At 37.3% G+C, this 57671-nt stretch carries 58 protein-coding genes, 1 tRNA gene and 1 riboswitch (2 of these 60 only partly in view); of the genes, 30 read left to right on the top strand and 29 right to left on the bottom strand.

Features of this window, described 5'->3' with window-relative positions; translation table 11 throughout:
- The 4 genes from F4V57_RS02315 to F4V57_RS02300 form a co-directional block, all read right to left on the bottom strand.
- Positions 1-689, bottom strand: partial view of a ParA family protein gene (locus tag F4V57_RS02315; RefSeq protein ID WP_070068660.1) — the 5' portion only. Its footprint begins 88 nt before the window's first position; the window shows 689 of its 777 coding nt (coding positions 1-689); it begins with the start codon at positions 687-689; its stop codon lies beyond the left edge, outside the window.
- Positions 690-719: 30 nt separating this feature from the next.
- Positions 720-1355, bottom strand: coding sequence for a 16S rRNA (guanine(527)-N(7))-methyltransferase RsmG (gene rsmG / locus F4V57_RS02310; RefSeq protein ID WP_070068661.1), 636 nt, complete (start codon positions 1353-1355; stop codon positions 720-722).
- A gap of 86 nt (positions 1356-1441) precedes the next feature.
- Positions 1442-2128 (bottom strand): N-acetylmuramate alpha-1-phosphate uridylyltransferase MurU, encoded by a 687-nt coding sequence (gene murU / locus F4V57_RS02305; RefSeq protein WP_070068662.1) that lies wholly within the window; start codon positions 2126-2128, stop codon positions 1442-1444.
- Positions 2125-3138, bottom strand: a complete 1014-nt coding sequence (locus tag F4V57_RS02300) for an aminoglycoside phosphotransferase family protein (protein ID WP_070068663.1) — start codon at positions 3136-3138, stop codon at positions 2125-2127. The genes murU and F4V57_RS02300 overlap by 4 nt, the downstream gene beginning before the upstream one ends.
- A gap of 124 nt (positions 3139-3262) precedes the next feature.
- Here F4V57_RS02300 and F4V57_RS02295 point away from each other — a divergent pair, with 124 nt between their 5' ends.
- The 6 genes from F4V57_RS02295 (at position 3263) to F4V57_RS02270 (ending at position 13401) form a co-directional block, all read left to right on the top strand.
- A complete protein-coding gene (locus F4V57_RS02295; RefSeq protein WP_070068706.1) occupies positions 3263-5707 on the top strand; it encodes an LPS-assembly protein LptD in 2445 nt (814 codons plus the stop codon).
- Positions 5707-7023 carry a peptidylprolyl isomerase gene (locus F4V57_RS02290; RefSeq protein ID WP_070068705.1) on the top strand — a complete coding sequence of 439 codons (1317 nt, stop codon included), beginning with the start codon at positions 5707-5709 and terminating at the stop codon, positions 7021-7023. The genes F4V57_RS02295 and F4V57_RS02290 overlap by 1 nt, the downstream gene beginning before the upstream one ends.
- A 145-nt stretch (positions 7024-7168) precedes the next feature.
- Complete coding sequence (gene dnaE, locus F4V57_RS02285) at positions 7169-10756, top strand: DNA polymerase III subunit alpha (RefSeq protein ID WP_081409137.1); 3588 nt, start codon at positions 7169-7171, stop codon at positions 10754-10756.
- A 26-nt stretch (positions 10757-10782) separates the two neighbouring features.
- Positions 10783-11619, top strand: coding sequence for an RNA methyltransferase (locus F4V57_RS02280; protein ID WP_070068664.1), 837 nt, complete (start codon positions 10783-10785; stop codon positions 11617-11619).
- Positions 11612-12409 carry a serine O-acetyltransferase gene (gene cysE / locus F4V57_RS02275; RefSeq protein WP_070068665.1) on the top strand — a complete coding sequence of 266 codons (798 nt, stop codon included), beginning with the start codon at positions 11612-11614 and terminating at the stop codon, positions 12407-12409. Before F4V57_RS02280 ends, cysE begins: the two co-directional genes overlap by 8 nt.
- A gap of 77 nt (positions 12410-12486) precedes the next feature.
- On the top strand, positions 12487-13401 hold the full coding sequence (locus F4V57_RS02270) for an ABUW_2363 family tetratricopeptide repeat lipoprotein (RefSeq protein ID WP_070068666.1): 915 nt from the start codon (positions 12487-12489) through the stop codon (positions 13399-13401).
- A 41-nt stretch (positions 13402-13442) separates the two neighbouring features.
- On the opposite strand, the gene F4V57_RS02265 is transcribed toward F4V57_RS02270, so the two are convergent.
- Positions 13443-14876 carry an aminotransferase-like domain-containing protein gene (locus F4V57_RS02265; RefSeq protein WP_070068667.1) on the bottom strand — a complete coding sequence of 478 codons (1434 nt, stop codon included), beginning with the start codon at positions 14874-14876 and terminating at the stop codon, positions 13443-13445.
- 87 nt (positions 14877-14963) lie between these two features.
- Here F4V57_RS02265 and F4V57_RS02260 point away from each other — a divergent pair, with 87 nt between their 5' ends.
- Entirely contained in the window at positions 14964-15320 is a 357-nt protein-coding gene (locus F4V57_RS02260) for a hypothetical protein (RefSeq protein ID WP_070068668.1), read from the top strand.
- A gap of 62 nt (positions 15321-15382) precedes the next feature.
- Here F4V57_RS02260 and glyA read toward each other — a convergent pair whose 3' ends face one another.
- Positions 15383-16636, bottom strand: coding sequence for a serine hydroxymethyltransferase (gene glyA / locus F4V57_RS02255; RefSeq protein ID WP_070068669.1), 1254 nt, complete (start codon positions 16634-16636; stop codon positions 15383-15385).
- 135 nt (positions 16637-16771) lie between these two features.
- Positions 16772-17662 (bottom strand): DMT family transporter, encoded by an 891-nt coding sequence (locus F4V57_RS02250; protein ID WP_070068670.1) that lies wholly within the window; start codon positions 17660-17662, stop codon positions 16772-16774.
- Between the two features lie 291 nt (positions 17663-17953).
- Here F4V57_RS02250 and F4V57_RS02245 point away from each other — a divergent pair, with 291 nt between their 5' ends.
- The 4 genes from F4V57_RS02245 (at position 17954) to prmA (ending at position 21551) form a co-directional block, all read left to right on the top strand.
- Positions 17954-18529 (top strand): DNA-3-methyladenine glycosylase I, encoded by a 576-nt coding sequence (locus tag F4V57_RS02245; protein ID WP_070068671.1) that lies wholly within the window; start codon positions 17954-17956, stop codon positions 18527-18529.
- Positions 18530-18540: 11 nt separating this feature from the next.
- Complete coding sequence (gene ahr, locus F4V57_RS02240; RefSeq protein WP_070068672.1) at positions 18541-19566, top strand: NADPH-dependent aldehyde reductase Ahr; 1026 nt, start codon at positions 18541-18543, stop codon at positions 19564-19566.
- Between the two features lie 172 nt (positions 19567-19738).
- Positions 19739-20485, top strand: coding sequence for an IS5 family transposase (locus F4V57_RS02235; protein WP_070068673.1), 747 nt, complete (start codon positions 19739-19741; stop codon positions 20483-20485).
- Positions 20486-20654: 169 nt separating this feature from the next.
- Positions 20655-21551 carry a 50S ribosomal protein L11 methyltransferase gene (prmA, locus tag F4V57_RS02230; protein ID WP_070068707.1) on the top strand — a complete coding sequence of 299 codons (897 nt, stop codon included), beginning with the start codon at positions 20655-20657 and terminating at the stop codon, positions 21549-21551.
- A 128-nt stretch (positions 21552-21679) separates the two neighbouring features.
- Here the strand turns inward: prmA and F4V57_RS02225 are convergent, their stop codons facing one another.
- A complete protein-coding gene (locus F4V57_RS02225) occupies positions 21680-22585 on the bottom strand; it encodes a hypothetical protein (protein ID WP_070068674.1) in 906 nt (301 codons plus the stop codon).
- 484 nt (positions 22586-23069) lie between these two features.
- Between F4V57_RS02225 and F4V57_RS02220 the strand changes: the two genes are divergently transcribed.
- The 6 genes from F4V57_RS02220 (at position 23070) to F4V57_RS02195 (ending at position 28527) form a co-directional block, all read left to right on the top strand.
- Complete coding sequence (locus tag F4V57_RS02220) at positions 23070-24077, top strand: sulfate ABC transporter substrate-binding protein (protein WP_070068675.1); 1008 nt, start codon at positions 23070-23072, stop codon at positions 24075-24077.
- 30 nt (positions 24078-24107) lie between these two features.
- Positions 24108-24734 carry an RBBP9/YdeN family alpha/beta hydrolase gene (locus F4V57_RS02215; protein ID WP_070068676.1) on the top strand — a complete coding sequence of 209 codons (627 nt, stop codon included), beginning with the start codon at positions 24108-24110 and terminating at the stop codon, positions 24732-24734.
- Positions 24735-24797: 63 nt separating this feature from the next.
- Positions 24798-25631, top strand: coding sequence for a sulfate ABC transporter permease subunit CysT (gene cysT, locus F4V57_RS02210; protein ID WP_070068677.1), 834 nt, complete (start codon positions 24798-24800; stop codon positions 25629-25631).
- Positions 25628-26512: a sulfate ABC transporter permease subunit CysW gene (cysW, locus tag F4V57_RS02205; protein WP_070068678.1), complete on the top strand. Its 885-nt coding sequence runs from the start codon at positions 25628-25630 to the stop codon at positions 26510-26512. Before cysT ends, cysW begins: the two co-directional genes overlap by 4 nt.
- A 10-nt stretch (positions 26513-26522) precedes the next feature.
- Complete coding sequence (locus tag F4V57_RS02200) at positions 26523-27575, top strand: sulfate/molybdate ABC transporter ATP-binding protein (protein WP_070068679.1); 1053 nt, start codon at positions 26523-26525, stop codon at positions 27573-27575.
- A 34-nt stretch (positions 27576-27609) separates the two neighbouring features.
- Complete coding sequence (locus F4V57_RS02195) at positions 27610-28527, top strand: CysB family HTH-type transcriptional regulator (RefSeq protein ID WP_070068680.1); 918 nt, start codon at positions 27610-27612, stop codon at positions 28525-28527.
- A 67-nt stretch (positions 28528-28594) separates the two neighbouring features.
- Here F4V57_RS02195 and mnmG read toward each other — a convergent pair whose 3' ends face one another.
- On the bottom strand, positions 28595-30475 hold the full coding sequence (gene mnmG, locus F4V57_RS02190; RefSeq protein ID WP_070068681.1) for a tRNA uridine-5-carboxymethylaminomethyl(34) synthesis enzyme MnmG: 1881 nt from the start codon (positions 30473-30475) through the stop codon (positions 28595-28597).
- Between the two features lie 213 nt (positions 30476-30688).
- Between mnmG and F4V57_RS02185 the strand changes: the two genes are divergently transcribed.
- Positions 30689-31069 carry a hypothetical protein gene (locus F4V57_RS02185; protein WP_081409138.1) on the top strand — a complete coding sequence of 127 codons (381 nt, stop codon included), beginning with the start codon at positions 30689-30691 and terminating at the stop codon, positions 31067-31069.
- 132 nt (positions 31070-31201) lie between these two features.
- Here the strand turns inward: F4V57_RS02185 and F4V57_RS02180 are convergent, their stop codons facing one another.
- Complete coding sequence (locus F4V57_RS02180) at positions 31202-31561, bottom strand: hypothetical protein (protein WP_070068683.1); 360 nt, start codon at positions 31559-31561, stop codon at positions 31202-31204.
- A 342-nt stretch (positions 31562-31903) separates the two neighbouring features.
- On the opposite strand from F4V57_RS02180, the gene F4V57_RS02175 reads away from it, so the two are divergent.
- The gene (locus tag F4V57_RS02175; RefSeq protein ID WP_070068684.1) at positions 31904-33940 is read left to right on the top strand and encodes a lipase family alpha/beta hydrolase; all 2037 of its coding nucleotides are present in this window, start codon (positions 31904-31906) and stop codon (positions 33938-33940) included.
- Positions 33941-34036: 96 nt separating this feature from the next.
- Here the strand turns inward: F4V57_RS02175 and rraA are convergent, their stop codons facing one another.
- Positions 34037-34540: a ribonuclease E activity regulator RraA gene (rraA, locus tag F4V57_RS02170; protein ID WP_070068685.1), complete on the bottom strand. Its 504-nt coding sequence runs from the start codon at positions 34538-34540 to the stop codon at positions 34037-34039.
- 169 nt (positions 34541-34709) lie between these two features.
- On the opposite strand from rraA, the gene F4V57_RS02165 reads away from it, so the two are divergent.
- The 3 genes from F4V57_RS02165 to F4V57_RS02155 are packed head-to-tail and all read left to right on the top strand — an operon-like array spanning position 34710 to position 36883.
- Complete coding sequence (locus F4V57_RS02165) at positions 34710-34967, top strand: hypothetical protein (protein ID WP_081409139.1); 258 nt, start codon at positions 34710-34712, stop codon at positions 34965-34967.
- Positions 34968-35255, top strand: a complete 288-nt coding sequence (locus F4V57_RS02160) for a hypothetical protein (RefSeq protein WP_070068686.1) — start codon at positions 34968-34970, stop codon at positions 35253-35255.
- Between the two features lie 2 nt (positions 35256-35257).
- Positions 35258-36883: a PepSY domain-containing protein gene (locus F4V57_RS02155; protein ID WP_070068687.1), complete on the top strand. Its 1626-nt coding sequence runs from the start codon at positions 35258-35260 to the stop codon at positions 36881-36883.
- A 160-nt stretch (positions 36884-37043) separates the two neighbouring features.
- On the opposite strand, the gene F4V57_RS02150 is transcribed toward F4V57_RS02155, so the two are convergent.
- Together F4V57_RS02150 and F4V57_RS02145 are read right to left on the bottom strand one after the other, a co-directional pair.
- A complete protein-coding gene (locus F4V57_RS02150) occupies positions 37044-37658 on the bottom strand; it encodes a MarC family protein (RefSeq protein WP_070068688.1) in 615 nt (204 codons plus the stop codon).
- A gap of 105 nt (positions 37659-37763) precedes the next feature.
- Positions 37764-38546, bottom strand: a complete 783-nt coding sequence (locus F4V57_RS02145; protein ID WP_070068689.1) for an alpha/beta fold hydrolase — start codon at positions 38544-38546, stop codon at positions 37764-37766.
- Positions 38547-38758: 212 nt separating this feature from the next.
- On the opposite strand from F4V57_RS02145, the gene F4V57_RS02140 reads away from it, so the two are divergent.
- Positions 38759-39733, top strand: a complete 975-nt coding sequence (locus F4V57_RS02140; protein WP_070068690.1) for a cation diffusion facilitator family transporter — start codon at positions 38759-38761, stop codon at positions 39731-39733.
- Here the strand turns inward: F4V57_RS02140 and F4V57_RS02135 are convergent.
- From F4V57_RS02135 to F4V57_RS02120, 4 genes are all read right to left on the bottom strand, one after another.
- Complete coding sequence (locus F4V57_RS02135) at positions 39730-40305, bottom strand: TMEM165/GDT1 family protein (protein WP_070068691.1); 576 nt, start codon at positions 40303-40305, stop codon at positions 39730-39732. The genes F4V57_RS02140 and F4V57_RS02135 overlap by 4 nt on opposite strands.
- Positions 40306-40426: 121 nt before the next feature.
- A riboswitch (yybP-ykoY riboswitch) is annotated at positions 40427-40550 on the bottom strand.
- Positions 40551-40666: 116 nt separating this feature from the next.
- Complete coding sequence (locus F4V57_RS02130) at positions 40667-41128, bottom strand: SixA phosphatase family protein (RefSeq protein WP_070068692.1); 462 nt, start codon at positions 41126-41128, stop codon at positions 40667-40669.
- A 40-nt stretch (positions 41129-41168) separates the two neighbouring features.
- Positions 41169-42227: an NAD(P)H-dependent glycerol-3-phosphate dehydrogenase gene (locus F4V57_RS02125; protein WP_141729199.1), complete on the bottom strand. Its 1059-nt coding sequence runs from the start codon at positions 42225-42227 to the stop codon at positions 41169-41171.
- 75 nt (positions 42228-42302) lie between these two features.
- Positions 42303-42863: a nitroreductase family protein gene (locus F4V57_RS02120; protein ID WP_070068694.1), complete on the bottom strand. Its 561-nt coding sequence runs from the start codon at positions 42861-42863 to the stop codon at positions 42303-42305.
- Between the two features lie 200 nt (positions 42864-43063).
- On the opposite strand from F4V57_RS02120, the gene F4V57_RS02115 reads away from it, so the two are divergent.
- Positions 43064-43444 carry a hypothetical protein gene (locus tag F4V57_RS02115; protein WP_070068695.1) on the top strand — a complete coding sequence of 127 codons (381 nt, stop codon included), beginning with the start codon at positions 43064-43066 and terminating at the stop codon, positions 43442-43444.
- Positions 43445-43456: 12 nt separating this feature from the next.
- On the opposite strand, the gene rhlB is transcribed toward F4V57_RS02115, so the two are convergent.
- Positions 43457-44608, bottom strand: a complete 1152-nt coding sequence (gene rhlB, locus F4V57_RS02110; protein ID WP_070068696.1) for an ATP-dependent RNA helicase RhlB — start codon at positions 44606-44608, stop codon at positions 43457-43459.
- A 98-nt stretch (positions 44609-44706) separates the two neighbouring features.
- Positions 44707-44919: a cold-shock protein gene (locus F4V57_RS02105; RefSeq protein ID WP_070068697.1), complete on the bottom strand. Its 213-nt coding sequence runs from the start codon at positions 44917-44919 to the stop codon at positions 44707-44709.
- Between the two features lie 366 nt (positions 44920-45285).
- Between F4V57_RS02105 and F4V57_RS02100 the strand changes: the two genes are divergently transcribed.
- The 3 genes from F4V57_RS02100 (at position 45286) to F4V57_RS02090 (ending at position 47126) form a co-directional block, all read left to right on the top strand.
- A tRNA-Glu gene (locus F4V57_RS02100) sits at positions 45286-45361 on the top strand.
- Positions 45362-45457: 96 nt separating this feature from the next.
- Positions 45458-46369, top strand: coding sequence for a LysR substrate-binding domain-containing protein (locus tag F4V57_RS02095; protein WP_070068698.1), 912 nt, complete (start codon positions 45458-45460; stop codon positions 46367-46369).
- 163 nt (positions 46370-46532) lie between these two features.
- A complete protein-coding gene (locus tag F4V57_RS02090; RefSeq protein WP_070068699.1) occupies positions 46533-47126 on the top strand; it encodes a nitroreductase family protein in 594 nt (197 codons plus the stop codon).
- Positions 47127-47669: 543 nt separating this feature from the next.
- Here the strand turns inward: F4V57_RS02090 and pyrF are convergent.
- From pyrF to F4V57_RS02045, 9 genes are all read right to left on the bottom strand, one after another.
- On the bottom strand, positions 47670-48353 hold the full coding sequence (gene pyrF, locus F4V57_RS02085) for an orotidine-5'-phosphate decarboxylase (RefSeq protein ID WP_070070121.1): 684 nt from the start codon (positions 48351-48353) through the stop codon (positions 47670-47672).
- A gap of 31 nt (positions 48354-48384) precedes the next feature.
- Positions 48385-48744: a lipopolysaccharide assembly protein LapA domain-containing protein gene (locus tag F4V57_RS02080; RefSeq protein WP_070070122.1), complete on the bottom strand. Its 360-nt coding sequence runs from the start codon at positions 48742-48744 to the stop codon at positions 48385-48387.
- Between the two features lie 20 nt (positions 48745-48764).
- Positions 48765-49070 (bottom strand): integration host factor subunit beta, encoded by a 306-nt coding sequence (locus F4V57_RS02075; protein ID WP_070070123.1) that lies wholly within the window; start codon positions 49068-49070, stop codon positions 48765-48767.
- Between the two features lie 159 nt (positions 49071-49229).
- Positions 49230-50909: a 30S ribosomal protein S1 gene (gene rpsA / locus F4V57_RS02070; RefSeq protein WP_070070124.1), complete on the bottom strand. Its 1680-nt coding sequence runs from the start codon at positions 50907-50909 to the stop codon at positions 49230-49232.
- A 108-nt stretch (positions 50910-51017) separates the two neighbouring features.
- Positions 51018-51713 carry a (d)CMP kinase gene (cmk, locus tag F4V57_RS02065; RefSeq protein ID WP_070070136.1) on the bottom strand — a complete coding sequence of 232 codons (696 nt, stop codon included), beginning with the start codon at positions 51711-51713 and terminating at the stop codon, positions 51018-51020.
- A 149-nt stretch (positions 51714-51862) separates the two neighbouring features.
- Complete coding sequence (gene tadA / locus F4V57_RS02060; protein WP_227515698.1) at positions 51863-52339, bottom strand: tRNA adenosine(34) deaminase TadA; 477 nt, start codon at positions 52337-52339, stop codon at positions 51863-51865.
- Between the two features lie 20 nt (positions 52340-52359).
- Positions 52360-53478 carry an enoyl-CoA hydratase/isomerase family protein gene (locus F4V57_RS02055; protein WP_070070125.1) on the bottom strand — a complete coding sequence of 373 codons (1119 nt, stop codon included), beginning with the start codon at positions 53476-53478 and terminating at the stop codon, positions 52360-52362.
- Positions 53479-53483: 5 nt separating this feature from the next.
- Entirely contained in the window at positions 53484-54194 is a 711-nt protein-coding gene (gene ung, locus F4V57_RS02050) for a uracil-DNA glycosylase (protein ID WP_070070126.1), read from the bottom strand.
- Between the two features lie 24 nt (positions 54195-54218).
- Positions 54219-54815, bottom strand: a complete 597-nt coding sequence (locus F4V57_RS02045) for a 6-pyruvoyl trahydropterin synthase family protein (protein ID WP_070070127.1) — start codon at positions 54813-54815, stop codon at positions 54219-54221.
- 171 nt (positions 54816-54986) lie between these two features.
- Here F4V57_RS02045 and F4V57_RS02040 point away from each other — a divergent pair, with 171 nt between their 5' ends.
- From F4V57_RS02040 to F4V57_RS02030, 3 genes are all read left to right on the top strand, one after another.
- On the top strand, positions 54987-55493 hold the full coding sequence (locus tag F4V57_RS02040) for a GNAT family N-acetyltransferase (protein WP_070070128.1): 507 nt from the start codon (positions 54987-54989) through the stop codon (positions 55491-55493).
- Positions 55494-55586: 93 nt separating this feature from the next.
- A complete protein-coding gene (locus F4V57_RS02035) occupies positions 55587-56768 on the top strand; it encodes a DUF1615 domain-containing protein (protein ID WP_070070129.1) in 1182 nt (393 codons plus the stop codon).
- A gap of 3 nt (positions 56769-56771) precedes the next feature.
- Complete coding sequence (locus F4V57_RS02030) at positions 56772-57386, top strand: HAD-IB family hydrolase (RefSeq protein ID WP_070070130.1); 615 nt, start codon at positions 56772-56774, stop codon at positions 57384-57386.
- 139 nt (positions 57387-57525) lie between these two features.
- Here the strand turns inward: F4V57_RS02030 and rapA are convergent, their stop codons facing one another.
- Positions 57526-57671, bottom strand: the 3' end of a protein-coding gene (gene rapA, locus F4V57_RS02025; RefSeq protein ID WP_070070131.1) for an RNA polymerase-associated protein RapA. The gene runs 2692 nt beyond the window's last position; only the last 146 of its 2838 coding nucleotides appear in the window; its start codon lies beyond the right edge, outside the window — the gene reads right to left on this strand; its stop codon occupies positions 57526-57528.

Below are 57671 nucleotides of genomic sequence, written 5' to 3'. Positions count from 1 at the left end.
TAAATAATGGGTAGACCGTGTGCAGGAGCTTCCGCCAAACGAACATTACGAGGAATGACTGTCGTAAACAGTTTTTCACCAAAATAGTTTTCTAACTCAGCAGACACATCTTTGGTCAGTGCATTACGCCCATCATAAAGTGTTCTTAACACACCTAAAATCTCTAATTGAGGATTCAGTGTCTGGTTAATTCGTTCAATGGTCTGGCATAAATCTGCTAAACCTTCCAATGCATAATATTCACATTGCATTGGAATAATTACACTGTTGGCTGCGCACAAGGCATTCACGGTAATTAAGCTTAAACTTGGTGCACAATCCATGATGATAAAATCAAAAGAATGATCGATTTGTTTTAAAGCATCGCGAAGAATAAATTCCCGTTGTGCTTCATCTGCAATTGAAAGTTCAACTCCGGATAATTCACGATTGGCGCCTAAAACCTTATAACCCACTTCTGCTTTAATAATTGCAGATTCAATATTTACTTCTCTTAATAAAACATCTGCAACACTATATTCAAGCTGATTTTTCTGAACACCGGATCCCATTGTGGCATTTCCCTGTGAATCCAGATCAATCAACAATACCCGTTTTTTTAAAATTGCCAATGATGCGGCCAGATTCACAGCTGTTGTGGTTTTTGCCACGCCGCCTTTTTGATTTGCAATTGCAATAATTTTAGCCATGACCGCAGTTCTCTATATTCATATAAAATTTCAAGCTGATTTACCCTTCAACATGACCAAATGTCGTTGTTCATCCAGATGTGGCACATGCAATGCAATGATGTTTTGCTGGTACTGGGTAAGTTGCTGTAATTCTTCCTGTGGAATAATACCCTTCATGGCTGCAATACTGGATTGAGCATGCATATAGGGTTCAGACAATGCCACAAAATCTAGCAATGATGCAAATGCCCGACTGGTAATCACATCAAATTGACCTAAATCCTGGATACTGCCCTGATCTTCCACTCGAGTCTGTACCGCCTTGACATTCGACAACTTCATATCGGCAATAAATTGTTTTAAAAAACGGATTTTTTTACCATTAGAATCTAATAAAACACACTCTCGTTCCGGTTGGCACAATGCAATCATGATGCCCGGCATCCCCCCGCCTGTACCAATATCCAGTAAACGACCTGTCGGTAAATGTGGCAGAATACTTAAACTATCCAGTAAATGTTTCACCAGCATTTCTTTTGGATCACGAATTGCTGTTAAATTAAATGCTTTGTTCCACAGTACCAAAGCATCCTGATACTTGAGTAAGTTCTCCAGCATCAGTTCGGATAGATTAAGCTGTAGCTCAGCCACACCTTGTTTTAAGCCTTGATAATATGGATGCATAACAAATCTAATCCGTTGAATTGACGCTGCATTATAACGTGGAACATAACGTAAAACACAAATGGATTAGCCGTATATGTCCAGTTTTAAATCATTTGCAACGTTATTTTTTCATCTAATTGGCTTAATCGCTCTGGAGTCCCAACATCGACCCATACCGTATTCATTTTTTCACCTGTGACCAGCCCTTGTTGCATGGCATGTTTAAGTAATGGTGCCAATGGTCGTTTACCCGTAGTAAGTCCGGCAAATAGTTTTGGTGAAAGTAGGCTAATACCAGAGAAAGTCAGTGTTTCACCACCTTGCTGTTGATCAGGTGTAAATACTTTCTGACCAGATAAAGTAAAATCACCCTGAAGATGTTGTGGTGGATTATCCACTAAAACCAGATGTGCCAAATGATCTGCTAGCTCAACATTTAACAATTGAGAGAAATCATAACGTGTCCATACATCACCGTTAACGACAATAAATGGCGCCTCACCCAAATGAGGCAAAGCCTGAATAATTCCTCCGGCTGTTTCCAATCCTTCATCTTCTAGTGACCAGATAATATTGACACCAAACTGCTGACCATCTCCCAGTGTTTCAACCAGTTTTTCTTTTAACCATGCGGCATTAATGACAATCTCAGTTACACCAATTTTCTTCAGGGCTTCAATATGCCAAACAATTAAGGATTTTTGTCCAACCTGCAACAATGGTTTCGGCGTAGTTAATGTTAATGGGCGCATACGATTACCAAAGCCTGCGGCCAAAATCATTGCCTTCATGCGACTACCTCTTTATAACTGCCATATTTTGTCGTAAATGCATGAACAACATGCTGTTCAATAAATTGGTACAGCGGTTGTAATGACTCGCAGTGTTGCAGTTCATCACGTAAATACCACATCACACGAGGTAAGTCCTTGAGATACCCTGATTTACCATCCCGAACATACAAACGCACAAAAATACCAAGAATTTTTAGATGACGCTGTATCGACATCACATCTACATCCAGTTGAAATTGTGCCAGATCACGATGATGTTTTGCCGATGCAGGCAACATGGCATAAAATTGTTCAATCCATTGTTGCACTGCATGTTTTGGCCATTGTATATAAGCATCACGAACAATTGAGATGAAATCGTAACTATCTGGGCCAATGACCGCATCCTGAAAATCAATTACACCAAGATTCTGTTCATGTTCGAGTAACATCAAATTACGGCTATGATAATCACGATGTACAATCACCTGTGGCTGTTGTGCCAAATTCTGCAAAATCCAGTCATAACTTTGTGTCAACAGATCCTGTTGCTGCGTGGATAATGAAATATTTAAAGCTGGTAATAACCATTGATCAAATAAGCGCATTTCCTGTGTTAATTTTTCAGGGCTATAGTCGGGGAAAATCTCAGCGTCAGGAGCAATTACTTGCAATTGAATAATTTGTTTAAAAGCTTGCGTATAAAACTGATCAACACTCTGTGCATTAAGAACATTTGACAAAACAACATCGCCAAAGTCTTCAAGTAATAAAAAACCCTGTGTTAAATCCTGTGCGACAATATGTGGTACACGTGTACCATGTTGCTGTAAAAATGCGGCAATTTGCACAAATGGCTGACAATTTTCTTTTTCTGGAGGTGCATCCATCAACATATATTTTTTATTTTGTTGCTGAATTCTGGCGTAACGCCGAAAACTTGCATCTCCAGCTAAATAATTGATTTCAAAATTTTTATCACCAAAAATCTGTGACAACCAAGTATGAATTTGTTGTGCTCTTTGCATGAAATGATTACCTATATTTGCAAAAACTTCGTAATATTTGCATGCGCAAGTGTAGTCGTTTCTTAATTTTTTCTCTATGATGCAATTTAATTATTTGCGTAATTATTATTGTGCTGCGATAGATATGAATCAACAGTTTAAAAAAACCACACTTTTTCGATCCCTTTTATGTATTGCCAGTATTGGCTGTAGTCATTTCAGTCTGGTTCAGACGGTATATGCCGAAGACAGCACACAAAAAGCGATGAACAGCGAAACAGCACAGCAATTTTATCAAAAATACTACCTTACTCCGCAGCAACTTGCTGAGGCAACTCGTAGCGATTTAAATGCTTCTGCACGTTGTTCCGGCACATGGGTGACACCGATTGCCAGCGATACACCGGCTGCAAAAGATCCGACTCAGGTGACGTCAACTATTAGTGCAGATGAAGGTTATTACAATCCAGAAGGCTCATCTTTTCTGCAAGGAAATGTGGAAATTAATCAGGAAGGTCGACGCATTTATGCAGATAAAGTCGAACTGGACAAAACTCAAACTTATGCAAAAGCTCAAGGTCGGGTTCAAGTTGCACAAGGTGGGCTTTTTGCGCAAAGTGACGAAGTCAATTATAATTTAAAAACCCAAACTGGTGATCTCAACAACAGCTATTATATCAGTGAAGCACAGCAGGCACATGGCTATGCCCAACAAATTGAACGCACATCACCAACAACAGTTACCCTGAAAAATGCCAGTTATTCAACCTGTGAGCCTACAGCAAAACCAGCATGGCATATTGAAGCCAAAGAAATTACCTTAAATCAGGAAACAGGACGAGGCATTACCAAAAGTGCCCGTCTATATATTAAAGATACGCCAGTTGTACCCGTACCTTATTTTAACTTCCCGATTGACGACCGCCGTACCACAGGTTTCTTAATGCCAAATTTTGGCTATACCAATGACGGTGGTTTACAACTTACTGTTCCATATTATTTTAACCTTGCCCCCAATTATGATCTGACGGTGACACCGCGCTATCTGGGTGGGCGTGGTTTTATGCTGAATGGAGATTTCCGCTACCTGACCGAGAATTATGGTAGTGGTGAAATGTGGGGTGGATATTTACCAAATGACCAAAGCTATGATGATGAAGACCGTAAAGATCTTCACTGGAAACACTTCTGGCAAATCAATAAACAATTCTCAACTTCCATTAATTACAACTATGTTTCGGATCAAGATTTCTTCTCTGATTTAGACAATTCCTTAAACACTCAGGATGAAGTCAATCAAGAACGTACCTGGATTTTAAATTATGCCAATGGTATTCCCGGTATTACGGCACAATTGAAAGTCCAGAATTTCCAGACACTAGATCGTAGTATCAGTGATGCCGACAAACCTTATGCCCGCTTACCGCAATTTCTTTTTAAATACGAAGGCGGTAAATATAATGGTTTAGAATATAGTTTTCTGAATGATACTGCTTATTTTAAGAAATCTATTGAAGATGGTTCGGCAACCGAAGACAGTGGAACACGATTATACAATCAGGCGACAGTCAAATATAATTTTAGAAATCCAGGTTACTGGATTACGCCTGAATTTACAGTACGCTCTGTAAACACCTATTATGACGAAGATGCAGAAAATAGTGGTCGGAGTAATAGCAGTGCAACTGTTGTGCCACAGGTTTCACTGGACGCCGGAATGGTATTTGAAAAACAGGGGAAATTCCTACAAACCATTACTCCACGTTTTTTCTATGCTTATGCACCTTATCGTAATCAGGACAATAATCCAAACTTTGATACTGCACAGGCAAGTATTGGTTACGATCAACTGTTCAATCCTTATCGTTTTTATGGTCATGATCGGCTGGAAGACAATAATTTTGCTTCCATCGGTGTAAACTATAGTTTGTATGATCAGCAAGGGTTAGAGCGCTTACGTGCAGGTTTAGGGCAGGCTTTTTACTTTTCTGATCGCAGAGTATATCTAAACAACACCGATCAAAATGGAAATATTATTGCTAAAGACCGCCTAATCAGTACCGAAAAAACTTCCGGGCCAGTTTTAACGCTAGGAAGTCAGTTAAGTAACAATATTAATCTGGTCGGTAATTCGGCATGGACATCCGGTGGTGAAAATGCCTTGAGTAATATTTCAGTTAACTATGCTGATGATAAAGGTCTTTTATATAGCTTAGGCTATTACTATCGTAAAAGTCTGGATGATCAGCGCCAGCAGGCTTATGAACAGATTGCAGGCTCTTTCGTACAACCAATCAATGATCGCTGGCGAATTTTAGGTCATGTACAATATGATTTACATAGCAGTACTACACGTGAGTGGCTTCTTGGCGTAAATTACGAATCTTGCTGCTGGGGCGTATCCGTTTATGCACGGTCATACTATAATGATTTGGATGATCCGACAGAACCGGGCGTCAAGGCAAAACAAGCCATCATGGCAGAATTTTCTCTTAAAGGTCTAGGTGGTCTTTCTGGTAAACTCGCCTCATTACTCGAAAATCGAGTGACTGGATTTGATTATGTGAACCAAACATGGAATCAGCATTAATGAATAGCAACACCATATTAAAATTATTTCGCAACACCACGCTAGCGCTTGCACTTTCTGCCTCTGTACATCTTTATGCTGCAACACCAGTCGATCAGGTGGTTGCTGTCGTTGACAATGGTGCCATTTTACAAAGTGACCTCAATCAGGCAGTTGCTATCGTAAAACAACAATTACAAAGCCAGAATCAAACCCTGCCACCGGAACAAATTTTACGAAAAAATGTTCTTGAGCAACTGATTTTACGTGAAGCCCAGTCAGAAATGGTTAAACGCTATGGCATTCAACCACCGGAAGCGGAGTTGAATGCTGCTGTCCTGAATTACGCTAAACAGCAAGGTTTTAGTTCTTTGACAGATTTTCAGCAAAGACTTGATGCCCAACGTCAAGGAAATTATGCTGCATTGCGTGCGCAAATTGCAGAAGAAATCAGTATCAATCAATTACGACAGCAACAAGTTATGTCTCGAATTAAAGTTTCAGAACGTGACATTGATAACTTTCTTAAATCACCACAAGGACAAGCTGCTCTAGGTTATCAAGTACATTTATTGCATTTTAGAGTTGCACCAAAATCTGCCAGTGCAACAACGGAAAATGTAAATGATGTTGCCAAACAATTACGTGTAGGTTTATTGGGCAACAATGACATTAATACACTTAACCAGAAATATGCAAATGCCAATGTTACAGTAGAAGGTTCTGACATGGGCTATCGCTCGCTTGCAGAAATTCCGGCTGATCTGGCAGCACGCGTAAGTAGCTTGCAAGTTGGACAAACCAGTGAATTAATTCCAGCACAGGATGGGATTCATGTCCTTAAACTGATTGATCGCAAGGCTGATGATAAAAAAGCTATGATCACACAGTATCAAACCCGGCATATTCTGATTCAACCGTCTGAAGTGGTTAGCCCTGAAGATGCCAAACAAAAAATTGAGCAAATTTATCAACGATTAAAACAAGGTGCAGATTTTTCTGAACTTGCTGCAACTTACTCAAATGATCCTGGTTCTGCCCGTGATGGCGGCAGTTTAGGCTGGGTTGCTCCTGGTGTGATGGTACCAGAGTTTGAGAAAATTATGACCGAAACACCTGCGGGTCAAATCAGTGTGCCATTTCAAACCCAATATGGTTGGCATATTCTAAAAGTAGATAATGTTCGCCAAGTGGATATGACACAGGAATATCAACGCCGTATGGCCAAACAAATTCTAGCAGAACGTCAATATGATACCGAAGTGGATGGCTGGATGCGGGAATTACGTGCCAATACTTATGTGGATATTAAAGACCCAACTTTGAAAGATAACTAATTTAGTCGTCAAAACTTTTCGGTTGATTTCAATACAATTAAAGCCAGATCTACGGATTTGGTTTTAATGTTTTTAGCGCCTTGTCCATCGACATGCTAAAATTACACTCACTTTCGATTTATATTTAGCAAAAAGCCCAAAAATTATGCAGTTTGTTCATCTTGGTATTCATAGCGAATTTTCTATTACCGATTCGATTATTCGAATACCGGATCTGATCAAAGCTGCATCCGCAGAACAAATGCCTGCGCTGGCATTAACAGATTTGTCAAATTTACATGCTGCAGTTAAATTTTTTAGTGCCTGCTTAAAAAAAGGCATCAAACCAATTTTTGGTAGTGATGTCCGCTTAAATGATGCACAACATCGTGTCACGTTACTGGCAATAAATAATCAGGGATGGCGTAATCTAACCGAGATTGTATCGCGTGGTTATACTGAAGGTTTGGTACTGGATGTACCAATTTTGCAAAAAGACTGGATTTGCCAACAATCCGATGATCTGATTATATTACTCGGCTTACATAGTGACGTAGGTCAGGCACTTTGTTCATCAAATCCTCAAAAAGCTGAACCACTGTTAGAGCAATGGTTAAAACACTTCGGTGATCGAGTTTATTTATCAATTTGTCGTACTGGTCGTCCACAAGAAGAACAGCTGATCGAACAAGCCATTAAATTAGCCAATAAATATCAAATTGGTCTGGTTGCGCACAATGATCTGCGTTTTATTCGACAGGAAGACTTTGAGGCACATGAAGCTCGAGTATGTATTGCTGAAGGTTATGTTTTAGGCGATGAGCGCCGCCCACGTCTATATTCGGAAGAGCAATATTTTAAAACTTCGGCACAAATGAGCGAATTATTTGCCGATTTACCTCAGGCGATTGAAAATACTTATTATATTACTCAGCGTTGTACTGTTACATTAAGTCTGGGTAAACACTTTCTTCCTAATTATCCTATCCCACCAGAATTTACCACAGATAGTTATTTTGCCCATATTTCCAAAGAAGGATTGGAAGAAAGACTAGACCATTTATATCCACCCGAAAAACGTGCTGAAAATTGGCCTGAAATCCGTAAGCCTTATGATGAGCGCTTAAACTACGAAATTGACATTATCCTGAAAATGGGATTTCCCGGTTACTTTCTAATCGTAATGGACTTTATTCAATGGGCCAAAAACAACGGTGTGCCTGTCGGACCCGGACGTGGATCCGGTGCTGGCTCTCTGGTCGCTTACAGTTTGAAAATTACCGACCTTGATCCCCTGCGTTACGATTTGCTTTTTGAACGTTTTCTAAATCCTGAACGCGTATCAATGCCCGACTTTGACGTAGATTTTTGTATTGCCGGACGTGACCGTGTCATTGATTATGTATCACGTCATTATGGTCGTGAAGCTGTTTCTCAGATTGCTACTTTTGGCACCATGGCAGCAAAAGGGGCAATTCGTGATGTGGCACGGGTATTGGGTAAATCTTATGGCTTAGCAGACCGTATTTCCAAACTTATTCCCACCAAACCGCTTGGTGTTGATCTGGTCACCGCACTGGACATGGAACCACAACTTAAGGACATGGTCACAAATCCTTCCAATCCGGAATATGATGATTCATCTGAAATTTGGGAAATGGCTTTAAAACTCGAAGGTATTACCCGTAATACAGGTAAACATGCAGGTGGTGTTTTAATATCACCCGGTAAAATTACCGACTTTTCAGCCGTCAGTTGTGAGGCAGATGGTACAGGTCGAGTGAGCCAGTTTGATAAAGATGACGTGGAAGCCGTTGGTCTGGTTAAATTTGACTTCTTAGGGTTACGTAACCTGACTGTCATTGAAGATGCTGTACAGAATATTAATAAACGCTTGGCATCAAATCAACAGCTAGAAATCGCCCATGTTCCACTGGATGATGTGGATGCCTATAAAGTTTTTGCTGAGGCCAACACTACTGCGGTATTCCAGTTTGAATCCGTAGGTATGAAACGCATGCTCAAGGAAGCACGGCCAAGCAAATTTGAAGAAATTATTGCTTTTGTATCTTTATATCGACCAGGTCCAATGGATCTTATACCCGACTTTATTCACCGTATGCATGGTGGAGAGTTTGAATATCTGCACCCACTGCTTGAGAGTGTACTCGAACCAACCTATGGGATCATGGTGTATCAGGAACAGGTCATGCAGGCGGCACAATATTGTGCTGGTTACACACTGGGCGGTGCCGATTTGTTACGCCGTGCCATGGGGAAAAAGAAAGTTGAAGAAATGGTGAAACATCGCCAGATCTTCATTGAAGGCGCAGCAAAAAAAGATATTGACGAGGCCACAGCCAATCATATTTTCGACTATATGGAAAAATTTGCTGGTTATGGTTTTAACAAATCACATGCTGCTGCCTATGCATTAGTTGCTTATCATACTGCATGGCTAAAAGCACATTATCCAGCCGAATTTTTGGCTGCGGTCATGTCATCGGAAATGCAGAACACAGACAACGTGGTATTTCTGATTGATGATTGCCGTAATAATGGAATTGAAGTATTACCGCCTTCAATCAATATGTCAGATTACCGATTTAAAGCCAGTAAGCCAGATACTATTGTCTACGGTCTGGGCGCTATTAAGGGTGTAGGCGAACAGGCGATGCAATCTGTAATTGACTCACGTGAACAAGATGGAGAATATCAAGATTTATTTGAGTTTTGTCATCGTATTGATATGAAAAAAATCAATAAGCGAACACTTGAAGCCTTAATTCGTGCTGGTGCAATGGATTGTCTGGGAGTTGAACGTGCGTCACTGATCCAACAATTACCCGAAGCTGTGCAAGCCGCAGAGCAAGCCAGACAAAATCGTGAAACAGGTATTATGGATTTATTTGGCGAAGTTGAAGAAGTTCAGCGTAAACCTGCCAAACCTGTACGCCCATGGAGTGATGAGGTTCGTCTAAAAGGTGAAAAAGACACTTTAGGACTCTATTTAACTGGTCACCCACTTGACGTCTATCGATCTGAATTAAAAGCTTTCATTCCAAATCCTCTCAATGAAATTACGCCAACCCGCCGTGGCGTTACCACTGTATTTGCAGGACTCATTCTTGATGTAGCGCACTTCCCTAACCGCACACTGATTGTATTGGATGATGGAACTGCACGTCTTGAAGTCAATACTAACCGTGAACGTTTTGAGCGCCATAAAGATTTAATTCAGATTGATAAAGTCATTATTATTGAAGGCGAAGTGTATGAACGCGAAGGTTTTGATCGCCCAATGGCTCGTCTAGGTAAAGCATTTGATCTTGATCAGATTAGACAAAAACGTGCACAAGCCATTTATCTTAGCTTTCAGGCAGAAAAATTAAGCGCACAATTTGCACAAGACTTAAAAAGTGTCTTGCAGCCATTTTGTCAAATTGATCAACAAAAACATATACCAGTGAAAATTATGCTGGATTTTGATTTTGCAGAATGTGAATTACATTTGGGGCAGCAATGGCAGGTCTGTCCAACTGATGCCCTCATGCTTAAATTACGCGATAGTTTCGGCAAAGAACATATTCATGTCGAATACAAAGTCAAATCCAAAGCAGTTAAAGTCATTGAACATCAATATATGCCAACACCACCACAAATAGAACCAACAGCACAGGATTTTGATCCTGATGGCATGCTCAGAGATGATACAACACATTATCATAGTGAAGACTATGCACCCTACTCCTAATTCATAATTTTTACTGGATAAGCGACATGAAAATCTCTAGTGATCTGGCTTTAAATCATGTTCGGATCGTCATGGTAAATACCACTCTGCCAGCCAATATTGGTGCCGCATTACGTGCAATGAAAACCATGGGATTATCCCAATTGGTGCTGGTTAGTCCCAAAACATTTCCACACCCAGATATTGAGGCTCTCTCTGCCGGTGCATCTGATTTAATTGAAAAAATACGGATAGTTGAAACTCTCGAAGATGCCATCTCAGACTGTCATCTGGTATTTGGTACCAGTGCACGCAGTCGTACTATTCCGTGGCCGTTACTGGATGTACGTCCTGCCAGTCAGGAAGCTATTCAAGCGACCAATCAAGGACAGCATGTTGCAATTGTATTTGGACGAGAAGATCGCGGTTTAACAAATGAAGAGCTTGCACTGGCCAACTATCATTTAACTATTCCTGTGAACCCTGAATATGGCGTACTTAATGTGGCTCAAGCCATTCAGGTCGTTTGCTATGAACTACGCATGAGTGCTTTGGCCTATACAGAACAAATCACTAACCCAACAGTACCCATGCAATTGGTTCAAGATCAGCACATGCAATGGGATGAGCCTTTGGTTACCCAACAACAAATGCAGCAATTCTATCCACATATAGAACAAATGCTTGTTGATATTGACTTTTTGGATGTAAATAACCCAAGATTACTACCTTTAAGATTACGGCGCTTATTTGGACGTATTCAACTAGATCGTATGGAATATAATCTATTACGAGGGGTATTTACCCGAGTTCAGGCTTTGGCCAAAGGCTCATGGCAATCCCCGCAAAAAACACATACTTCTGGAGAACAATTGGATGTTTAAACAGCTAAAAGAAGATATTCAAGCCGTCTTTGATCGTGACCCTGCTGCAAGAAATACTTTGGAAGTCTTAATCACTTATCCAGGAATTCATGCCCTGATCATGCATCGTGTTGCACATAAATTGTGGCAAAAGGAATGTAAAGGCTCAGCACGTACACTTTCTGCTTTTAATCGAATGATCACAGGCATTGAAATTCATCCAGGTGCAAAAATTGGAAAACGCTTTTTTATTGATCATGGTATGGGTGTTGTCATTGGTGAAACTGCTGAAATTGGTGACGATGTAACCTTATACCATGGTGTGACACTGGGTGGTACCACATGGAATAAGGGCAAACGCCATCCAACACTGGAGGACGGCGTAATTGTAGGGGCCGGAGCTAAAATTCTGGGGCCATTTCGCGTAGGTAAAAATGCTAAAATTGGTTCAAATGCTGTAGTCACCAAAGCCGTTCCGGCAGGCGCCACAGCGATTGGTAGCTCAGCACGATTTATCGTTAAACAAGAAGCAAATTCTGCTGTAGTTACAGCAGAACAGACCACTAGCGAATTTCAAGCTTATGCAGCACCACTGGAACAAACCGATACAGTACTTGAAAGTATGCGTATCTTAATGCAGCGTTTACAACAAAATGAAGTACAGATCAAACAATTATGTCATCAATTAGGCAAGCTTGATCCGGACTTCAAACAATCTGAATTACCACCGTTATCCAAACAGGATAAACAGATTCTGGATGAAATGAAGCAGGAGCTGGATGTAACGATTGACAACAAATTACCCAAATAACGTAACTCTTGTTGAAACCGCGTTATTTTTTACCTAGACTGGTTTCATTTTTAAAATTTAAAATCTGGACGAAAATGATGCATTTAAAATCGCTAATTACTTTAACCGCCTGCTCTACTTTTCTTGTTGCATGTAGCACTACGCCAAACAAAACTACAGAAAAACCTCTTGAACCGATTCAATTTGATGAACCTCAGGTTTCTGCACCTTTTTATGCACTAAATCCTGAAAACTATAATCAACCACCGGAATTTGAAACTCATCTCTATCAAGCTTCACTTGCACCAGTTCAGGCATTGAAAGTTAAGTCCGATCCAAATAATCCAAACTCTCATGAAATTTTACTCGATAAAAATCGTTTACTTGTGCCATTAATCAATAGCCAAGACAAAACCATGCGCTATGGCGTATTGGCAAAACAAGATGAATTAGATGTTACCGATATTGATGATTTTCTTAATTTACTCGAAGGTAAAGCTCGTCATTATCCGGCACATTTTGCCTCTGCACGAGAACAAGATGGATTTGAACGTAAACTGCAACAAATTATTCAGCAGCTTGATCCTCTTGCAGCAAATCCAAATGCTTCCTACGATGTTTTAATGCGTGCAGCCAAAGCCAGTGGTATGGCACGGAACTTGGATATGGGAGATATCTATGGTCCTAAAGCTTTAGGGTATGCAAAACGTTTATTGGCAATGAAACCCAATGATCCAACCATTAGTTTCTGGTTAGGCTTTGGTTTAGCTGAAGGCGGTGGTTTCAAAGAAGGTCTTCCATATTTACAAACTGCAATGAAAGCAGGTATTCAGGAGGCCTACTTATCTGTTGCCAATACGTACCTTTATCTGGATCAAAAGAAAAATGCATTAACTACTTTAAAAAATTATAAAATCAAATATCCAACCGAAAGTGTAGTAGTTGACCAATTAATTAAAGAAATTGAAGCTGGCAAACGTTACAACGTTTGGCAAGTTCAAAAATCGTCATAATTTCATTTATCTGAACCTGCCAATTTCATATTGGCAGCTCTTCAGCCATTATTTTTTACTTTATGCGCTAAAATATGTTCACAACACGTTGCAATTTTCTGCAATGCGTTTTTAATATTACTGGTCAACTTATGCCCAGCATTAAGCCTCAAATATTGTATATGCTTAGCATCTTCGCTGAATACAATTCCTGGGACAATATTAATATGCAGTATTTTAGCGGCATAATACACATCTTTACTATCCAGTTGAGGATGTAATTTTAGCCACAATACATAACCACCTTCTGGCTGCCTGATTTCGATTAAAACCTTATCAAAAATTTCACGAATAAATCTAATGTAATCAATTATTTGAACTTTTAATTTTGGTCTTAACCGACATAGATATTCATGATAGGCACGACTATGAATAAAATCGGCCAAACCGAGCTGTAAAGGAGTACTGACTGGTGGATTCTGTGCAGTCAAACGAGTTTTTAGATCATGCGATTGTTCACCAATACAAAACCAACCTACTCGATAAGCACTAGAAATAGACTTGGAAATAGAACCACACCAAATGACATATCCATTCTTATCCCAATATTTAATTGGTAAAGGCCGTACATTATCAAAGCCACATTCTGCAAAGAAATCATCTTCAATGACCATGCATTGATAACGTGCTGCACATTGAGCAATATCTTGTTTTTGCTGATGAGTTAAACAATATCCCAAAGGATTTTGAAAATTTGCAGTTAATAAACACACTTTTGCCTGACCCGATTGCATCACTTGTTCCAACCGCTCTAAATCAATACCGTGACCGCTGGCTGGGATCTCAATAATCTGACGATTTAAATTAGCAATTAATTGTAAATGACCATTAAATGTTGGACAAGGGACAATAATACTGTCATTTTCTTGAGTAAGTACCTGAATCAGTAAAGCAATTGCTGGCAAACACCCTGATGAAATAAAAACATCCTGCTTATCAATATATAGACCATCTTCACGCCAATGCTCCACTAAAGCCTGAATAAGCTGAGCATGTCCACGTCGATCACAATACAAAAAATCTTCAGGTTTGGCATGTTTTAATGCACGATTTAGTGAACGTCTTAAATTGCTTACCGGAATAAACTCAGGGTCAAGTTGTATGGTTCCTAAATTAATATAATTAGGCTGAATTGCTGTTTGTTGAATTTCAACCAAAATTTCCAGATTACTTACTTCTCTTGGATAGGATGTAAAATCTTGCTCAGGAGGAATTAATTTCTCAAATTTTTCAGCAACATAATATCCAGATTTTTGTTTTACAACAATTTTTCCATTGGCTTCAAGTAATTGATAACAACCTTTTGCAGTATTAATGCTAACTTGATGCTGATGTGCAAATTGACGGATTGATAATAATTTATCACCTACTTCCAGTTCACCATGATCAATTTTTTCGGTGATCTGCTTAGCCAGGCGCTGATAATAAAACATTATCTGTATCCATTTTTTAGTGAAATGTGTGTCTATATTCTATCATATTTTCAGTTTAACCTTTCCACACAGCTTTAGGAGGTTAAGACATTGAAAATATTAGGTTTAGTTAGCATATTTAGTTTGCTTTGCGCATGTCATCCTGTTTCTCAATCTACCCTCAAACAAGATCAGCTTTGTCAGGGAATTATTCATAATTATTTCTTTTTACAGGGAATAGACAGATTAAATTTAAATACGACCAAAATAGATACGAGTCATGTTGCTCAACAATACATTGATTATCAGTATCAAATTAAAAATGCTGATCCTGATCATTTTATTCATAAAAAAACTGATCAGGTGAATATTCGTTGTACATTTACTTCAACTAATCTAATCCTGACTTTTTCTTATCCATATTTTCAAAAGGATAAATACACCATACAACTGGATTTATTGCCTTAATATTTGAAAAGCATAAAAAAACCGATGTCTACCATGACATCGGTTTTTTGAATTAGCCCTGATTATTTTGCATATACAGGGAATTTTTCACATACAGCTGTAACTTTCGCTTTGACATCAGTAATCACGTTAGCATCACCTTTACTGTCAAGTACATCAGCGATCCAGTTCGCCAAATCACGAACTTCTGTTTCACCGAAACCACGAGTTGTTACTGCCGGAGTACCAATACGAATACCAGAAGTTACAAATGGTGAACGAGGATCATTGGGTACTGAATTCTTGTTGACAGTAATATGTGCCTGCCCCAGCCATGCGTCAGCATCTTTACCAGTAATATCCTGTTTGATCAAAGACAATAAGAACAAGTGATTATCCGTACCACCAGAAACGATATCATAACCGCGCTGGCTTAATACTTCAGCCATTGCTTGCGCATTTTTAACCACTTGTTGCTGATACACTTTATATTCTGGTGTCATTGCTTCTTTAAAACATACCGCTTTAGCAGCAATTGCATGCATCAAAGGGCCACCCTGATTACCTGGAAATACTGCTGATTGCAGTTTTTTCTCAATTTCTTCATTGGCTTTTGCCAAAATCAAACCAGAACGTGGGCCACGTAGTGTTTTATGTGTTGTTGTTGTTGTCACATCGGCAATTTGTACTGGGCTAGGATATACACCTGCTGCAACCAAACCTGCAACATGTGCCATATCTACAAATAGGTAAGCACCAACTTTATCTGCAATATCACGGAAGCGCTGCCAATCTACAACACGGCTATAAGCAGAGAAACCGGCCACAATCATACGTGGTTTATGCTCCAATGCTAGGCGCTCGACCTCTTCGTAATCAATTTCACCAGTTTCTGGATTTAAACCATATTGAACTGCATTATATGTTTTACCAGAAAAACTTACTTTTGCACCATGTGTCAAGTGACCGCCATGTGCAAGACTCATACCCAAAACTGTATCACCAGCATTTAATAATGCAAGATAAACTGCTGAATTTGCTTGAGAACCTGCATGTGGTTGAACGTTGGCATAATCTGCACCAAATAATTCTTTTGCACGGTCAATTGCAAGCTGCTCAATAACGTCAACATGCTCACAGCCACCATAGTAACGTTTGCCTGGATAGCCTTCTGCATATTTGTTGGTTAGCTTAGTACCTTGAGCTTCCATCACGGCTGGAGAAGTATAATTTTCTGATGCAATTAACTCAATGTGATCTTCCTGACGCTGGTCTTCAGCTACGATCGCTTTGGCTAATTCCGGATCAAATTCCGCAAGAGAAATATTGGCAAACATGAATAATATTCCTATGTTTTAAGGGCTGATAAAGCCGCGCTTTAAGTGCGCACCATTGTAACATGAAGTTTTATTTAAAAAAGACTGATATTTATTTAATTTTTACTGAATTTTATTTATTCCTTGTTTAATAATTTAAGCCCAAATAACCATAATGGCAGCAATAACAATCAGCAATAAGCCCCAATGATCTGTTTTTGCCAAACGTTCTTTAAAGAAAAAAGCAGAAATCAATAAACTAAACACCACTTCAATCTGCCCTAGAGTTTTGACAATGGCAACAGATTGTATACTCATGGCAGTAAACCAACCTAATGATGCAATAAAACTACAGCAACTTACCTTTACGGTTAATATACATTGCTGCCATAATGCTATCAGGGTTTGTCGACTAAAAATGCTCAAAAACAACAATAAAATCATACATTCAAAGCCAATTACACTGCATAAGATCCAAGCTGCACGGTGAAAAACAGGTAATATGGTCAATTCCAGGCTGGCCTGTCTGACCAATAATGAAGTGATGGCAAAACATAGCCCGCTGGCAATACCAATCATTAAGGTAGATATCGAAAATCCAGTATGTTGCTGATTACCCTGACTAAGCAGAAAAACAGCAATCGCTCCCATCAAGACGCCCAACCAGCCTAATATGGATAAATGCTCCTGCAAACATACCACTCCAATTAGCGCAGCAAGGATGGCCTCACTTTTAGCCAGCCCGATTCCAATCGCATAATTTTTTTGTTTAAACAATTGAACCATTAAAGCAGTTGCGGCAATTTGTGCTAATCCTGCAATGACAATACAAACCCAATAACGTTGGCTAAACTCAATACGAATTTGAACAGGGTCAAATTGATATAAGATCAATACATAAGTAATCGCTAAAGGAAATGCAAAAATAAACCTTGCCAGTGTGACACCGTAGACATCTACTGTATGACTCAATTGCTTTTGAAAGGCATTACGCCACGCCTGAGTAAATGCAGCCATTAGAGTAAAAAGAATCCAGCTAAATGCCATGATGACTAGCCTAAAATGTGTAATTTGAGTGCGTTAATTTAACGGATTTAGGTGCCATTGAATATGGCTTACTTACTACTCAAAAAACCATATCGTATGCTATGATTTTCTAGTTTTTATAATGATTAGCTTTGATAATAGATCTCTGATAGAAAATGAACACATTAAACAATAGAACCGCTATCTATATTACCTCAGTAATTGATAATTTATCATCACAAAAAATATTACTTAGAAAATCAGCATCATAATCCATGCTAAAATATAAAAAATATCACAAAAAAGATAGTTATGAAACAACGTTGCGGCTGGTGTTCCGATGATCCCATTTATCAATCTTATCATGATCATGAATGGGGTAAACCTTTATATAATGAACACGCTTTATTCGAATTATTATGTCTGGAAGGTCAACAAGCCGGCCTTTCCTGGATTACTGTTTTAAAAAAACGAGAATGTTACCGTGAACATTTTTTTCAATATTCAATTAATGATATTGCAAATATCACAGATCAACAATTAATCAGTAAACTTACAGATTCAGGATTAATTCGTCATTTGGGAAAATTAAAAGCTATTCGTGATAATGCACTGGCGTGGCAAGCCTTAAAACAGGAGGTTGGAGATGTTACACAATGGTTGTGGCAATTTGTTAATCACATCCCTCAAAATAACCTTATTGAAGATTACCGTCAGGCACCTGCACAAACTGAAATCAGTCAGATGATGTCCAAAACTTTAAAAAAACAGGGTTTTAAATTTGTTGGACCAACTATTTGTTATGCCTTTATGCAAGCTTGCGGCATGGTCAATGATCATGAAAATCATTGTTCATTTAAAAAGGTTAATACCATTCACACAATTTGAAGGAGTTTATGATGTCAAACAATATCATTCAAGCCTACGCTGCTAAAGAAGCAGGTGCAGAATTAGCTGCTTACCAATTTGATGCCGGTGAATTACAGCCGCATCAAGTAGAAGTTAAAGTTGAATATTGTGGACTATGCCATTCTGATATCTCAATGATTAACAATGAATGGGGTGTATCACAATACCCTGTTGTTGGTGGTCATGAGGTCATTGGAACGATTCTTCGTTTAGGTAGCGAAGCAAAAGGTCTAAAAATTGGACAACGTGTCGGTATTGGTTGGACAGCTGAAAGTTGTCAATCCTGTAATGAATGTATTTCTGGACAACAAGTATTGTGTACAGGGGAGCATAAAGCAACAATTGTAGGGCACGCCGGAGGCTTTGCAGATAAAGTACGCGCAGGATGGCAATGGATTATTCCTCTACCCAATGATCTTGACCCAGAAAGTGCTGGCCCTTTACTTTGCGGTGGTATTACCGTATTTGATCCTATGCTCAAACATAAAATTCAGGCCGTTCATCATGTTGGCGTAATTGGTATTGGTGGTTTAGGACATATAGCAATTAAATTACTCAAAGCTTGGGGCTGTGAAATTACGGCTTTCACTTCAAGTTTAGATAAAACTGCCGAATTAAAAGCGATGGGTGCTGATCATGTTGTAAATAGTCGTGACTCGGAAGCACTTAAATCACAACAAGGTAAATTTGATTTATTACTAAGCACTGTTAATGTCACACTGGACTGGCAAAACTATCTTGCCACTCTTGCACCCAATGGCAGCATACATTTATTGGGGATTCCACTAGAACCCATTGCTACGCCAGCAGCCATGCTGATTAGTGGAGCAAAATCAATTACAGGTTCCCCAACAGGTTCTCCTGCTGCCTTACGACAATTGTTGCAATTTGCAGCACGTAAAAATATAGCGCCACAAATTGAACTTTTTCCAATGTCAAAAATTAATGATGCAATTCATCACCTTGAATCAGGAAAAGTACGTTACCGCGTTGTACTTAAAGCTGACTTTGATTAAAAACCTCAAATATCAGGAAGAGCATCCAATGATGCTCTTCCCTCCAGTTCCAAGCAATTATTTTCAAAGGTCATTTTATAAGCTATTTAAAATAGGGTCTGTTGACATTTGCTGTGCAAAAAAAATAGCGAGAAAGTAAAATTCAATCGCCAAACCAAATCTACTTCTCACTATGCCTCGTACAATGCTGACTGATCAACACTGGTCAAAGCTGAAATCTATTGTCCATAATTTTGGTATTTATCTCAAATATAATCTCAGAAATTTTATTGAAGCAATTCTCTATAGAATTAGAACAGGTTGCCCTTGGCAAGATTTACCAGAGCCCTTTGGTAAGTCTAATACGATCTTTAAATGGTTCACCCGATGGTCTAAAGATAATAAGCTTTTAAAAATATTTAAGTTATTGTCAAAATATGCTGATCTAGAATGGGTATTTATTGATACTAGCCATATTCGGGCACATCAACATGCCAAAGGACTCAAGAATCAAGCTATTTCAAGAAGCATTGGTGGAAATAGTTCTAAAATTCATTTAGCCGTAGATTCAAATGGGAATCCAATTCAATTTCTTATTCATGATGGCACAACCCATGATATGAAAGTTACTCCTGCATTGCTTAATAAAATAGACTTAACAGATACCGATGTTCTTAGTGCTGATAAGGGATATGACTCGAAGGCATTGAGAGAACAGATAGAAGAAACAGCAACTAAGGTTAATATTCCAAAAAAGTCCAACACACGATCGAACAATAATTACATGGATTGGTACTTATATAAAATCAGGCACTTGGTTGAGAACACATTTGCAAAACTCAAACAATTTAGAGGAATTGCTACACGCTATGACAAGCTAAAACAGAACTATGAGAATTCAGTTGCTTTAGCTTGTATATTTATTTGGCTATCATTATGAAATGTCAACAGGCCCTAATATATAAACCAAAAATCAGGACAAAGTTAAAAATATCGTTTCTTTTTAAAACAGGCATATCAAAGATTTATCTCTTAAAAATCTTATTTGATCCATTTAATCTGAATAAGTCAGTGTACAATATGCTAAATTTTTGATGAAGGCCTTATCTGTGAACTGGTTACAAATCCATATTACCGTAGAAAAATCACAAGTCGAATTAACGGAAACATTGTTACTGTCTTTGGGTGCGGTCAGTGTAACTTTAGACGATGCAGAAGATCAGGCATTACTAGAACCATTACCTGGAGAAACACCATTATGGGATAAAGTAATTGTCACCGGCATATTTCAGCAAGAACCTCAACAGCCAATTGATGCAAATGCTTTAAGCACGTTTATTCTGGCGCAACTTCCTGATGCCAGGATAAATAGTGAAGTAATAGAAAACCAAGCATGGGAACGGGCATGGATGGATTACTATGAACCCATTCAAGTTGCAGATAACTTATGGATTGTTCCTGAATGGCTAGCAGCACCTAACCCACAAGTAACCAATATTAAACTGGATCCAGGTTTGGCATTTGGTACAGGTAATCACGCCAGTACTTTTTTATGTTTACAATGGCTTGCTGAAATTGATTTAAAAGATAAAATTGTTGTGGACTATGGCTGTGGATCAGGGATTTTAGGCGTTGCTGCCCTATTATTAGGAGCAAAAAAAGTATATGCCACAGATATAGATCCACAAGCTGTTTTGGCAACCAAACAAAATGCCGAGTTAAATGGCGTCTCAGACCGCTTATATGTAGGCTTACCGGAAGAATTTGAACAAGAATTTACTGTTCAAGCGGACGTACTGGTTGCAAATATTCTGGCCAAACCATTAATGATGCTGGTTGAAACCTTCTACAATCTGACTAAACCACAGGCACAATTTGCCTTGGCCGGCTTAATCGAAGAACAAATTGAGGATGTCAAACAAGCCTATCATCCTTATTTTGAAGTAACTGGCCAACAAATGCGTGAAGAAAACTGGTGCCGATTATCCGGTTATCGTAAAGATTAATTGACTATTTATAACAAATATTATCAACAATCGCATCCAAGTCTATGAATGCGATTGTTTTTCTTTAATAAGAAGCATGTCACTTAAAAAGCAAATATCAAATTTTATTTTCACGACAATGATTTGACTCATTGTCCATACATAATTTTTGAAATCTCAATTTTTTCACTGCCAAAGTAAGACTCCTGTGGATTAAGCTTCATGATTGTTGTAAATTTTTTTATGGGAAATAATCGCTTATATTTAATAGGCTTACCATCTTTTTCAGACATCAGCTGGTCAGGAATTTGATGAAGCTTTTTAACTTCAGAGAGCTGAAACATAATATTTTTTGGAAGCAATTGTTTTTTGCCTAAAGGCTGTGATTCCATATCATCAACAGTAAAAAGTACATCATCTTTTAAAACTGCATCAAGAGTAAACAACGGTTTATCTATTAATCGATTATATATTAGCAATACATTATGATTATTATCTTTGGGTTCAAATTCATATACTTCGTGCTTATCTTGAGAAATTGAGCGACTAAGATAAATTTTTTTTGAACTAGCAACACTTTTATCAAGATCATAAGTGTAGTAAAAATTATTTTCATCTGGTTTTAAAATATATCTCAACGCTTTTCTATTAAATATTTCTCCAAACGCTAAAGCATTATAGGTATTTTCATCAAATGATCTAAATTCAATTTTTCGGCTTGTTCCACTACCCTCTGCTGCATAAACGAAAAATGAATCGTCCTGATCTCTAATCTCTGTCAAATGGATTTTATTTTTCTCTATTTGAATCCAGGATCCTAAAATTACACGATCTTCTGAGCCATAACTTAAATTAATTACAAACTCATGATTGGGCAGTAGATATAAATGAAACATTAATTCCATTTTAGAGCCATTATAAAACCCAATAAAAGAATCTTCTTTGGCTTTGCTATTTGAACTGAAACATAAAACTGTCATTAAAATAAAACTAGAGTAAACAATTTTTTTTAGAAACAAACTTTGTACTATTCGAAAATAAGCAATATTAGACATGCTAAAACTCCATTAGAAATAAAATAATAAACTCACTTCTTGCAATGATTTTTTATGTATTAATCAGGTTTAAACCCTCATCCCTCTTCATCAAATTTCTATTAAAAAATCGTTTATTTCCATTAAATTTTCATCATAAAATCCACCTGATCATTTTAATTCAATAAACTTGAGATCACTTTACATGATGTTATGCTAGTCCATTATTAAATAAGCGATCTAAGTAAATTTCTAGGACATATATATCACAATTAATTAAATACTTTTTTTCAATATATAAAGCTTTTTTTCCTATAAGACAATTTTTTAATCTAATCCTCTAGTTTTCAAGGCATTTTTTCTACAATTTTTATCATATTTTTACCTATAGTCTTTTTTTTCATAAAGATTTAACTTTTTATTATTTTTTAAGATTTAATTGTTTGCATACACTTGCCTCTATCAAAACAAATTCATTTTAATCTGAAACATTGGGAGAATAGAAATGGTTAAAAATGGTTTCAAAATTGGTGTATTAGCTGCTTTATTAGGATTATCAAGTGCCGCTTTTGCCAAAGATTTTCTGAATGTTTCGTATGATCCAACACGTGAGTTTTATGTTGAAATTAATAAAAATTTTGGCACTTGGTGGAAGCAAAAAACACAACAGGATATTAACTTTCGTCAATCACATGGTGGATCAGGTAAACAGGCCCGTGCTGTCATTGATGGCTTAAATGCTGATGTGGTTACACTGGCTTTGGCTGCGGATATTGATGAAATTGCGCAAAAAGGCAAATTACTACCAGCGAACTGGAAATCCTTATTGCCAAATAATTCTACGCCATATACTTCTACCATTGTATTTTTAGTACGTAAAGGCAATCCAAAACATATTAAAGACTGGAATGATCTGGTTAAACCGGGGGTTGCAATTATTACACCAAATCCAAAAACTTCTGGTGGCGCACGTTGGAATTACCTTGCTGCTTGGGCTTGGGCAAAACATCAGCCAGGCGGAAATGATGCTAAGGCCAAAACTTTTGTACAACAAATTTATAAAAATACCAAAGTATTGGATTCTGGTGCACGAGGTGCAACTACAACTTTTGCTGAGCGCGGTATCGGTGATGTTTTGCTGGCTTGGGAAAATGAAGCTTATCTGGCTGTGCGTGAACAACCTGGAAAATTTGAAATTATAACGCCTTCTTTGTCAATTTTGGCAGAACCTCCAGTTGCAATCGTACAGAAAAATGCACAGCGAAATGGCAATCTGTTGGTGGCGAAAGGTTATCTGAATTATTTATATTCGCCTCGTGGTCAGGAAATCGCTGCAAAAAATTTCTATCGTCCTCGTAATGCACAAGTGTTGAAAAAATACAGTAATGTATTCAAACCATTAAAACTGGTCACCATTGATCAGGAATTTGGTGGTTGGCCAAAAGTTCAACAGCAACATTTTGCAAACGGTGGTATTTACGATCAAATCGTTCAAGCCAATAGAGCAAAATAAACCATTCATTGGCTAAGGAGGAGTAGACAAATGCAAAAACTACATACCGTTATTGTTCCGGGTGTTGGTGGTAGTGAAAAACGCCACTGGCAGAGTTGGTTGCAGAGTCAGTTGTTATACTCCTCTCGTGTGGAACAGCAACATTGGAATGATCCGATTTTATCGCGATGGGTCAAGCAATTTGTACAGCATATCCAGAATATTGCAGCCCCGATACAAATTGTTGCACATAGTTTTGGTTGTTTAACCACAATTGCTGCACTGCATCAACATCCTGAATTAAACCAAAAAATCACTGGTATTTTATTGGTTGCACCAGCAAATCCAAGACGTTTTTCCACAACTGGCTTTGCACAGGATTCAGGACAGGATTTTGCAAATCAATTTATAGCGATGCATTTAGATATTCCAAGTTTGTTGATCTATAGCGAAAATGATCCATGGCATGATGTTAAATCTACCTTGCATTATGCAAAAGCATGGGGAAGTCATTGCATTAGCCAAGGCACAGCAGGTCATATTAATGTTGCTTCAGGTTTTGGTGTTTGGCCGCAGGTTTTTGACTATCTAAAACAACTGGAATATTTACAAAAAAAGTTTCAGGCTGCGTCAAAAGATGAAATACCTTCAATGCAACCTAAATATTTGGCCTATTAACCATTTATTTTATTTCGTCCATCTTTCTCATTCTATTTCAGCTTTATTTTTTAAGGAGCGGCTATGTCACGTCGATCCACAGTGATTCCGGGTTTTGGTTTATCACTCGGCTTTACGCTTAGCTATTTGTCATTACTGGTCATAATTCCTTTATCAGCAGTATTAATTAAATCTTTTGGTATCGGTTGGAGTGGTTTTCTGGATATTTTGGGTTCAGAACGAATTCTAAAATCATTACAACTTAGCTTTAGTACAGCATTTTTTGCTGCGCTGGTAAATCTGATTTTTGGTTTATTACTGGCATGGTGTCTGGTACGTTATCAATTTCCGGGTAAAAAATTGATTGATGCATTGGTCGATTTACCTTTTGCGTTGCCTACAGCTGTTGCTGGTATCGCATTAACGGCATTGTATTCTCCAAATGGCTGGATTGGTCAATATCTGGATCAATTAAATATTCAGGTAGCTTATACACCTTTAGGTATCACTATCGCTCTGATTTTCATTGGTATTCCTTTTGTTGTACGTACCGTTCAACCCGTTTTGGCCGATATTGAAACCGAACTAGAGGAAGCATCCACCGCTCTGGGGGCAAACCGCTGGCAGACCATCACTAAAATTATTTTACCAATTTTGTTGCCAGCATTATTAACGGGTTTTGCCTTGGCATTTGCTCGAGGTGTAGGTGAATATGGTTCGGTAATTTTTATTGCCGGTAATCAACCTTACGAAACTGAAATTGCACCATTGATGATCATTTCTTATCTCGAAGAATATGACTATGAATCTGCAACCACAGTTGCTGTCGTTATGTTAGTCATTTCCTTTGCCTTCTTATTGCTCATTAATTTATTACAGGCATGGGCAAGCCGTCGTACAGGGAGAACTGCACCATGAGTTTAGTTCATCAAAATTCATCTCTGGCTTTAAAATTACAATCAAATGACGCTACTCGTGAACCAAAATGGGTTCGTTATGTTTTACTTAGCATCGCCTTGATATTTTTTCTAAGTTGCTTATTGTTACCATTGATTCTGGTTTTTGTGGAAGCTTTTCGGCAAGGCATTAATGTTTATTTTCAAGCTTTAATTGAGCCAGATACACTGTCCGCAGTTAAATTAACACTGATTACTGCCGCAATTGCCGTACCTATTAATGTTGTATTTGGTGTTGCTGCTGCATGGGCGGTTGCTAAATTTAACTTTAGAGGCAAATCCATTCTGACCACATTCATTGATTTGCCATTTTCAGTTTCACCAGTCATTGCAGGTTTGATGCTGGTATTGATGTTTGGAACGCAAGGCTGGTGGGGAGAATGGTTACAAGATCATAATTTTAAAATTTTATACGCTGTTCCAGCCATTGTATTAGCCACTGTATTTATCACTATTCCTTTTGTTGCCCGAGAACTTATTCCTTTAATGGAAGCGCAAGGTACTGAGGAGGAGGAAGCAGCCATCGTTCTTGGCGCCTCTGGATGGCAAACCTTTTGGAAAGTTACCCTGCCAAACATTAAATGGGGACTACTCTACGGTGTAATTCTGTGTAATGCACGAGCAATGGGTGAATTTGGTGCTGTATCGGTAGTTTCAGGACATATTCGTGGTGAAACCAACACTTTACCACTTCATGTTGAAATTTTATACAACGAGTATAGCTATAGTGCAGCCTTTGCTGTGGCTTCATTACTGGCATTACTGGCATTACTGACCTTACTGATTAAGAGCTGGGTAGAATACCGTCAAGAAAAAAGCCTGAAAGCACAGCAACAAGATTGAGGATAAATTTATGAGCATTCAAGTACATAATATTGAGAAACATTTTGCCGATTTTCATGCATTAAAAGATATCAGCCTAAACTTTCCTGACGGTGAGCTGGTTGCATTACTTGGCCCTTCTGGTTGCGGCAAAACAACATTACTCAGAATCATTGCAGGCTTAGAACATGCCGATTCCGGACAAGTCTTACTAGAAGGTGAAGATGCGACACACTTGCATGTTCGCCAACGTCAAGTTGGATTTGTATTCCAGCATTATGCCCTGTTTCGTCATATGACAGTCTTTGAAAATGTTGCCTTTGGTTTGCGGGTACGTCCACGCTCAACCAGACCAAGTGAAGCTGAAATAAAAAAACGTGTAAACAATTTGCTGGAACTGGTACAACTCGGTTTTCTGGCAAATCGTTATCCTTCGCAATTATCCGGAGGTCAGCGTCAACGTATTGCTTTGGCTCGTGCACTAGCTGTCGAACCGCGTGTTTTATTACTAGATGAACCTTTTGGCGCACTAGATGCCAAAGTACGTAAAGAATTACGCCGCTGGTTACGAACACTGCATGATGAGTTGCATATTTCTTCAATTTTTGTAACACACGATCAAGAAGAAGCATTGGAGGTGGCCGATAAAATTGTAGTAATGAACAAGGGGCAAATCGAACAAGTTGGTACACCGCGAGAAGTTTATGAAACACCAGCCTCTTCTTTTGTATTCGACTTTTTGGGGCAAGCCAATCGCTTCGAAGGTACTGTACAAGCCAATCACTTTATCTTTGGTAACAATCAATTATTACTCTCTCAAACACAGCAGCAAGGTGACGTCGTAGCTTTTGCCCGTCCCGGAGATCTAGTTGTGCACACTACTCCTCAACAAAATGCAATTGAAGCCATTTTCCAGAAAGAATTATGGATTGCTGGGGAAATTCGTGCGGAGTTAAAAACCAAAGATCAACAGGCATTTGAAATTGCTTTATCTCCACATCAGTTTGATCAATTGCAGCTTAAACAGCAACAAACAGTCTGGGTAACCGCAGAAAATATACATTTATTTAATGCCAATGCCTAAGTCATGGATCACTGAAAAGTCAGGAGTTTATTAAATGAATTTTCAGCAACTACGTATTATTCGGGAAACTGTACGTCAAAATTATAATCTGACCGAAGCATCAGCAGTTCTGTTTACATCCCAATCCGGAGTGAGTAAACATATCAAGGATCTTGAAGATGAACTAGGCGTACAATTATTTATTCGTAAAGGCAAACGTATTTTAGGAATGACCGAACCGGGATATGCCCTGCACAAAATTGTCGAAAGAATGCTGGTTGATGCAGACAATATCAAGCGTCTGGCTGATGACTTTAATGATATTGATGAAGGAACTTTAACCATTGCCACAACCCATACACAGGCACGTTATGTTCTTCCTCCAATTATCAATAAATTTAAACGCCTATTTCCTAAAGTAAATTTAGTGCTGCAACAAGCCAATCCTTCCGAAATTTCTGAATTATTATTGCGAGGTGAAGCAGACATTGGTATTGCAACCGAACTTTTACAATCGGAAGAATTTATTGTTAGTGTGCCTTATTACCAGTGGAAACACAGTATTATCACACCCAATCAACACCCATTGGCGAGTTTAACAAACATCCAGCTTCAGGATCTGCAAAAATATCCACTGATCACCTATCATGAAGGATTCACTGGACGAGCCAAAATTGATAAAGCATTTAAAGATGCCAATATCGATGTTGATATTGTTATGACAGCATTGGATTCTGATGTTATTAAAACTTATATTGAACTTGGTTTAGGGATAGGTATTGTCAACAGTCTAGCTTATGATCCCAAACGTGACATTCATTTAAGTAAAATTGATACGGATTTATTTGGTGAAAATACTACCTGGATTGCCGTCAGGAAAGGATTCTTATTAAGAGGATTCGGCTATGATTTTATTTCTTTATGCTATCCTGATGCAGATATCCGAACATTAAAAACAGCCGCCTATCCATAAAATTTAAATATAAAAAAGCCTGTTAATGTAATCATTAACGGGCTTTTTTATGGCTAGATTTTCTAATTTATGCCGATTTTCTTGCCTGAGCATTCTTGCGGATAGTAATCATAATCAACTGTACCGCAGCAGGTGTTACCCCAGGAATACGATTGGCCTGTGCCAAGGTTTCCGGTAATATAGTTTTTAATTTCTGTGTAATTTCACGAGATAATCCGGAAATTACATCATAATCAAAATCGGCAGGAATTCTGGTTTCTTCCAAACGTTTTAACTGTGCAACATCATCTTGTTGACGATGAATGTAACCTTCATATTTCACTGCGATTTCAATTTGCTCACCAACCTGTTCAGATACTTGTGATCCGGTTAATTCCGCAATTTGGGTAAAGTTAATATTTGGACGTTTAAGTAAATCGATTGCACTACATTCTTTACTTAAATCTGCACCAGTCATTTCCACGAATTTTTTACCCATTGGATTATTTGGTGCTGCCCATAACTGTGATAAACGCGAAGTTTCCTGTTCAACTGCTTCCATTTTTTGACAGTATGCTGCCCAACGATCATCATCGACTAAACCAAGTTCACGACCAATAGCGGTTAAACGCTGATCGGCATTGTCCTCACGCAACATCAAACGATATTCCGCACGTGAAGTAAACATACGATACGGTTCTTTGGTACCCAGTGTAATCAGATCATCCACCAATACTCCCATATAGGCCTGATCACGTTTCGGAGTCCATTGTGGCTGATCCCATGCACGGCGAGCTGCGTTTAAACCAGCCAATAATCCTTGTGCTCCAGCTTCTTCATAACCTGTTGTCCCATTAATCTGACCGGCAAAATACAAGTTCTGAATGGCTTTAGTTTCCAAAGTAAATTTTAAAGCCTGCGGATTGAAATAATCATATTCAATCGCATAACCCGGACGCAAAATATGTGCATTTTCCATACCACGGATTGAACGCACCAGATTAAATTGCACATCAAACGGCAAGGAGGTTGAAATACCATTTGGATAAAGCTCATGTGTATCCAGACCTTCCGGCTCCAAAAAGACTTGATGTGAGTCTTTGTCTGCAAAACGATGAATTTTATCTTCAATAGATGGACAGTAACGTGGGCCCACGCCTTCAATCACACCTGTATACATTGGTGAACGATCCAGCCCGGCACGAATAATATCGTGAGTCTTTTCATTGGTATGTGTGATATAACAATTGATTTGTTGTGGATGCATTGATACATCCCCCATAAATGACATGACAGGCGATGGAAAATCTCCCGGCTGAGGTGTCATTACAGAAAAATCAACACTACGCGCATCAATTCTCGGCGGTGTCCCCGTTTTTAGACGGCCAACCGGTAATTTTAATTCACGTAAACGATGTGCCAGAGCGATAGATGGCGGATCCCCTGCACGACCACCACTGGCATTTTGTAGCCCAACATGGATCACCCCACCTAAAAAAGTTCCTGTAGTTAATACTACAGTTTTGGCATCAAAGCGAATCCCCATTTGGGTAACAACACCTTTTACCATATCGCCTTCAACAATCAGATCATCGGCTGCCTGTTGAAAGATATCCAAATGTTGTTGGTTTTCTAATGTATGTCTAATCGCAGCTTTATAGCGAATACGATCAGCTTGTGCTCTGGTGGCTCGAACCGCAGCTCCTTTACGCGAATTCAGAATACGAAACTGGATACCACCTTTATCCGCTGCCAGTGCCATTGCCCCACCTAACGCATCAATTTCACGCACCAGATGAGATTTACCAATTCCACCAATAGCCGGATTACAACTCATTTGACCTAAAGTTTCAATATTATGCGTCAGTAATAGCGTCTGTCGTCCCATACGTGCAGCAGCCAATGCGGCCTCTGTTCCTGCATGACCACCGCCAATCACAATCACATCATAAACTTTAGGATAATGCATGGTTTTATATACGCTTGAAAAAATGACGCAATATTTTAACAAAAAACTTAAGCAATGACTTTTGATTTTACAATTTTATTTATAACTTGAGCAGAACATGAACATATTGCCACACTTTCTTGCACGAATGCAGTATAAGCATACTGCTATTTTGGTTAGAAATATATCATATTGAAAATATGTAATTTCATCACCACGATGCGAGGAAAAATCATGAAAAATGTAATGCTTAAAATAATCTGTTTATCAACGGTATGTATAACAGGCATGGCGTATGCAGCGCCAGATCCACTAGAAGCACGTTACACTAAAGTTTGTAAGGGGAAAAAAGAAGGACGACCGATCTCATTTGCACATAAAGGCGTGCTATTCAATGGAACATGTGTTGCTGGAGAAAAAGGATTAGTATTCCAACCACCATTACCGCCATCTGGTGGAGAGGACACACAAACCCAAGGTAGTTTATCTGAAACACGCTCTGAACCACGTCCTGTTTCGGCGCCATATCCAGCAGCTCCTGAGCAGCAACCGCCTCAACAGTATGATATACAAGCAGCACCACAACCGCCAGCACCTCCTTCTTCCATAGAATAATATTGGCGTGATTTTTAAAATTTATGATATGACCGAGCTATAACACAGCTCGGTTTTTATATTGTCTGGATTTTCAAATCCAATACAATTTCTAAACCATATAGATTATTTATTGTTCACATTATTAGTAACTTACTTTTGTAATCTATTTTGCATAATATTTTGTTTTTTAAACTTATTATAAAGGCTGTAAGAATTTTTATCCTGTGTTGGTGCTGTATTCAAATTTAAACTATTGTCTGGTTGTAATGAATAATATTGTTGTGTGGATGAGCGCTGCGGATTTAAGGTTGTGTCCGGATCACCATATACATTCTTAATAATAGATGTGCCATTTTTTTTAGATTGTAATGACGATTGGCTATAGGGATTTAAATCACTACCTATAGCAGAAGAATTGATCATATTTGCTGTCCCATAACCACTACTCATGTCGGCATGACAAATAGAAGTCACGCTGATGCAAATACCCCATATTGCCAAAAATTTCATTTTTACATCCCATGATTAACTTGGACTTTACATTATGGTTTTTTATTAACAAAAGATAGTAATATCACGTAATCACATCAATTATAAAAAACAACTTTACTATTTTATTCTGTCGTTACTTTTAAATTATTCATCTCATCTTTTCAGCATGCATACCAAGGATACTTTATTCATATATTGGAAGATAGAAAAATACTTTATATCCTTCGTGATATGACAGTAATTCATACCATCAAAAATTTAATATTTTCTGTTTTTTAATCTCATATTTTTATAGACAGTTGTTATAGAAATCTTTAATGTTAAGCGCATTATATTTATACAAATTCCAGTTTAAATTCCATGATACAGTATACTTATTTACCTATTGGCCTTACCGTTATTGTTCTGGCATTAAGTGGTTGTCAGGTTGTCAGTGTCAAACAACAGAAACTAGGCATTACCATGAGTAGTGAGCGTGATAGCATTCTGACTCAGGACAAGCTAAGTGAAGCCAGTCTAAATGTACTGTCGATGACTGGACGAGAAGCAAAAAAATGTATTGTTGATCCCGAAGGATGCCTACACGATATTCAGCAAATCCCTGAAGTTCCTGATGAGCAATTTTTATCCACTGGTAGTGAAATTTATTTGGCAAATGCGAACCAACTTAAAAGTGATTCACAGTGTAATGCAAAAAATTTAGAAAAAAAGTTTAAGGATGATCAAACCAAACAAGAAATAACACAACAATATCAATCCTGTATGCGTAATCAGTTAGAAGCACTGAATCAATCCATTCGATATAGCTATGCCTATCTTTTTTCAAGTAAACGCCCGCCACAACAAAGATTATTTGATAACAGACAAGTGCAGGTACGGGATTTTTATAATCAGGCAATCGCTAACTTAATTAATATTTATAATGACCAGACAACTCAAGCTCCAACCAATTTCAACAAACCTATTTTAATTGGTAAAAGTCGTTATCATATAGACCTTAGTCAATATCCCAGCTTGCATCTGGATCAGGTTGATAAGTTAATTTCAACTTATAATCTGAAATTTTCAGGATTGCGTTCAATGAGTCGCCGTGATGGCTTTGGCTCTGAATTTGTCATTGAAATGAAAAAAGATCAAGAAAAACAATTTAATCAGTATATGCCTAATCCATTTGTACAATCCAAAGATTTAAAGGATCATCCAAATATTCATCAAGCCCTCTATGTTCCTGCAACAATCGTAATTGAACCACAACATAAAAATAGTTTAAAAGAAATTCTTAATGATTCTGATCTACAACTTCGTGTCATTGATCCCAATCTATATCTTGAAATTCATATTGAACAACAAAAATATCCTTTAGCTGCGAATTTTTCAGCACCTTATGGTTTATGGTTGGCAAATAATAAATTAGGCGCTTCAGCTTATTTAAGCCTGATTGATCGTGAAAAGAATTTAGTCATGCCGCATTTATTTATGCTTGAACCATATAATCCAAATAAAAAAATCATTGTTATGATTCACGGCCTAGCCAGCAGCCCTGAGGCGTGGATTGCGGTCACCAATGACATTATGGGAGATACAACACTCAGAGATAACTTTCAGGTTTGGCAAATTTTTTATTCCACAAATATGCCAATTATTGAAAGTCGTTATCAGATTTATGCTTTACTAAAACAATCATTTGATCAACTGGCTGTACAATTCCCTAATAAACCACCCTCTCATACAGTTTTGATTGGTCATAGTATGGGGGGGGTAATTAGTCGCTTATTAGTTAGCGACAATGATTTTACCCCACAGATTCTAGAATACTTACAGAAAAAAGATTTTAAACAATATCAGGAAATTAAGGATTTTCCACTTGCACATCAACGTTTAGCAATGCATGCGCTTGTCCCTCCAGTTGATCGTGCAATATTTATTTCTTCGCCTTTTCAAGGAACAGACTATGCAGATCGTTGGTTTACACTTGTGGCAAGAAAAATCATTCGTTTACCACAAAGTTTTATTTCTGCAACACTTGATACAATCACGCATGGCATAAATAGCGAACAGCTTAATCCTAAAGAATTAATTGATCACTTTGGACGAGATTTGATACAAAATGGTCCAAGCGATCTCAGTAAAAAATCTGCATTTACTCAAATTACCGAAAATGCACAAATTTCGCCTCAAGTAAAATATCATTTAATTATTGGAAACAATACAGATGCGATTGATCCGGATAAAATGACAGATGGTGTTGTCACTTATCAAAGTGCACACTTAGATCATGCTCAATCTGAAAAAATTATTCATGGAGGACATTCCATTCAATACACACCTGAAGCAGTACTTGAGTTGCGACGTATTTTACGGTTACATTTAACTGAACTTGGTAAATATCAACCTTAATTTATATAATATTATCTTGTTTACTCCATTGAAGTTAAAAAATTATATTTCAATGGAGTTATTGAATACCACAAATTATTTGAAAAAACCTAATGATCAAATTAAAGCTCGTTTTGCAACGATTATGCCGTTGTTATCTGCATAAATATAATCGCCCTGTGCAATTTCGACATCACCAAAATATACGGTCAAACCGATTTCGCCAACTCCCTTTCGTGTGCTTTTTTGTGGAATCGCAGCCAATGCCTGCACACCTAAATCCAATGTAGCAATTGCATCGACATCCCGCACACAACCATAAATAATCACACCATTCCAATGATTCTTCACAGCGGATTCGGCGATTAAATCTCCCATTAATGCACAACGTATAGATGCTCCACCATCCACAACCAACACTTTTCCACTTCCGTCTGTTGCCAGTAATTCTTTGACTCTTGAATTATCCTCAAAACACTTCACCGTTACAACTTGGCCGCCAAATGTAATTCTTGCACCAAAATTTTTAAATGATTTACCATCAATTGAAGGTGAAACCACCTGTAAGTTCTTATCTGAATGACCATCCAACAAATCACAAGTGACAAAATCAGCACACATTTTTTTCTCCATTCTTTAACTAGAGTATTCTTTTACCTCTTGTACTTCTTAATGTACAGAGATGTAAGACTAAGGCATAATTTTTTACATAAATCTAATTAATCATTTATTTCTTCATAAAAATTATAGATAATAAGAATGAATTTTAAATGTTAATTAGTCGCAAAATATGTTAAAGCTCACCGGAATCTTCTTTAGCTTTATTGGCTATATCGTGCTGTACCTTAGTCATTCGAATCAAGCAATTCTAAAACAAACGTTGCCAAAGATCTGGCAATATACGGGAATTTTCTTTAGCTTTATTGGCCTAATTTTTTTGCTATGTAGTTTAAGTAAGTTAGTGGCAGTATTGATGTGGTTAGCAATTCTGACATTTGTCTGGTCTTTTTTGCCATTTATTCCTTTATTCAAGCGAGCTAATTCATAAATGATTAAAACTAAACAAAAAATTCAGCCCGACTGGTGGACTAAAACTTTTGCTGGCCTGATTCTTGGTTTAAGTCTGTCAATCGCAATCGGTTCGTTAATCTCTATAGTTTCAATGGGGCATTTTGATCGTATGTTAGTTCCACAACTTGGAATGTGGGCAATTCCCTGGCTCTGGATGATTGTATTTTTTGCAGCTTATTTTTTTCAAAAAGGCTGGCATGCGGTTTTATGTTATTTCATTCTAAATATCATTACATTTAGTTGTGTATTTCTACTCAGAGGTTAACCATGAAAGTTCGTGCAGATATTATCAAGGTCGCTAAAAACCTGCATACTTGGGTAGGCATCACCGCAGGAATTTTTCTCTTTATTTGTTTTTTTGCTGGTGGTTTAACCATGTTCCAGCATGATCTTAGTCGATGGGCTGCTCCAACACAACAGCAATTACCCAAAATTGAGTTAAATCAATACAATCACTTAATTGAAGAAGTACAAAAACGCTATCCAGAAACTCATCAATCTTTTTTAATTAATTTTTCTGCAAAAGAAGGTTTTAATGCACCTATGCAATGGGAGCCGGCTCATAGTTCCGATCATGATGATCACGGTTTTAATGCAGCTCAAGGCACCATGCTTGCCTCTTTAGATCAGCAAGGCAATTTAATTGTCCAACAACAAAATGTGTCAAAAATTGGCTGGTTAATTGAACAGTTACATGAAACTGCAGGAATTCCAGGAACATTAGGGCATCATACGATCGGTGTATATGTCATGGGAATTGTTGCTGTCCTCTACTTTCTTGCAATCATGTCCGGATTAATTGTACTACTTCCAACACTAGTAAAGGATTTCTTTGCCATTCGTCCAGGAAAAAATAAAAAGCGTTTTTGGTTGGATACACATAATGTGATTGGTATCACCAGCCTGCCTTTTCATATCATTATTGCAATCTCGGTCATTGTTTTTGCATTCCATGATTTATTCTATGTTGCACTTGGTAAATTAGCATTTAAAGACCAGCCGCTATTTGAGCGGCCAGCGCCAATGGTTATTGAACAAAAACAACCTAAACTGGATATTGAAAAAATTTATCATCGTATTCACCAACAAACACCAAATTATCAGATTTTAGGTTTATCCTTACGTGGCCTAGATAAGCCAGCTCAAGCCAATACATTTGCGGCAGTATATAATCCTGACCAAATGCTACGTGGCGATAATTTTGATTATCTTTCTTTTAATCCTTATCAGACAAGTGCTTATAACTTATCAACACTAGACACTCATGCTAGTAATGCCGATCGCTTTATTAAATCTATGTTTGCAATACATTTTGGTAATTATGGTGGTGATGTCACACGCTGGATATATCTGGTGTTTGGTTTAGCAGGTGCATATTTATTCTATTCCGGTAATATTCTTTGGGTAGAATCCAGATTAAAAAAACAAAAAACACCCAATCAAAATATACCGATACAACGTAAAGATGTCAGATTTATGGCTAATCTCACGATTGGTAGTTGTTTAGGTTGCATGTTGGCAATTGTGGCCTGTTTATTTTTGTCACGCTGGTACAATTTATTTATTTTAGATATTACCAGTATAAATCACTACTTAATGTACAGTTATTATGTACTGTTCCTGTTGATTGTCATTTATAGTTTTTTGATAGGTGCAGCCAAAGCCTTACCTCAATTATTATTAATGATTTCAATTTTTTGTTTTATGATTCCATTCACTACATTGATTGCCATAATTTTTCCACAATCAGGATTATTTTATGCAAAGGATTTATATTTAATTGATCTGATTATTCTCGGATTCTCAATACTTTTCTTAGGTTTTTATCAACAAGCTAAAAAGCGTTTGAAAAATGCACCTGAAGGTTCAATATGGTCACCCATAAAACAGTGAATATTTATTTTTAGATGTTCATTTTGTCTGGTGATCGTTAGCCAAATCTAGTACACCTATTACGAAAATAATGAAAGTTCTTAGATTATCCCTATAGAAAAATCCAAGAACTTTTCATAAAACTTCCAATCGCAATCGAGATATGCGCAGTATTGTTAATTCAAGCTGCTTGAATTAGCCCCATAGTGCCATTAACAATCATATCAATTGCAATAGTCCCAATTAATAATGCAGATAAACGGCCAACAATATCGAAATAATAGTCAATATATTTTGCATGCTTATCTCGTAAATTATCATGTGCATATTTCATTAAAATCAAAATACTACAAGTTAAAAATAAAGTAACTGCAATCGTGGCAACTACACCCAATATCGGTAAATTCATGCCTGTTATCACTGCTGCACCAATAGTTCCCGGCCCAATCATAAATGGCATAGCAATTTGGGTAGCCAAATGCTCAGGTGCACCACGAATTTCACCAATCGTATCCGCACCCTGAAATACATAACGATAGCCGATTACCAAAAAAATAATTCCACCAAAGATCTGAAAAGACTCAAAACGAACATTTAGATAACGATTAAAAACAGCTTCACCGCCCCAAGCAAAAAACAAAAAAACCAGATAAGCAATCAAACTTCCCTGTATTAATGCCTTGTTGAATGTTTTGGCTTCTGAATTGCGAATCATGCCAATCATGTAAATACTCATTAAAAATGGATTGAGTAATGAAAAAAATAAAGCAAAAGAATGGATATATGTAGTGAACATTAATCTCGCTCATTTATTTGATTTTGGTTAATACATATATACTAACATATTGAGCATTATGGACTTTTCCACGAAAGATTAGTTTTGTTATTATATTTATCATTTTTATTTTAAAATGTGATTTTGAATCATCCACTGACGAATATGTATCATGGTTTTTGGTAAAGTTTCGCCCATGATATACATGTGATCGGCACCCTGTAGAATAACACATGTTGATTGACGATAACGCTGTGCAGTAGTTTGACTAATTTTATCGACAACCACTTTATCATCTGTACCACTAATGACTAAAACAGGAAGGTCAACAGCTTGTGTATTTACCTGAGCTGTATATCCAGGATCCAAAAACCATAACGCCATTTCTGCATAAACTCGCCCTGATTCAGCCACCAGCTTGGCAAAAAATTGCTGTTGATCTGATGCAGATTGACGATTCATAACATATTTCTGCACAGTTTTTTTATTAGGTAATAACGGTTTTTTCCAGAATCCCCAGCGTAGAAAATGCTGATAAAAACTGGCAATCATTGTAGGATATAAGGCATAAATCCCTGCCATCGGCGCAGTACCTAACAAGATCATGCCACAACACTGCTCTGGATGTTTTGCAACCAATAATTGAGCAAGTAAACCGCCCAGTGAATGACCGACAACAATGGCGGGTTGATCAAATGACAATAATATTTCTTCTAAATCAAAGATATAATCCTGTAAACTGACTGTGGCAACAAGATTTTGCATTTCTGAAAAAGCCAACTCGTGATAGCGTAAAGATGGTGCGTACACATCAAATCCAAGCTGTTGTAATTGAGGAACAAAATCTCCCCAACATTTTGACGTACACCATGTTCCATGAATTAATAGTAAAGGTCTTTTTGTTGCCATCTCATTTCCATTTAAAATTACTTTCAACTCGCTTTAGCCATTATCTCTTACTCGTGTCAGACAAGCACTTATCTTGTCGCATATTTAAAATTCTTCTCTATGATATCTAAATGATAACCCATAAGACATCATTTTATCTGACCTTAAAAACGTTTATTTACTCACTGTCACTATTTTTGTAAGATAAAAATTCATTATTACCGGTGAATGCTATGAGCCACGATCACTCCCATGATCATCATGACCACGATCATGTACCAAATAATAAGAAAATTCTCCTGCTTAGTTTTATTTTAATTAGTGTTTTTATGGTAGTTGAATTTATTGGTGGTTTTTTCACCAATAGTTTAGCACTAATTTCTGATGCTGGTCACATGCTTAGCGATAGCGTTGCGTTGGGTATTGCTTTAGCTGCGGTATATATTGGACAACGTGCCAGTAATATGCGACATAGCTTTGGCTACCAGCGCTTTGAAATTCTCGCAGCATCAATAAATGGCTTAACTCTGGTTGTTATTGCGCTTTATATTTTTATTGAAGCTCTGGTTCGTTTTCGTACTCCACAAGAAATTAATATTCAAGGCATGTTAATTATCAGTAGTTTAGGTCTACTAATTAATATTATTGTGGCATGGATGATGTTCAGCGGCAGTGATACCCAGCATGATTTAAACATGCGTGGTGCTTTTTTACATGTGCTAAGTGATTTACTCGGTTCAGTTGGTGCAATTTCAGCTGCCTTATGTATTTATTTTTTTGATTGGAAATGGGCAGATCCTCTTGCCAGTGTTCTGGTAGCAATTTTAGTCTTGCGAAGTGGTGCAAGTATTACTTTCAAAGCTGGTCATATTTTGATGCAAGGAACTCCAGATCGCTTTGATCCAGAAAAAATAAAACAGCAAATTCTTCAATTAAAAGATATTATTGATGTTCACGATTTACATCTCTGGAGTTTAAATAGTAAACGCTATATTTTAAGTTGTCACATCGTTGTAAATGACGATATGACAATGTCTAAAGTGCAGGAAATATTATTTGAAGTGGAAAACTCAATTAAAAAATTAGGTATTGAACATACAACAATCCAGACAGAAACTCGGGATCATCAACATCACCGTACTTGTAGCTTAGAAATTCCACATCAACATGGTCATGACCATCAACACGATCATGACCACCAGCATTAAGCTAAAAATGGCTGTATCACCATAATTACACCCAAAATAAAGAAAATTGCCGCAGCAATTTTATGAATTAAAGCGATCGGTAAACGATTAGCCATTTTATCCCCAATAATTACTGCTGGTGCATTGGCAATCATCATTCCGGCAGTTGTTCCCATAATCACAGATAATAAACTATCAAATCGTGCAGATAATGCCACTGTTGCAATTTGGGTTTTATCACCCATTTCAGCAAGGAAAAATAAAATAAATGTTGTAGTAAATACGCCATAACGCTGCCAACGATTGACACTCTCACTCTCATCATCCAGCTTGTCCGGAATCAGCATCCAGAATCCCATTGCGATAAATGACAGTGCAAGAATCCAGTGCATCGCTTGAGGGCTGATTAATTGTGTTAACCACTGCCCCAATGCAGCAGCAAGTGCATGATTGACAATTGTAGAAGCAAGAATCGCGATAATAATTGGAACGGGTTTACGAAATCGTGCAGCAAGCAATAATGCTAAAAGCTGGGTTTTATCACCCATTTCAGCAAGTGCAACAAGACCTGTAGAAATCAAAAAGGCTTCCATAAATTTTCTCTGGCTGGCATTTGATGACTCAAATTGACAACTATTTTTTGCCAGCCAAAAACGCTACCAATGGATAATGGCTGTTAGCTATATCCAAGTGACGACAAAAATAGTGTCAATGGTCTTGCCAGTCCAACCACAAAAATTTGTGGTAAAGATACAAACGCCATGTTTTAATCAAAAAACAAGTATGTTGACGCTTGTCACATGGGATATTTGTGCGGCTACTCCCCAAAGATTCTAAAATTATAAAGTTAATTTTTAATTTTGTCTTGTAGTAATGCTAACTTTTGCAGATTATTTGCATAAATGTACTTTGACAAAAGTGAAAATAATCTTGAATTGATAATCACTAAACATATCATGACTCAAGGTAGGGAACAAATCTGGATTTTTCCTGAGAAAGTCCAACCATGATTACGGGTTGTTCATATACACGAGCTTCAGCTAATGCAAAACTTTCAGGGAAATCTTCAGTCAATAGAGCTGCTATATAGGCAATAATATTCATGTGACAAACGACTACAATTGTTTCTGCAGTTAGGTTTGATAACCAATGTAAAGCCGGAGTTGCTGGATCATCCGGAGTAATATCTTTATATACTTGTGTAGGGATATCAGGAAAGTTCTCCTGAATATGGGCAAGTGTTTGCTGTGCACGAGTATAAGGACTCACAACAAATAAATCCGGACGGAAGTTTTCGGCAATATATTTTGCTGTTAATTCTGCCTGTTGATGCCCTCGTACTGTAAGTTGTCGAATGGCATCTTGACCAGATAAACCTGGTGCAGCTTCACCGTGACGAATCAAAATTAATTTCATAGCTTAAAAATCCAGTCTTTTCCCCAAGATTAGCAAAAAATTATGACATTTCTTGATGTGGTAAAACAAATTCTACATCACTTCTATGGCCATTTTTCATTAATGACAAGGCTATATTTAATGGTGGTGCATGTTCAAAAATGACTTCGTATAAAGCATTGGTAATTGGCATATATACATCTAATTGTGCTGCTTTATGGCGCACTTGAAGAATGGTGTTAATTCCTTCTGCTGTTTGTCCTAATTCTGCTACGGCCTCATCAAGTGTTTTTCCCAATCCTAATGAATATCCAACACGATAATTACGACTTAATGGACTATTACAAGTCGCAAATAAGTCCCCTACACCAGATAAACCCAAGAAAGTCAAAGGATTTGCTCCTTGCTTCACAGCAAAACGACTCATCTCCGCCAATGCTCGAGTGATTAGCATACTACGACCATTTTCCCCTACATTAAATGCCGCAGCCATTCCCATCGCAATCGCATAAATATTTTTTAAAGCGCCGCCCAATTCCACACCATGCACATCATCACTGGCAAACACACGAAATAAAGCGCTATGTAATGCCTGCTGCACTGCTAAGCGTACTTGTTCTGAATGGCTTGCAATGACTGTACCTGCTGGCATGCCTTCAATAATTTCTTTAGCTAGATTAGGACCTGAAAGGACACCATACGGAACTTCTGGTAACTCTTCACGAATAATTTCACTCATAAAGCAAAAGCTATCTTTTTCAATACCCTTTGTTAAAGAAATTACCGCCTGACCACTAATCATTGGTGCAATTTTTTGAATAACACTGCGAAAAGCATGACTTGGAATAGCAACCAGAATAATATCTCGATCCTTTACTGCAAAATCCAAATCAGAAGTAATTAAAAGCTGATCTTCAAGTTTAAAATCTGGTAAATAGCGTTCGTTTATTCTTGAAGTTTGAATTTGTTTCGCTGTAGCCTGATCGCGAATCCACATAATGGTATTGCAACCATTACGCGTTGAAAGATTTGCCATTGCGGTACCAAAACTTCCACCACCCAAAATTGTTACGCGAAGTTGAGGTCTGTCTGCTGCATTGACTTTGTTTTGTTCTGCAATCTCAGTAAAACTTGTGGTCTGTGACACGGATAGTCCTTAAATGCAATATATAATAAAATTAGCTAAATTCACACATTACCAATGTGATAAAAAATCTTCAACTTTCAATGGCTCTCTTGCCGGAATATCTTTAAATGCTGTGCCAATGTAAACAATACCGGTAATCACGTCATGTTCATCGCAACCCATTGCTTGTCTAAAATATGAATTTTCAGCAATATCACCTGTACGCCAAATGCTTGCAAAGCCTTGCGCCTGTAAAACCAATAATAAATTTTCAATAGCAGCGCCACAACTTAAAAGTTGTTCAAATTTCGGCACTTTAGCATGTGCTTGATATTTCATCACACATATTAATAACAATGGTGCTCGCAAAGGATGATGTTTAACACGTTCTAATTGTATCGGATCTATTTCACCCTCTTTGGCAAGACACTGTGCAATAAGTTCTCCAAAAGCAACTCGCCGATCATGGTCAATTTGAATAAACTGCCATGGATGTAATCGACGATGATCAGGTGCTGCTAAAGCTGCACCTATTGCTTGCTGTATCTGTTGCTGAGATGGTGCTGGTTCCACTAAATGTCCAATAGATTGGCGATCATTAATTAATTGTAAAACCGATTCAGTCAGCATTTGCAAACTCTCATTCTGTCGAAAAATCTATATACAATGTACCATAGCCAAAGCAACAATCCTATGCTAAGCACTTTTTTCAAATTATTAAAATGCATAAATAAAACTGATCATTTGGCAAAGGTTACAGAGTAAAACAGTTTTTTATTATCGAATTGCATAATATTTATGACGAAATTTCTTTTTATCAGGAAAGCACCATGACAACTTCATTCGTAATAAAATTAAAAATCACAATTGCAATAATACTAAGTGCAATAACACTAACTGCCTGTGTCAGCCAACAGACCTCTACACTTGCTATTCAAAAAGAAAATAATCAATTTCAGGTGACAGGTATTGGTAAAGATCAGCTTACAGCACAAAATAATGCAGTTAAAGCAGCACAACAAACCTGCAAACGTAGTATGACGCCAGTTGTTATCAATACAGCGACAAAATATAATGGTACATTGAGCGAAGAAACTGGAAAACTGATCAACCAGGCCGGCACCATTGCAGGTGCCGTAATTGGTCGTGATATAAATGTCAGTAAAGATACCGATTACAATGTTACTATGGATTTTTACTGTAAATCATAAGATTTTTGAGGGTTAGCAATAACCCTCAATTCTTGTTAGTGGTAATTTTTGCCCAATTGCTTTTTCGATATTTGGTAAATTAAATGCATCATCTTCCGATAAAAAGCTAATACTCACACCTTGTGCCCCTGCCCGACCTGTACGCCCAATACGATGCACGTAATCATCAGAGTGTTCTGGCAAAGTAAAATTAATCACATGCGATACACCATCAACATGAATCCCTCGACCTGCAACATCTGTGGCGATCATGATTCTAATTTTACCTTTTTTAAATTGATCCAGCATCTTAATACGTTTATCCTGCGCAATCTCACCTGATAAAATTCCGACTTTATAGTCATCAGATTTTAGACGATCATACAATTTACGTACCTGATCACGCCGATTAGCAAAAATCATCACTTTTTCAATAGGTTCTTGTTTTAGAATATCTTCTAGTAAACGATATTTATCACGATTGGAAACCATATACACCCGTTGTTCAACATCAGCATTGGTTTTCTTTTCAGGTTCAATCTCGACAGTAATTGGTTCATATAGCCATTGATGTGCGAGATTAAGTACATCAATATTAAAAGTTGCTGAAAATAATAAGGTTTGTCGAGCTTCTTTAGGAGGAGAATATCTGACAATACGCTTCACAGAAGGGATAAATCCCATATCTAGCATACGATCAGCTTCATCAATGACTAAAAAATCTAAACGATCCAGCCAAATTTCATGCTGTTCAATAAAGTCAATCAAACGCCCAGGTGTAGCAACCACAATATCAACAAAATTTTCTGCAAGTTGTCTTTTTTGTATGTCAAAATCCACACCTCCCAGTAAAGTTACGACATGTAACGAACTAAACTGTGTTAAATGGCGTGCGTCACTTTCTATCTGTAACGCCAATTCACGTGTAGGTGCCAGAATCAACGCACGGGCTTCGCCTCGGTAACGTGTTTCCTTGATTGGATTATTTAATAAATCATTAATAACACTAATTAAAAAAGCAGCCGTTTTTCCCGTTCCAGTTTGTGCACGTCCAATGGAGTCATGTCCTGCTAAAGTAAATTTCAACACTTTTTGCTGAATTGGCGTCATTTGCGTGTAGCCTAAATGATCAATGGCCTGTTTTAATTGTGGATGCAAATGCAATACGTCAAATTCACTCACCATAATATCCAATCTTTAATATGTCAAAATTTTGCGTACATAGTATAAACATAAAAAACGCCCCAATAAATGCATTGAGGCGTTTTTTTAAAAAATAGGTCTTATTCTACAGAGCGAACTTCTTCCGCTTGTAAACCTTTTTGACCTTGTGCAACTGTGAATTCTACACGTTGACCGTCACGTAAAGAACGGTGGCCATCGGCTTGAATTGCACGAAAATGTACAAATACATCTTCGCCATTACTACGTTGGATAAATCCGAAACCTTTAGTATCGTTAAACCACTTTACAACACCTTGCTCACGTGCTGACATAACTATTCCTCATCGATTTTTTAAATAAAAAAGAAAGGACGCACAGGCGTTGCCAACAGCAGAGAAACACGAAACAAAAACAGCTTTGCATTGTTATTCATCGTTGTCATTCTGATAAACTTTCAACATCAACCTACCACATCCATCTGTAATTTTGTTCATTATCTTTGCTAACTATTTTGCATCAATAATCAAGTAAAAACTACGATTATGAGCTTAGCATGCTATGAAGGATATTGATACTTATTTTTTTGAAAAAAATGCATGATTTTTTTGTAAAGATATTAATCATTAATTAATACATAAAATTTAATCTTTCTCTTGACTAAATATAATTTCATCTATATAATTCACACACCTCATAACGTCCCTATCGTCTAGAGGCCTAGGACATCGCCCTTTCACGGCGGTAACCGGGGTTCGAATCCCCGTAGGGACGCCATTTTTTATGCTTGAAACACATCTACAAAATTACTGTATTTTTTTATAAATATCCTCGTAAAATAAAAGATTATCACTCACTATATATCTCTTACTAATGATTTCTCATTTTGATGACTTTTATTGTTTTGCAATTGTTGTTGAATACGGTGGATTTAGCGCTGCTGAACGTGCTACCGAAATTCCAAAATCTAAACTTAGCCGTAGAATTTATAACTTAGAGCAATATTTAGGAGTACGTTTAATCCATCGTAATTCTCGGCAATTTTCTGTGACCGATATGGGTTTAAAAATATATGATCAAGCTAAAATTATGCTGAATGCTGCACAAACAGCACAAGAGATCGTCAATAAACTCAGCGAAAGTCCTCGAGGAACCGTTAAAGTTAGTACACCTACAGATATTGCACAAAAACAATTAGCAAAAGTTTTACCTAAATTTTTACAAATGTATCCAGAAATTAATATCCAATTATTAGTAAGTAATCGACGCTACGATGTGATTAATGAAGGAATTGATGTTGCATTAAGAGTGCGTAGTCAACTGGATAATGATACTGGATTGATTGTTCGTCGATTTGCAAAAGTAGAACAACATTTATGTGCAAGCCAAGCCTATCTAAATCAATACGGCACACCGGAACATCCCGATGAATTGGCTAAACACAGAATGTTAAGCATGACTGAGCATACTCTTCAGCATGACTTAGAGCTAATATCTCCTATGGGGCACTCTCAAAAATTTAAAATTGAACCACATGTTGTTGGATTAAATTTGATGATGCTTCATCAATTAGCGAAGCAAAATTGCGGTATTGTATTATTACCAGACACCATTATTGGGGATTCAATTCAATCGGGCGAACTTATTACCGTTTTACCTGAATGGCATGCGCCTCGTGGTATTTTTCACATGGTTTATCCAAGTCGGCAAGGCATTCTTCCCGCAGTGAAGGTTTTTATTGATTTTTTAGTAGAGGAATTTACAGAATCTCATGATCCAATCTAACTTCAAAATTTTTATTTTATTAATAATGACTAAAATCTCATACTATTGATGATTGTTCCAATTATGCAACAAATTATCTTAAAACTGACACTATGCCGAAACAAGTTTTTATCTATACTACATCTACAAGCCTTTACAAAAGAATGTAAATTGAGGAAATAATATGTCATTTATCGATCAACTTAAACAGCGTCGTACCATTTACGCAATTGGTAAAAATGTTCAACAATCACCAGAACAGTTAAATGAATTAATTCATACTGCAATTAAATATGCACCATCATCATTCAACTCCCAATCTTCTCGTGCTGTTACTTTATTTGGTGAATCCCATACAAATTTCTGGGAAATTGTACGTGAAACGTTGCGTAAACTTGTTCCACCCGAAGCATTTGCTTCAACTGATAATAAAATCAATAGCTTTTCTGCTGGTTTTGCCACAGTATTATTTTATGAAGATCAATCTGTAATTACAGGATTGCAAGAACAATTTCCTGCTTATGCAGAAAATTTTCCAATATGGTCAGAGCATTCAACAGCAATGGCTCAACTTGCAGTATGGACAGCATTATCAGAAATTCATGTAGGCGCCTCATTACAGCATTACAACCCAATTATTGATGCAGAAGTTGCTCAGACTTTTGAAATCCCAGCTACATGGAAACTACGAGCACAATTAGTATTAGGTTCAATTGAAGCGCCAGCAGGCGAAAAAACATTCATTGATGATACAATTCGCTTTAAAACCTTTGCTTAATATATTTAAAAAGATAATTCTTAATAATAAAAAGTGATTTTTGTATAATATGCAAAAATCACTTTTTGAGTTCTTTTAGTATTACAACAATGATATTTAGTAATCATTTAATTCTACTTCATTTGAAGTTAATTTTATACTAAAAACTTTAAGACTATAAATAACCAAAATTAATTAGAGACATTTCATATTCAATGAAAATTTTATGCTTTAGAATATTTTTATATACTTTAGTGATATTAAACTAATGTTTGATTTTTTTTAATACTACACTTTGAAGCTTCATTTAATTATTATACTAACGTTGAAAAGAGATATATTTATATATCTTCAGTAAACTATTTCTACAACAAAAGATATGCTACTTAAGCAATAAATTACACTGTTTAATAATTATTTTCATTAAAAGATATAATTTAAAATAATTATTAAACTACTGAAATAATAAAATAAATGATAATTTGTATACCAAATATCAATACCTCCAATTAGAGGTTTTTTCGTAATTGATTGGATGACAGAAATATCGTGTCATCCAATTTTTTAGTGGATACTATTATAGATCTCTTGTAATGTATGACTTGGGTCATCAGATTTTGTAATTGGACGTCCAATCACAAGATGTGTGGCTCCATCCTGAATCGCTTGTTGAGGTGTAACAATACGTTTTTGATCATCAGAATTACTTCCTAATGGACGAATTCCTGGTGTAACCAATTGAAATCTAGGCAAAGTTATTTGGCGCAATAATGGTGCTTCTTGTGCAGAACATACTACTCCATCCAATCCACAATCTTGTGTTAATTTAGCTAGTTTTAATACCTGATCTTTAGGTTCAACATCCAAACCCAATTCAATTAAGTCTTCTCGTGCTATAGATGTTAAAACCGTTACAGCAATTAATTGTGTTTTATGTTGATGTTTTTGCAAACGTTCTACACAGGTTTCCATCATTTTTCGACCACCCATGGCATGCACATTTACCATCCAAACACCCAAATCTGCTGCTGCCAAAACGGCTTGAGCTGTTGTGTTTGGAATGTCATGAAATTTTAGATCAAGAAAAATATCAAATCCACGATCATGCAATGATTGTAAAATTTGTGGTCCAACTAAGGTAAATAATTCCTTTCCAACTTTTAATCGGCAAAGTTTAGGATCTAACTGATCAGCTAAAGCCAGTGCTTGATTGTGATTATGTACATCTAGCGCAACAATGATACTCAAAATAATTTTCCCACTTCTAATAACAAGCTTATTATAATGGCCTTTTATCTTCTGAGTGAATATCCAAGACAGTTTTTTCATGTCTAGCTACTGATGCTGCCTGAGCCGCTGCTGCTTCTGCTGTGTGAATTTGTTGTTGTCTTAAATATTCTATGTCCTTACGTAAACGTTTAATTTCCCATGTTTTTTGAATTACCTTAAATATAAGAACACCTAAGAGCAAACCGATAACAATACCTAATACCAATGTAAGCAACAACAATAAGCCTAGACGCATTGCAGGCACTTGAGTAAATAATAAATCTACTGGTAATTCTGTACCATTTTGTAATACCAATGCCAGTGCATAGGAAAATATTGCAATTAAAATGGCAATAAGTAAATAACGCATATAAACAACCTTTTTAAGAATTATTTGCCGGCTTGTTCGTTTACTGCATCACGTAATGCTTTACCCGGTTTAAAATGTGGAACAGCTTTTGCTGATACAGTGACTTTTTCACCTGTTTTAGGATTACGCCCCAGACGTGGTTGACGATGATGTAAAGCAAAACTACCAAAGCCTCTAATTTCAATACGCTGGTTAGCAGAAAGTGCCGCAATCATGTGATCTATCATAATCTTAACAGCTTCTTCAACAATTGGTTCGGCCAAATGCGGATTTTTTTCTGAAATTCTTAAAATAAGATCGGATTTATTCAGTGCTTCCGTATTCATGAGAGTGTTTCCCCTATATTTGTGTTTGCATCTTTAACAAGATAATAACCTGTTTAAATACAAAAAGGTAGCATTAGAATGATATCTGATGCTACCTTTTACACTAATATAATAAACTTTTAGCAGAAAGTTACCTAACTAAAAGATTATTAAGGCAAATTATTTCATTTGTGCTTTGATCAAATCACCAATGGTTTTTGGACCATTACTTTCTGATACTTGAGCAGCAGCTTGACGAGCCTGATTTAGAGCTTCTTTCTCTTCAGCTTCATCTTTTGCTTTGATCGACAAGTTGATTGTACGAGATTTACGATCAACATTGATGATTTTTGCTTCAACTTCTTGACCAACTTCAAGGAATTTAGTTGCATCTTCAACACGATCACGGTTAATTTCAGAAGCTTTCAATTGTGCTTCGATTTCGTCAGCTAACTTAACAGTTGCGCCTTTAGCATCGACAGCAGTTACTGTACCTTTAACCAAAGCACCACGTTCATTAGCAGCTAGGAAATCATTAAATGGATCACTATTTAATTGTTTAATACCCAAGCTGATACGGTTACCTTCAGCATCTACAGAGAGGATAACAGCTTCAACTGTATCACCTTTTTTGTAGCGACGAATTGCTTCTTCACCAGCTTCATTCCAAGAAATATCAGACAAGTGAACCAAACCATCGATACCACCCGGTAAACCGATGAAAATACCGAAATCAGTAATTGATTTAATTGATCCAGATACTTTTTCGCCTTTTTCATGGTTTTTCGCAAATTCTTCCCATGGGTTAGCACGAGTTTGTTTGATACCAAGAGAAATACGACGACGTTCTTCATCCACTTCAAGAACCATAACATCAACTTCATCACCAATCTGAACAACTTTAGATGGGTGAATATTTTTATTAGTATGATCCATTTCAGATACGTGAACCAAACCTTCTACACCTTCAGCAATTTCAGCGAAGCAACCGTAGTCTGTTAGATTAGTTACACGTGCCTTAACAATCGAGCCTTTTGGATAACGGCTCATGATTTCCATCCAAGGATCTTGACCTAATTGTTTTAAGCCAAGTGAAACGCGGTTACGTTCACGATCAAATTTAAGTACTTTAACAGTAACTTCTTGACCCACTTCAACCACTTCAGATGGATGTTTGATACGTTTCCAAGCCATATCTGTGATATGTAGAAGACCATCAATACCACCAAGATCAACAAATGCACCGTAGTCAGTAAGGTTTTTAATTGTACCTGTAACTGTTTGACCTTCTTCAAGCTGAGCAAGTAATGCTTCACGATCAGCAGAAGATTCAGCTTCCATTACAGCACGACGAGATACAACAACGTTATTACGTTTTGCATCAAGTTTGATGACTTTAAATTCTAACTCTTTACCTTCAAGGTGAGTTGTGTCACGGATCGGACGAGTATCTACCAATGAACCTGGCAAGAACGCACGAACTGGACCGATGTCAACAGTGAAACCACCTTTAACTTTACCAGAGATAACACCAGTAACGATTTCGCCATCTTCAAAGATTTTTTCAAGCTTGGTCCATGTTTCAGCACGTTTTGCTTTTTCACGTGATAAAACTGTTTGACCCATACCATTGTCAAGTGCTTCAACAACAACGTCAACAGTATCGCCAACTTGAACTTCTAGTTCACGCTGGTCATTTAAAAATTCGGCACGGTCAACAACGCCTTCAGATTTAAGGCCAGTGTCAACAGTTACCCAGTCGTCATCGATGCTAACTACAACACCTTGGATGACTGCACCCTTTTCAACGTTAAGATTTAATTCACTTTCTTCAAAGAGGGCTGCAAAAGATTCGGTCATGTGATACCTAGTAAAGTCATATCGGTCTTGGATCAGGCAAGTCCGGTTTAGTTAAGTACTCGTATAAACCATAAATCTGACCGATTTATAAAAGTACTGTTTAAAAAATTAATCTGAATGACTAATCGCAAAGCTGTGATCAATATGTGTAAGCATCTCTGCAAATACTTCATCAATTGATAGTTTGGAACTATCAATAATTTTAGCGTCTACTGCCGCCTTTAATGGCGCAACTGCACGCTGCGTATCTCGCTGATCTCTAGCTTCGATATTAGCTAAAATGCCATCTATTTTAGCAGCTACACCCATTTGCTGCAACTGTTTTACACGCCGTTCGGCACGTGACTGAGCAGAAGCTGTTAAAAATAATTTTACCTGGGCTTCAGGAAAAACCAGTGTTCCCATATCGCGACCATCAGCAACCAATCCTGGTGCTACCGCAAAATCACGTTGACGTTGTAACAAAGCTGCACGTAATTCCGGAATTGCTGCAACTTTAGATGCATATTCACCCACTGTTTCAGTCCGAATTTCTTTGGAAACATCTTGCCCATCCAGCAATACCAATAAGCCATCTTCTATAGATTTAAATTCAATATCTAATTTTTCTGCAGTTTGCACACAAACCTTCAATTGGGTATCCAGTTGGCTTAATAAATTTTTTTTAAGTAACTTTAGCCCCAGTAGACGATAAATTGCACCTGAATCGAGCAAGTGAAATTGATAATGTTGTGCCAGCTTTGCAGCCAATGTACCTTTACCTGAACCGCTTGGTCCATCAATCGTAATAATTTTAATTGCCATTTTGTCTGTCTTCACATATATCAATCGGTTTTTATAGCCTAAGCGAAATTGCCACCAATGAAAAGACACAAAAAATTCCACAAAATATAAAAGATGAGTTATTCAACAATTTTAGAGAAATTATTAATGTTTTAATCAATAGTGCGGCGCTATTTTTTTATTGATCTTCTAAGCTTAAAAAACTGCTTTAACAATAAGCGGCTTTCTTCTTCCCTACAGCCACCCACAAAATCAAAATAATGATTATAAAATCCTTGTGCGAGTAGCTGTCTTGCACTTACTAAAGATCCTGCACGAGGTTCATGTGCCGCAAAAATCACCTTACCAATACGAGCATGAATCAAAGCGCCTACACATTGCGTACAAGGCTCAAGTGTCACATATAAAGTCGAGCCTTCCGGCAATCGATAGTTTTTTAATTGTGTACAGGCGTGACGAATGGCTTGAATTTCTGCATGTGCTGTTGGATCATGAGAGGTAATTGGACAATTAAATCCTTGCCCGATAATTTGCCCCTCATGCACAATAACAGCACCAACAGGAACTTCCTGCTGTTCCTGTGCGATTTTTGCCTGTTGAAGTGCCTGTTGCATCCAAAACAAATCTTCTTGTGTAAAATTATCCACTATAGATGATGCAAGGTGTATCACTTTAAAATACCGTACTGCCTTAACAAGGCATTCCAGCTATCTACAGATTCACTAAAAGGCGGATTATCTTTAAATAAATCGGCTAGATTTTGAAAAGATTTTTTTTGCCAGTCTGGTTGCAGATCTTTATCTACCAACCGAGCACGTACACCTTCAATGAAATCAGCATGCTGAATTTTCCACCCGGAAATTTCTTCTTCAAGACTAAACACTTCATTCCATGAACGATTTTGTTTTGCCCATTGCCATAACAACCAAGTTAATGCCGCAGTTGTTGGTGAACCATTACTCAGATTTTCACTGGCTTGACGCAACCAATCACTACGTGCATTACCCAAACCACAAATCGACTGATAGTCTTGAATAAAGTCTTGTCCACGACAAACACTATGAATGACATCTAGAGAGTTTTGCAAGGGGCCAGCAGCCAAAGGTCGATGCAAACTATTTAAAGTATCATCAATAGCACGGAAATCACCTGCTGAATAATCTTTCCAACGGATACTGGTCAAATGATTCAACACAATATCTCGCCCTTGCTCACAAACATGAGTAGCCCAGCCAATACTGTATGCGCCGGCAGCAGTCATGATTGATCCGGTTAAACCAATAAATAGACCAATGGTGCCACGATCTGCCAAAAAGCGAGTAGCACCAACATCCGGATAAAGCCCAATATTAATTTCCGGCATGGCCAAACGGGAATGCGGCGTAACCAAACGAAATGGGGCTGCCATAAATAATCCCAAGCCGCCCCCCATTACATAACCTTCTCCCCAAACGACCAAAGGTTTAGCATAATGATGTAACAAACGATCAAGTGCATATTCCTGCTTGAAAAATTGTTTGGCCTGTTCAAGCTGATCTTCCAGAACCAATTGCCGTAATTTTCGCACATCGCCACCTGCGCAGAAAGCTTTAGGTGTGGTTGAATCAAACCAAATGGCTTTAACCAAGTCATTTTGATGTAAATATTCAAAGGTGGAATAAAGTGCTGTGACAATCTGTTCATCTAAAGCATGTAAAGATTTTGGGCGGTTAAGTCGTACCGACCACCAGCCATTTTTAAGCGATTCGACCAGAACATCAGGGTGTTTAATATAATCATTACTCATTTTATTTATGCGTCCAATTGCCAATTAATCGGTTCAATGCCGTGTTGTATTAAATATTCATTGGTTTTTGAAAAAACTTTACATCCAAAAAAACCACCACGGTTCGCTGACAATGGGGATGGATGAGCTGCTTTTAATACCAAATGTTTTTGTGTATCAATGCGCTGTCCTTTACGTTGCGCATAAGCTCCCCATAAAATAAACACTACGGATTGACGCTGCTCATTAATGACATCAATCACAGCATCCGTAAACTCTTCCCAACCTTGCTTTTGATGTGAAGCTGGTTGCGCACGTTCTACAGTGAGTACGCTGTTTAATAGCAATACCCCTTGCTTTGCCCATGCACTTAAATCGCCATGACGAGGAGGATTGATATCCAGATCAGTCTTTAACTCATGATAGATATTACGCAAAGACGGCGGTAAATCAATACCCTTGTTCACAGAAAAGCTCAATCCATTCGCCTGGCCTACACCATGATATGGATCTTGTCCTAAGATAACCGCTTTTACTTCAGATAAAGGGGTTTCATTTAATGCACGAAAAATCTGAGCGTTCGGAGGATAAATTAATTTATTTTGCTGCTGCTGTGTTTTTAAAAATTCTTTTAAGTGCTGCATACGCGCACCCGTTAAAGAATCTACTAACGGATATTTCCAGCTATCATCCAGCTTGACACGTTTGAGTTGTTCTGTTGTTTTTTCACTCTGCATACAGCAAAATCTACCCTGACTTTTTTACAATTGAACTTGCAATTCTACCACAGGATTTATAAAACTTTGACCACTCTTTAGCCTGTCATATAAATCTGCACGACTCCACTCTGCTTTAACTTGCTCTGAAAATTCAATTTCTTGCAAAGTTAAAATACCCATTTGCTCATTTTCAATGTCTTCCAGAAAACACTGAGCATATCCAGTATCAGTTTCATGCACAATCACAGAATGAACTGTAACATCCCCTTCACCATTTTGAGTTTGCGTTTGCTTCAATACTTCTGCAACAAGAAAGAAAAACACTCGGGAAAATTGCTCTGCTGAAGGAGAAACAGGTAAGGCAATCCATCTGGCACTAAACTTCTTGCAAGCAGCAATATATTCTGCACTATCTTTATTCCAAAAGGTGATGGCATGATCAAAACTATCAATAAAATCCTTAATTACACCTTTTAATAATCCGAAGTCATAGACCATTTGTCCATGATCAAGCCGATTTGCCTGCAATAAAATTTCTACTTTATAACTATGACCATGAATGGAACGCTTACAGCGATCTGATGTACAATTGCGTACAATATGCGCATTTTCAAACTTAAATAATTTACGAATAATCATAATCAGTCAAAATCTTATAAATCTAGTCAAGTATAATCTAACCAATTTAATTGTGAATATATTTTATGAAAAGTTGAAAATTCTTTCACTATCACTGTATAACTTCACATTCATTAACAAAACATTTTAAAATATTAAGATTAATCAATCCTAATATTTCAGGATTTTCTTATGCTTATTCGCTCCGCCCAAATTCAGGATATTCCTGCGATTACTACAATTTATAATGATGCAGTACAACATACTACTGCCATCTGGAATGATCAATTGGTAACACAGCAAAATCGTGAACAATGGCTAACAGCAAAGCAACAAAATAATGAACCTGTTTTTGTAGCAGTCGATATGCAACATCAGCAAGTCATGGGTTATGCCAGTTACGGGCAATGGCGATATTTTGATGGTTATCGCCACAGCATTGAACATTCCATTTATATTGATACAACTTATCGTGGTCGTGGTATTGGAACCCACTTACTTAATCAATTGATTGAAACAGCGAAACAACAAAATAAACATGCCATGATCGCTGCAATCGAATCCGGTAATATTGCATCCATTCAACTACATCAGAAGCTGGGATTCCAACATATTGGCACTTTTCCACAGGTTGGTAAAAAGTTCGGACAATGGCTGGATCTCACTTGTCTGCAATTGCTTCTCAATGAGAGTAAATGAATTAATTTTGATATTACCAATCTCTTTTCAATCCGTTAGAACGGAGTATACTTGTGCTCCTTGAACGCTAGTTTTTTGCTGTAGAATGTGCTTATGAATAGCAACCGCCATTTTCATATTTCTGTTCTTTGTCTTGCTTCTTTGTTATTGACTGCCTGTGGCGGACAATCAGGTGCAGAAAATGAAAACAAATTAAGTGCAGAAAAAATCAAACAATTGATTCCTGCACGTGTACAGGATCGGGAATCATGGGCACAAGATATTCTAGAAATCACAGATGAATTAAAGATTCCTCAAAATGCGGAAAACATGTGTACCATTGTTGCTGTGGTAGATCAGGAGTCAAATTTCGTTGCTAATCCCGTTGTACCCGGTTTAGGAAATAAAGCTGCCACAGAAATTAAAGAACGTCTACAAGATAAACTGGGCAAGACTATGGCAGGTTATTTTGAAAATATGCTTAAAACCAAACCAACACCTGATGATAATTATTTAAATCAGATTAAAAAAGTTAAAACAGAAAAAGATCTTGATCAATTATATCGGGAAATGTTTAGCTATTATAGTCAGCAATACCATGTCAGCTTATTAACCGGCGCAGCAAAACTGGTCGGAGAAGATCTTGCCGAACGCTTTAATCCAATTACCACACTTGGGTCAATGCAAGTGCATGTTAATTATGCCAAACAAAATAAGCGTTCATACATGAATATTAATCAGTTACGTGATGAACTGTATACAGAATATGGTGGTTTGTATTATGGAATACATCGTTTGATGATGTATCCTGCTAATTATGATAAACCTTTATACCGCTTTGCAGATTACAATTCTGGCATGTATTCCAGCCGTAATGCTGCCTTTCAAAAAATGCTCAACAAATTAATGGATGAAAAAGAAAAACTTGATCTAGATGGTGATTTATTGCAATACAACAAAGATGGTGATGTAAAGTTACAAAAAAGTGGTACTGAACAAGCACTCATGCAATACTTTTCTAAAGACCCTACAGCACCATCTGCAGGAGATATTCGATCTGATCTAAAAAAAGAAAAAACTCAAGCCTTTGAAAATACCAACACCTATAAATATGTCATAAAAAAATATCAAGATAAAATAGGTCATGATGCACCTTATGCCATTATGCCAAAAGTAGTGATTTCTGGCCCTAAATTAAGCCGTGATTACAACACCAATTGGTATGCTGAACGTGTGAATAGCCGTTATGTTAGCTGCATGCAACGTGCTAAACGTTTAAAACTAAAAATATCCTAACTGATGTCTGCACTTGCACTATTTGACTTTGATGGCACGCTGTGTGAAAAAGACAGTTTTACCGGATTTATGCACTATGTATTTGATAAGCCTTATTTTTACAAGAAAAGCTTAAAAGTTTTGCCACAAATTATTGCGTATTATGCAAAAATTTATCCGCCACATCGTATGCGTCCTGAGCTGTATCGACAAATGTTTAAGCATTACCCTGTCAATAAAGCAAAATATTATGGCGAACAATTTGCACATTATCTTTATTATTCTGCATTAAACCAGCAGTTATTGGAACGTTTGCAATGGCATCAACAGCAACAACACCATGTGGTTATTGTTTCTGCATCATTGGATTTATATCTGGAACCCTTAGCACAGCGTTTAGGCGTAGAGCTAATCTGCACCAAAGTTGATTGTTTAAACAATCAATTGACAGGTTTTTATGCTAGCCGAGATTGCAGCAATCAGGAAAAAATCAAACAGCTCATTTGTCGTTTAAATCCTAAAGATTATGAATCAATTTATGCCTATGGCAATAGTCGAGAAGATTATGCCATGCTGAAATTTGCAGATCATGCCTTTTGGGTTGATAAAAATTTAAATATGTCTAATTTTGAAAATTAATTCATTTTTAATAAGCTTAATCATATCAACAAACCAAAAATATAATAAATTCAATAAAAAAGATAGCGCATGGCTATCTTTCTTAGCTATATCAGTTTTTGATATAAACTCAAATTAAACCAATATATTGGGTAATAATTTAAGGCTTAACAGAAACCATAACGCGAACTGCCTCCGGAGAGATATTCACTTGTTGTAAGGCCGCTAAACCTTCTTGTTTTAGCTTTTCCAAACGATCAATTTCATCTTGACGAATACCCGAATTATGCTGTTTTAAAAAATTTA

Origin of the sequence: Acinetobacter qingfengensis, from assembly GCF_008693185.1 — a bacterium.
Lineage (GTDB): Bacteria > Pseudomonadota > Gammaproteobacteria > Pseudomonadales > Moraxellaceae > Acinetobacter > Acinetobacter qingfengensis.
The sequence above is the reverse complement of the archived record's forward strand: the minus strand, read 5'-3'. Positions and strand labels throughout refer to the sequence as shown.

Coding starts and splice junctions, on each gene's coding strand:
- rsmG (WP_070068661.1), bottom strand. CDS start 1,355: ATGCATCCATATTATCAAGGCTTAAAACAAGGTGTGGCTGAGCTACAG.
- murU (WP_070068662.1), bottom strand. CDS start 2,128: ATGAAGGCAATGATTTTGGCCGCAGGCTTTGGTAATCGTATGCGCCCA.
- F4V57_RS02300 (WP_070068663.1), bottom strand. CDS start 3,138: ATGCAAAGAGCACAACAAATTCATACTTGGTTGTCACAGATTTTTGGT.
- F4V57_RS02295 (WP_070068706.1), top strand. CDS start 3,263: ATGAATCAACAGTTTAAAAAAACCACACTTTTTCGATCCCTTTTATGT.
- F4V57_RS02290 (WP_070068705.1), top strand. CDS start 5,707: ATGAATAGCAACACCATATTAAAATTATTTCGCAACACCACGCTAGCG.
- dnaE (WP_081409137.1), top strand. CDS start 7,169: ATGCAGTTTGTTCATCTTGGTATTCATAGCGAATTTTCTATTACCGAT.
- F4V57_RS02280 (WP_070068664.1), top strand. CDS start 10,783: ATGAAAATCTCTAGTGATCTGGCTTTAAATCATGTTCGGATCGTCATG.
- cysE (WP_070068665.1), top strand. CDS start 11,612: ATGTTTAAACAGCTAAAAGAAGATATTCAAGCCGTCTTTGATCGTGAC.
- F4V57_RS02270 (WP_070068666.1), top strand. CDS start 12,487: ATGCATTTAAAATCGCTAATTACTTTAACCGCCTGCTCTACTTTTCTT.
- glyA (WP_070068669.1), bottom strand. CDS start 16,636: ATGTTTGCCAATATTTCTCTTGCGGAATTTGATCCGGAATTAGCCAAA.
- F4V57_RS02250 (WP_070068670.1), bottom strand. CDS start 17,662: ATGGCATTTAGCTGGATTCTTTTTACTCTAATGGCTGCATTTACTCAG.
- F4V57_RS02245 (WP_070068671.1), top strand. CDS start 17,954: ATGAAACAACGTTGCGGCTGGTGTTCCGATGATCCCATTTATCAATCT.
- ahr (WP_070068672.1), top strand. CDS start 18,541: ATGTCAAACAATATCATTCAAGCCTACGCTGCTAAAGAAGCAGGTGCA.
- F4V57_RS02235 (WP_070068673.1), top strand. CDS start 19,739: ATGCCTCGTACAATGCTGACTGATCAACACTGGTCAAAGCTGAAATCT.
- F4V57_RS02225 (WP_070068674.1), bottom strand. CDS start 22,585: ATGTCTAATATTGCTTATTTTCGAATAGTACAAAGTTTGTTTCTAAAA.
- F4V57_RS02220 (WP_070068675.1), top strand. CDS start 23,070: ATGGTTAAAAATGGTTTCAAAATTGGTGTATTAGCTGCTTTATTAGGA.
- F4V57_RS02215 (WP_070068676.1), top strand. CDS start 24,108: ATGCAAAAACTACATACCGTTATTGTTCCGGGTGTTGGTGGTAGTGAA.
- cysT (WP_070068677.1), top strand. CDS start 24,798: ATGTCACGTCGATCCACAGTGATTCCGGGTTTTGGTTTATCACTCGGC.
- cysW (WP_070068678.1), top strand. CDS start 25,628: ATGAGTTTAGTTCATCAAAATTCATCTCTGGCTTTAAAATTACAATCA.
- F4V57_RS02200 (WP_070068679.1), top strand. CDS start 26,523: ATGAGCATTCAAGTACATAATATTGAGAAACATTTTGCCGATTTTCAT.
- F4V57_RS02195 (WP_070068680.1), top strand. CDS start 27,610: ATGAATTTTCAGCAACTACGTATTATTCGGGAAACTGTACGTCAAAAT.
- mnmG (WP_070068681.1), bottom strand. CDS start 30,475: ATGCATTATCCTAAAGTTTATGATGTGATTGTGATTGGCGGTGGTCAT.
- F4V57_RS02185 (WP_081409138.1), top strand. CDS start 30,689: ATGAAAAATGTAATGCTTAAAATAATCTGTTTATCAACGGTATGTATA.
- F4V57_RS02180 (WP_070068683.1), bottom strand. CDS start 31,561: ATGAAATTTTTGGCAATATGGGGTATTTGCATCAGCGTGACTTCTATT.
- F4V57_RS02175 (WP_070068684.1), top strand. CDS start 31,904: ATGATACAGTATACTTATTTACCTATTGGCCTTACCGTTATTGTTCTG.
- rraA (WP_070068685.1), bottom strand. CDS start 34,540: ATGTGTGCTGATTTTGTCACTTGTGATTTGTTGGATGGTCATTCAGAT.
- F4V57_RS02165 (WP_081409139.1), top strand. CDS start 34,710: ATGTTAAAGCTCACCGGAATCTTCTTTAGCTTTATTGGCTATATCGTG.
- F4V57_RS02160 (WP_070068686.1), top strand. CDS start 34,968: ATGATTAAAACTAAACAAAAAATTCAGCCCGACTGGTGGACTAAAACT.
- F4V57_RS02155 (WP_070068687.1), top strand. CDS start 35,258: ATGAAAGTTCGTGCAGATATTATCAAGGTCGCTAAAAACCTGCATACT.
- F4V57_RS02150 (WP_070068688.1), bottom strand. CDS start 37,658: ATGTTCACTACATATATCCATTCTTTTGCTTTATTTTTTTCATTACTC.
- F4V57_RS02145 (WP_070068689.1), bottom strand. CDS start 38,546: ATGGCAACAAAAAGACCTTTACTATTAATTCATGGAACATGGTGTACG.
- F4V57_RS02140 (WP_070068690.1), top strand. CDS start 38,759: ATGAGCCACGATCACTCCCATGATCATCATGACCACGATCATGTACCA.
- F4V57_RS02135 (WP_070068691.1), bottom strand. CDS start 40,305: ATGGAAGCCTTTTTGATTTCTACAGGTCTTGTTGCACTTGCTGAAATG.
- F4V57_RS02130 (WP_070068692.1), bottom strand. CDS start 41,128: ATGAAATTAATTTTGATTCGTCACGGTGAAGCTGCACCAGGTTTATCT.
- F4V57_RS02120 (WP_070068694.1), bottom strand. CDS start 42,863: ATGCTGACTGAATCGGTTTTACAATTAATTAATGATCGCCAATCTATT.
- F4V57_RS02115 (WP_070068695.1), top strand. CDS start 43,064: ATGACAACTTCATTCGTAATAAAATTAAAAATCACAATTGCAATAATA.
- rhlB (WP_070068696.1), bottom strand. CDS start 44,608: ATGGTGAGTGAATTTGACGTATTGCATTTGCATCCACAATTAAAACAG.
- F4V57_RS02105 (WP_070068697.1), bottom strand. CDS start 44,919: ATGTCAGCACGTGAGCAAGGTGTTGTAAAGTGGTTTAACGATACTAAA.
- F4V57_RS02095 (WP_070068698.1), top strand. CDS start 45,458: ATGATTTCTCATTTTGATGACTTTTATTGTTTTGCAATTGTTGTTGAA.
- F4V57_RS02090 (WP_070068699.1), top strand. CDS start 46,533: ATGTCATTTATCGATCAACTTAAACAGCGTCGTACCATTTACGCAATT.
- F4V57_RS02080 (WP_070070122.1), bottom strand. CDS start 48,744: ATGCGTTATTTACTTATTGCCATTTTAATTGCAATATTTTCCTATGCA.
- F4V57_RS02075 (WP_070070123.1), bottom strand. CDS start 49,070: ATGAATACGGAAGCACTGAATAAATCCGATCTTATTTTAAGAATTTCA.
- rpsA (WP_070070124.1), bottom strand. CDS start 50,909: ATGACCGAATCTTTTGCAGCCCTCTTTGAAGAAAGTGAATTAAATCTT.
- cmk (WP_070070136.1), bottom strand. CDS start 51,713: ATGGCAATTAAAATTATTACGATTGATGGACCAAGCGGTTCAGGTAAA.
- F4V57_RS02055 (WP_070070125.1), bottom strand. CDS start 53,478: ATGAGTAATGATTATATTAAACACCCTGATGTTCTGGTCGAATCGCTT.
- ung (WP_070070126.1), bottom strand. CDS start 54,194: ATGCAGAGTGAAAAAACAACAGAACAACTCAAACGTGTCAAGCTGGAT.
- F4V57_RS02045 (WP_070070127.1), bottom strand. CDS start 54,815: ATGATTATTCGTAAATTATTTAAGTTTGAAAATGCGCATATTGTACGC.
- F4V57_RS02040 (WP_070070128.1), top strand. CDS start 54,987: ATGCTTATTCGCTCCGCCCAAATTCAGGATATTCCTGCGATTACTACA.
- F4V57_RS02035 (WP_070070129.1), top strand. CDS start 55,587: ATGAATAGCAACCGCCATTTTCATATTTCTGTTCTTTGTCTTGCTTCT.
- F4V57_RS02030 (WP_070070130.1), top strand. CDS start 56,772: ATGTCTGCACTTGCACTATTTGACTTTGATGGCACGCTGTGTGAAAAA.